Origin of the sequence: Pseudanabaena cinerea FACHB-1277 (genome assembly GCF_014696345.1) — a bacterium.
Classification (GTDB): Bacteria; Cyanobacteriota; Cyanobacteriia; order Pseudanabaenales; family Pseudanabaenaceae; genus Pseudanabaena; species Pseudanabaena cinerea.
Genome location: NZ_JACJPY010000009.1, coordinates 56,278 through 99,420 on the forward strand (window position 1 = coordinate 56,278; position 43,143 = coordinate 99,420).

Below are 43,143 nucleotides of genomic sequence, written 5' to 3' on the forward strand. Positions count from 1 at the left end.
GATTGGCGGCTTCTGTATCTGTGGTGCTGCTGCTCACGCAGGTATTTTCATGGTTCGTGATTACGATCCTGCTAAGAATGTAAACAACTTGCTTGATCGGATGTTGCGTCACCGCGATGCCATCATTTCTCACCTCAACTGGGTATGTATCTTCCTTGGCTTCCACAGCTTTGGTCTATACATCCACAACGACACTATGCGTGCATTGGGTCGTCCTCAAGATATGTTCTCCGACACAGCAATTCAGTTGAAGCCCGTCTTCGCTAACTGGATTCAAGGTATTCACGCTGCTGCTGCTGGTACAACTGCTCCTTATGCAACCTCTGGTGTTAGCCCTATCTTCGGCGGCGAAACCTTGGTTGTAGGCGGTAAGGTTGCTGTTGCTCATATGGCTCTTGGCACTGCTGATTTCTTGGTACACCATATCCATGCGTTTACCATTCACGTTACTGTCTTGATCTTGCTGAAAGGCGTGCTTTATGCTCGTAGCTCTCGCTTGATTCCAGATAAGGCAGAACTTGGTTTCCGCTTCCCTTGTGATGGTCCTGGTCGTGGTGGCACTTGCCAAGTTTCGTCATGGGATCATGTTTTCCTAGGTCTTTTCTGGATGTACAACTGTATTTCTGTTGTCATCTTCCACTTCTCTTGGAAAATGCAGTCTGACATCTTCGGTACTGTTGATGCGGCTGGCAACGTAACAAATATGGCTGGCGGTAACTTTGCACAGAGTGCATTGACTATCAACGGTTGGTTGCGTGACTTCTTGTGGGCGCAAGCTTCCAACGTAATTCAATCCTATGGTTCGGCATTGTCGGCTTACGGTTTGATCTTCCTGGGCGCTCACTTCATCTGGGCTTTTAGCCTCATGTTCCTGTTCAGTGGTCGTGGCTACTGGCAAGAACTTATTGAGTCCATTGTATGGGCTCACAACAAGCTCAACGTAGCTCCTGCTATCTCTCCTCGAGCTTTGAGCATCACTCAAGGTCGTGCTGTGGGTCTAGCTCACTACCTCTTGGGTGGAATTGCTACAACTTGGGCATTCTTCCTAGCCCGCTACGGTGCTCTTGGGTAAACTGGCTTAAATTTAAACGGAGAAATTGAAGTAAAAATGGCAACGAAATTTCCTAAGTTTAGCCAGGCTCTCGCAGAAGATCCGACAACTCGTCGGATTTGGTATGCGATCGCCACAGCGAACGACTTTGAAAGCCATGATGGTGTCACTGAAGAAAGTCTTTATCAAAAGATCTTTGCTTCCCACTTTGGACACCTAGCGATCATCTTCCTGTGGACATCTGGCAACCTGTTTCACGTAGCGTGGCAGGGTAACTTCGAGCAATGGATCAAAGATCCGCTCAACACTCGTCCGATCGCCCATGCAATTTGGGACCCTCACTTTGGCAAGGCAGCCGTTGAAGCGTTTACGCAAACTGATGCTGCGGGTCCTGTTAATGTGGCTTTCTCTGGTGTTTACCACTGGTGGTACACCATCGGTATGCGTACCAATGCTGAGCTATTCACTGGCGCTATCTGGATGTTAGTATTTGCTGCCGTTCTGCTTTTTGCAGGTTGGTTGCACCTACAGCCCAGCTTCCGTCCTAGCCTCTCTTGGTTCAAGAATGCTGAGTCTCGCCTCAACCACCACTTGGCTGGTTTGTTTGGTGCAAGCTCCTTGGCATGGACTGGTCACATGGTTCACGTTGCGATTCCTGAATCTCGTGGTATCCATGTCGGTTGGGATAATTTCTTGAGCGTTCCTCCTCATCCAGCAGGTCTTGCACCTTTCTTCACTGGTAATTGGGGTGTCTATGCTCAAAATCCTGATACCGCAGGTCATATCTTTGGCACTTCTGAGGGCGCTGGTACTGCAATTCTGACCTTCTTGGGTGGTTTCCATCCTCAAACCGAGTCTCTTTGGTTGACCGATATTGCTCATCACCACTTGGCGATCGCTGTATTGTTCATCATTGCTGGTCATATGTACCGCACCAACTTTGGTATTGGTCACAGCATCAAAGAGATCTTGAATGCCCACAATCCTCCTAAGGGTACTCCTTTCGGTGGTGCGCTAGGTGCTGGTCACAAGGGCTTGTATGACACTGTTAACAATTCCTTGCACTTTCAACTAGGTTTGGCTCTAGCTTCCTTGGGTGTAATTACCTCTTTGGTTGCACAGCACATGTACTCGATGCCTTCCTATGCTTTCATTGCTAAGGACTTCACCACTCAAGCGGCTCTATATACTCATCACCAATATATTGCTGGTTTCTTGATGGTCGGTGCATTTGCTCATGGTGCGATCTTCTTTGTGCGTGACTACGATCCTGAAGCTAACAAGGACAATGTGCTTGCCCGTATGCTGGAGCATAAGGAAGCGATCATCTCTCACCTTAGCTGGGTATCTCTTTTCTTAGGTTTCCACACCCTTGGCATTTATGTTCACAACGACGTAATGCAAGCCTTTGGTACTCCTGAAAAGCAAATCTTGATCGAGCCTGTATTTGCCCAGTGGGTTCAAGCTGCTCAAGGTAAAGCTCTCTACGGTTTTGATGTACTGCTCTCCAATGCGGCTAGCATTCCTTCTAATGCTGGCGCTGCTTATCTTCCTGGTTGGTTGGCTGGTATCAATTCTGACAGTAACTCATTGTTCCTCACCATTGGACCTGGCGACTTCCTAGTTCACCATGCGATCGCTCTAGGTCTACACACCACCACCTTGATCTTGGTTAAGGGCGCGTTGGATGCTCGTGGATCTAAGCTCATGCCAGACAAGAAAGACTTTGGCTACAGCTTCCCTTGCGACGGTCCTGGTCGTGGCGGTACTTGCGATATCTCTGCATGGGATTCCTTCTACCTCGCGATGTTCTGGATGTTGAACACCATTGGTTGGACAACCTTCTACTGGCATTGGAAACACCTCGGTGTATGGCAAGGTAACGTTGCTCAATTCAACGAATCCTCTGTCACCATCATGGGCTGGCTCCGTGACTACCTATGGCTCAACTCTGCTCAGTTGATTAATGGCTATAACCCCTATGGCATGAACAATATCTCTGTTTGGGCTTGGATGTTCCTATTCGGACACCTAGTTTGGGCAACTGGATTCATGTTCTTGATCTCTTGGCGTGGTTACTGGCAAGAACTGATCGAAACCCTCGTGTGGGCTCACCAACGCACACCTCTTGCAAGTTTGGTTCAGTGGAAAGACAAGCCTGTGGCTCTCTCCATCGTTCAAGCTCGTTTGGTTGGCTTGGCTCACTTCACGATTGGCTACATCCTCACCTATGCAGCCTTCTTGATCGCTTCAACTTCAACTGCTTTCGGTTAATCTAGTTTGCTAAGTTAATCTCTAGGTTAAACAAAAAAACTCCTCCTTGTTAATGTGGGGGAGTTTTTTTGTTTGTAGGTGTCGTCATACTGCTTTCTCAGTCTCAAAATAGGCATTAAAAACTTAAAATTAACAGCGCGGCGCGAAGTGCCGATGAGGTCGATGATTCTACAATTGATAATTATTGCTATATTCTAAATCGCACTATGCCTCGTAAACAAACCATAGAAGTTGCTCTCAGCTTTCAACAAGCTCTCGAATCAAAGACTGCTGATGATTTGAAAGGGCTCTTGGCACTGCTCAACTCTGAGCAGAGGTTCACGCGCAAAGCCGATATCATCAATGCTATTTTGCAAGAAATGGAAGGCGCAAAGATTCAGCGAATTTGGCATCGGCTAGATGCTTTACAAAAGGCGGCGATCGCTGAAGTCGTCCATTCTTCGACAAATGACTACTATGCGGCTTCATTTGTGGCTAAATATGGTCAGAAACCAAGCTTTGGTACAGGCGATCGCTATAGTTCCAGATATAAGCCTTCGCTCTTGAGCTTATTTTTCTATCACGGCGTGATGCCCCCTGAACTCAAGCAAACCCTCAAAGCCTTTGTGCCTAAGCCTCAAGCCACCCGTTTACAAAATGTCAGTGCTACAATTCCTGAAACATTTCTGGTGCGTCAACAAAAATATTGGAATGATCATGAGTATGAGGTTCCTTTGACAGTTTGTGTTATGGAACAGGCTGCTCAAAAAGATTTACTATCGGTTTTGCGTTTGATTCAATCAGGTAAGGTCGCCGTCAGTGATAAAACAGCTTTGCCTAGCGGCTTAACCGTAAAAGCGATCGTGGCGGTTTTATTTGGTGGCGACTTCTACGATGATCAACAACGGAAGACGGTAGCCGATTATCGCTACAGATCACCCGAAGATGATATTGGCGCGATCAAAGCCTTTGCATGGACAGCCCTATTGCAAGTAGGCAACATGGCAGAACTGTCTGGGAAAAAGTTGGTACTAACCAAAGCAGGGTTGAAAGCGCTACAAGACCCACCTGCAAAGACTTTACAGACATTATGGAGGCGTTGGCTCAAAAATACAACCTTTGATGAGTTTCGGCGCATTGATGAGATCAAGGGGCAAACTGGTAAAGGCGCAAGGGGAATGACGGCAGTGGCAGGACGGCGCGAAGTAATTGTTGCTGCTTTGCGAGAATGCCCTGTTGGTCAGTGGATTCAGTTTCATGAATTTAGCAAGTACATGGTCGCTACTAGACATCTGTTTGAAGTTACCCGTAGTCCCGAAGATCTTTATATTTGTGAAGTGGGATATGGCAATTTAGGGTATGAAGGCTATCATGATTGGCATATTCTGCAAGGGCGATATTTACTTTGTCTCCTATTTGAATATGCGGCAACCCTTGGTTTGATTGATGTGGGTTATGTTGATCCATGCCACGCATGGTGCGATTTTGGCGATCTCTGGGGAACCGACGATCTCCGATCGCTTAGTCGTTACGACGGCTTGATCTATTTCCGTATCAACCCTTTAGGCGCTTATTGTTTGGACTTGGCTGATCGGTATCAACCAACAGAGATCACCCCTAGTCAAACTTTACGGGTCTTTCCGAATATGGAAATTGTGGCTTCAGGGAATGATCTGAATATGGCTGATGCGATAGTTCTGGATCTTTATGCCCAAAGATGCTCTGAAACAATTTGGCGATTGGATTTAGATCGTCTATTAACGGCGATTGAGGATGGACATAGGGTTACGGAATTAATCCAAGTTCTGGAGCATAATATTACCGAACCTTTACCTATATCTGTACAAACATTTTTAAATGATGCTTTAGAAAAAGAAAGTAGTTTGAGGGATGTGGGCGAAGCAAGGTTGGTTGAATGTACTAGTTCGCATTTAGCTACGCTGATTGCTAATGATCCACTTACTAAAAAATACTGTCAGCTTTTGGGCAGTCGTACTTTGGTTGTTTTTGCTAGTCATGATGGCAAGTTTCGCAAAGCTCTGCGTCAAATCGGTTACGTTCTGCCCCCTGCCATCCAAAATTAAGCTATGGCTATGCCTTAATGGAGATTGGGGAACAAGCTTACCTATTAATTATTGCCCTTCTTTGTTAAGGTCAACTTTCCTTTACAATCAATCTCTTACAATCAAATTGCTGGGGCTGCGGGCTATGAGGCAAAAAACTTATTCTTGGCAAAGCATTCGCGATTGGCTGGCTAATCAAATGGGTATAAGTGAACAGCGCAAAGTGGAGGTGTATTTGGAAATATCTCAAGCTGCTACCCTCAAGGATGCTACCTATTGGCTGCAAATCATTTTTGCGGCAGGGATTGCTACGATAGGCTTGGCTTTGAGTAGCCCTGCGGTAATTATTGGGGCAATGCTGATTTCGCCTTTGATGGGGCCAATTTTGTCGTTGGGGTTAGGGTTGGCGGCAGGCGATTTTGTTTTGTTGGTGAGGGCGATCGCCAATCTTGGTCTTAGTTGTGCTGTGGCAATTAGTTTTGCGATGTTACTTATTTTTAGCTTGCCCTTTAAGGAGGCAACCAGTGAAATTTTGGCTCGCACCACACCAAATACCCTTGATTTGGGCGTGGCACTATTTTCGGGTGCGATCGGTACGATCGCCACCTGTCGTCCTGTTAAGGGTGTAATTACTTCCATTCCTGGGGTATCGATCGCTGTAGCCTTGATGCCGCCCTTATGTGTAGTTGGCTATGGCGTGGGCATTGCCTTTAGCCTTAATTTTGATGACGGCTTACAAATTGCGCGAGGGGGAGGGTTACTATTTTTGACCAATCTGGTGGCGATCGCTTTTGCTTCAGCATTAGTATTTATAGCGCTACATATTGATACATCCTTAGTCCGCGAACAGGTAAAACTGTGGGAAGTTAAGGATCAAGAGAGTAATGCGGTGCAGAGTTTTTTAGAACGCTATGGATTTCTAAAGAAATTACGCCCGATCGGGAGTTTGCCAGGGCGTTTATTTGTGGGGTTCCTTGCGATCGCTGCCCTATTAGTTCCCCTTGGCAATGCCTTTATGAAACTGACTGAAGAAGTGTCACAAAAGCAACAACAAAATAGTTTGCGCCGCATTGCCACTAATCTTTGGCAAACTAAGTTTAGTAGTGATTTGACTGATCAACCACGTTCTTCCATTGAGAGATTGTCAATTAGTGAGAAAGATCGGACAGTTACTGTTCGTTTAAATATATTTACAAGTAAGCTTTATTCGCCCGAAGAGAGAGCAGCTTATGTGCAGGAGTTGGCTCGCAAATTGAATCGAGATCCTCGAAAAGTACAGCTTCTATTAACGGAAATTCCCACAGCCGCCAATGAGATTCTGGCAAAAAAAGAGGAGGTAGTTTTACCTGAGGTAATCAAGGCTCCTAGCCTTAGCGATTTGCAGAAGGAGCTTTTACAAGGTTTGGAGACAGCGATCGCCAATTTAAATTTGCCTATAAATGCTCAATTAGTGAACTATGCGCTGACCATAGGCAACAATACATCGGTGCAGGTGACGATCGCCTATCTTAGCGATCGCCCGATTAGTGAAGATGCTCGTTCGTTGGTGATTGGCGATGTGCAGCGCCGTCTGGATATCCCTGATGCAAAGGTGGATTTGGAATATATTAATCAGGCGATCGCGGAGATTAGTTTTGAAGATAACTCTGTGACAATTCCCACGTCTATAAATGCTCAACTGGATCAAGTCGGGAATTTACTTCAGCGCTATCCTAATCTTAAGGTCAATTTTTCTGTGAGTTTACGCAATCTAGAAAATGAGTCACTGAGACGTGGACGCATCCAAGCGATCGCTAGCTATCTCGAAACAAAATGGCAAATCACTCCCAACCGCCTTAGTTCATTACAAATAAACAACATTGGTCAAACCTCAAATTCTCCGCTTCCTGCAAATTCAACACAGGAAGGCAAAGTGAATTTGCGATTGGCAGTTGTGCCTAAACCACTTTAAAGTTATGTCTTTGACTTAGCCTATTGAGTCTTTGAGTAGTGTTTTCAGTAAACGCAAAGTGCTGTAGAACAAAAAAACACTCCAGACCTAAGGCAACTAAGGCAACCAGTCTAGGGACTGCACAACTTTTGTAAACTCATTAGGGGTCATATGGGCTTCTGTACTACAGGTAATCGTGGGGCTAACCCGATTAGCTTTACCCTCAAGGGTTGCCACCTGATAAAAGGGTGATTTACCTGCGGGGAAAGTCCAGAGATTTCTTTGGGGCGTATTGGCGATCGCTGTCGTTATCGGCGCACTTACAGCACCCCTAGAAGTATCAATATTGACATCCACCTCTCCCAAAATTTTGGTGTTAACAGTGCGAGTATAGAGACCATTAGGGCCACCAATACCACCGCCAATCGCCTCGACTACAAAGCAATGATTTTGAGCATTGCGATATAACACCGTATAGCTAGGGCGAAAGCGACATACTCCATTCACATCTACTCGCTCACCATTGCGGCATGGCTCAGTTTTGATCGTCACTACTCGAAAGCCCAGAGGAACATATCTGGGAATAGCGATCTTGATGCCGAGAGATTTTAGGGATGCTTTTTGCCTAGCGCTGATTAGACTATGACCACTCTGAGCATAGGCGGGCAAAGCTGATGGCATAAGACCAACAAAGCTAACCAAAAGGGATAGAAAAATATTATATTTCAATGTACGCACTTTAATAAATTTGCTAATTTTTATAAATAAGCACAAGATAAGCAAAAACTCTGCGTTTTAAAGTTGAGGTGTAAGCAAACGGCGGTTTCAAGCGCCTTGTCTGTATGATTATATGCCGTGGCAAGGGTAATCAACCAAGTAAAAAACGTATCGACTTGTTCCTAGCCCCGTCATTGAGGAAATATTCACAATAGGTTTTGTGGCTTCAGTTTTTCATATTTTTCAAAGGGCTGATGAATCCAAGGATTGTCATCTAAAAAGTCTACATAATAATCAGGTTTAGCCACTGAGCAAGCCTTAAACCACAGCACCGCCGATCGCACTTCACTCACTTGAAATTCGCTATGCTGTTTGAGCCATTCCAAAATATTCATAAGGGTGACTCCCGAATCTACGAGATCATCCACTAGCAAAATCCGCCCACCCAAAGTATCAGTAGTCATAGTGATATTACTGGCTATTTTGAGATTGCCGCGTTCCTGAAAATCCTTGCCGCCATAGGAAGATGTCGATAAAATCGCAAGCGGCTTGTCAAAAAGTCGTGACAGCACGTCACCGACTCGCAGCCCGCCCCGCGCTAAACAAAGAATTTGGTCAAATTCCCATTGTGATTGATCGATCTGAATGGCTAATTTCTCAATCTGGCTGTGGTATTCTGCCCACGAAACATAAAGGTCTGACATGATGGCTTTAGCTGTGACTGGCTAAATATTCTATACCAAATCAAGCCATAGCATAGTCATTTCTTGATTTGGTATGAAGTCTAGATAAATTTTTGTGAATCCTCTCTTTTTTGCGTGGGAAGGGAGTAGTGACTTTGCCTCTATGCACAAAACCTGCACAAAAGTTTATCTATAGGGCTAAAAGAGGGTGCAATAATTTATAGCTAGATTAGTTGTTCTAGGGAAACGGTGATGAGTCATTTTTTACAGACCCTTGCTAGTGCTAATGAAATCTACGTTAATCAAAAGTTTGAGTTGGCGGAGATTTTTGGCTTTGAAACCCGTAATTGCTATTTGCTTAAGACTGGCGATGGTCAACAATTTGGCTATTGTGCAGAGCCAAAACTCGGCTTTTTTGATGCCATCATGCGTCAGTTTTTAGGGCATTGGCGAGTTTTTAATATCATTGGCACTGACATGAACAACCAACAGGTTTTTCGCGCTTATCATCCCTTCCGTTGGTTCTTTCAGCACCTTGATGTTTTTGGGGCAGGCGATCGCCTCGTGGGGAGTTTGCAACAGCGCTTTGCATGGTTTAGCAAAAAATTTGATTTTCTTGATACGCGGGGCAGGGTGGTAATGACGATGACCTCACCATTTTGGAAAATTTGGACATTTCCCATTAAAAAGGGCGATCGCGATGTTTCGGTAGCTGAAAAAAAATGGTCAGGGATTTCTAAGGAGCTATTCACTGATGCTGATAACTTTAGGGTGCGATTTACTGATGCCAAGTTGACCGCCGACGATCGCCTATTATTATTGGCGGCAGCAGTATTTATCGACCTGCTTTACTTTGAAACCAAGGCTTCATAGAGCAACTTCGGGAATCTCAATGATGTTGTTGATACTGGCGAAAATATTTAGATTGATATCATCAACAGGCTCCAAATTTTGCTGATGGGGGCGATCGCAACGATCTCGAAATTCACAATACTCACACTTATGACTACTTATATCTACTTGCGGATAGTCCTTTGCCTGTGCGATCGCCGTCAGCATTTTTTTGATATCTCTGTCTGTGCGATCATAGTCGGCAGCTCTGTAATTGATCACCACCGAATCCGCTCCATTGGCAAACCAATAGGTCATTGATAATTGCTCAGGCTCGAAATCAGTTGTCTTTGCCAAGAGATATAAGTACAAACGAGTTTGCCAATTATGCTCTAGCTGTGATTGGGGGATCGCTTTTTGATGGGTTTTCCAATCGAGGATTTGCGCCTGCTCTTTACCTAAAATCAGTAGGTCATAAATTGCAGTTAAGACAAAATACGCTTGATGGCGATCGCCGCCATCTTTAAAATCTAGATCGATATCCTGATCGAGTTTGGCGGGGCAGGATATCTCCCAAGTGCGGCGGTGCTCACAGAGACGATCACCTTCGATCATGGTTGGCGGAGATTCATTAAAAGCTTTGAGCCATTTCTGCAACTGGCGATCGCTCTGTGCCAACACCGACACATCTAGCCCCAAGTCCATCTGCTGCATCAATAGGTGAAAATTCGATCCCAATAGTAAACTCGCTTGTCTGTGGGGATCGGCTTCGGGCAGGCTCAATTCTTCTAAGTATTTGTACTGATACTTACGCTGACAAGTTTCCCAGATATTGAGGTGTCCCTGTGAGATTGCGTAATGAAATTGCATAGATTCTTGAAGCAGCTACCATTGCAGATTTACGTTCTTGTAGTACCATATCGTCAAACGATCGCCCCTTCCTATGAATTCCCCTGCGAATGCCCCCGTCATTCCCAACCCTAACTCCTCAATGCGCCGATTCTTAAAAATCGTCAATTTGCGTCCAGACGAAGCTGAGCGCACATTATTGATGTTTTTATTTTATTGTGCCACCTCCATTGGAGCCGTATGGCTGGAATATTCTAGCTCTACTCTATTTTTAGAAGAATATGGAGCCGAAAATTTAACTTGGATTTACATTGCCACAGCCTTTGTGGTGACTGCCTTTGGTGTGTTTTATTCATGGTTGCAAAAGCTATTTCCCCTACGGTGGGTAATGCTGGGGATCTCATTGCTATTGGCGTTACCTCTGCCGATCGCTTGGTTGGGACTCATACAGCCTAAAACCTTTGCCTATACTGCCGCCATATTTGGCATTAGGCTCTGGGTAGAAGGCATTTATGTTTTGGGAAATATTAATAACGATATTGCCGCCAATCAACTTTTTAATATTCGTGAAATTAAACGCGCCTTTCCTCTGATCAGCACGGGGATCATTGTTGCCGAAATCTTGGGGGGATTTTCCTATCCATTTTTAGTAAGTTGGGTGGGAGCCGCTAATATGACCCTTGCCACAGGCGCAATGCTATTCATTGGTTCCTCAGTTTTGTTTTATTTAAGCCTTCGCTATAGCCAAGCCTTTCCCAATTCGGTCTACAGCACCAGCGATGACGTTGACAATAAAGATGGTTCAGGCAACACGCTCCAAGGCAATATTCTGAAGTATGTGTGGTTACTATTTGGCTTCTTTATTGCCGCCCAAGTTTTATTTTTCATGATTGATTTTCAATATCAATCACAGCTAGAGTTTCATCTTCAAACTGAGGCGGCGATTGGTAGTTTCTTGGGCATCTTTGGCGGGATTATGGGGGTGTTTAAACTAATATTGCAAGTATTTGGCTCTAGTCGCATTATTGAGCGTATTGGTGTGTTTTTCGCAGTCCTCATGCCCCCTATCGGTATTGTGATTACTGGCGCATTGGCAATGTTCTCGCCCTTTGGTTTATTGACGGGCTTTGTAATCTTGAAGTTTTTTGATGAGTTATTTCGCTTTACAATTGTCGCCGCCACTGCGCCTACCCTATTTCAGGCGGTTCCCGATCAATTTCGCAGCCAAATTCAATCCTTTGTGCGGGGTATTGCTGATCCCCTAGCCACTGGGGGAGCAGGGGTTTTGATTTGGATCATCACTGAAATTTTTAAATGGCAAAGTATTAGCATTGATATTTCTTCTACTTGGTTTGCAGCAGTAATTGTAATCGTGGCGATCGTCTGGATCGCTGTAATCTGGCTGTTGCGGCGGGGTTATCTTGAATTACTAATTCAAAGTGTGGAGCGCGGACAATTGAGTCTTACCTCGGTGGATACGCGGGAACTACGGCGGGCAGTATCGGAGTCGATGGCAAGGGCAGAGACGCAAATTGAGCAGTCGGTGTGCATTGAGCTATTGACCCATATCGATCCACAGGCGGTGGGCGATTCCCTTGCGCCATTACTGGCTCAAATGACACCCGATCGCCAAGCTCAAAGCATTGAGGCAATGCTGGATAACCCCGATCCCAAATATCTAAATGCGATCCGCACGGTGATGGATTCGCCCCACGCATCGCCGCAGGTGCAAGCCCTTTGTTTGCGCTATGTATTGCTTGCTGATGAGCGCGATCGCGACATTGATGGACTACGCAAATATCTTGGGGCAGAACAAAATCCGATTATTCGTAGTACCGCAGTAGCGCTGATGATGCGTTTAGGCGATTCCAACCAGGTGGCGGAGGCAACGAATACATTACGGCATATGATTACCAGCCATTCGCAACCAGAGAGGGTTTTGGGCTGTCGGGCTTTGGCAGAGGCGGCTTTTATGCAGTCCCTTAGATTTTATGTGCCGCAACTCCTCAAAGATCCCTCCATTGAGGTGCGCTGTGCTTTGCTACGGGCGATCGCCTCAACGCGCACCAGTGAATATTTCCCGTCGCTTGTGCGGGGGCTGCATTACAAAGCTACTCGCCGCGCCGCCCACGAAGCCCTTGTCACCCTTGGCGATGATGCGGTTAGCTATTTGCTAGAACTTGCCCACAGCGATCGCAGCCCTGAAAATGTGCGCGTATCAGCATGGGACATCTTGGGGGAAATTGGCACAGAAACAGCCTTATCGGTACTTTGCCACAACTTACCGCAGGTATGGGGCAAACATCGGCGGCAGATTCTCCGCACTTTGATTCGGATTCCCCATGAGCAAGGTATTGAATCAGTTCTTGAACTGATGGGGCGTAGCGGCATTGAGAAAATGGTGATCCAAGAATTAGGAATCATGACTGAGGCATGGGCGGGGATTGAGGATCTGCCCCTAGATCAAATTCCTACGACTGAAGCGACTTTGTTATTAGATTCTTTGCAATTAGAGGCGATCGATAGTCTAGAGCGCATTTTCTTGATGATGAAACTGCTTTATTCTCCTTCGGCAATTCAGGCTGCTGCCTTTAACATTTTGTCTGGATCTAAGGGTAGCTTGGCAAGGGGAATGGAAATCTTGGATAATACGGTGGATTTAAGTGTGAAGCAAATTCTCTTATCAGTTGTCGATAATCGCTCGATCGCTGACAAATTAACAGTTTTAGCATCAGTACATTCCTATGAGCCCCTATCGCCTCTCAATCGCCTGCACCAGCTTGTGGAGTTGCGCTATTGTCTATCAGATTGGACCTTAGCCTGCTGCTTTCATATGGCAAGGACGCAACTATGGCGATTGTCGGCAGAGTCGATGCTCAACTGTCTAGAGCATCCCACGGGCTATGTCCGAGAAGCCGCGATCGCCTATTTACAGGTTGCCTCACCGCGATCGTTGGTGCGGGTATTGCCTAGATTGCTCAAGGATCGCGATCCTTTGGTTTTAGCGCAGGCAAAGGCGATTTCCTATTATTTTCAAAATAGTAGTAAAAATAATCTCAATCTAGGTAATAATTCCCTTCATAATCAAAACTTAGATGCTGATAACAAAGCCCGTATGAGCAGCTATGGGGAGACTTAGGCGATGCTAACTAGTATTGATCGCTTGCTACTGGTGCGTGGGGTTCCGATTTTTAAGGAATTGCGCGATGATTTTTTGGTGCGCCTTGCTTCGATCATGAATGAGGTGTCCTATCCTGCGGGGAGGATGATTTTTGCTCAGGGACAGGAGGGGCGATCGCTATATGTGGTCGTAGCAGGAAGGGTGCGCGTACATCTGGGGGACAAGGATCTGGCGGTTTTAGATAAGGGTAGTTGCTTCGGCGAAATGTCTTTGTTCGATGCTGAACCGCGATCGGCTTCAGTAACTGCCATTTCTAACTGTGATTGTCTAGTGCTGACACAGCAACAACTCTATGAGGCGATCGATGAAACCCCCGATATTGCCGTAAATATTATTCGCTTACTATCGCGCCGCATCCGTAGCCAAAATTTACAACTCAACGAGTTACAAGCCGCCAAACAATCATGATTATCGTTTCGAGCGCGTTGATTTGGTCGGCTTAGGCGTTTGGGTGATGAGTTTTTACAGTTTTTGTACTTGCTTTAGAGTTAGTCCTGTTGTTGTACCTACATGGACTTCATCTAATACCAAATAAAGAAATGGCTACGCCATTTCTTTATTTGAAGAACCATACTGGGTTTGGTTTTCAATTCACAAAAGTGTAGTCACACTTTTGTGAATTAGTATAAAAATTCATGAAGACGATAAACGATAATGCTTGTAGTCTATAATCATCGCTAAAAGTAGGGTCAAGTAGCGATCTCAATGGTTCAAACTCCTGTTAAACCTTTAACCCTTCAAGAGTTTCTGAAATTACCAGAGACAAAACCCGCCTGTGAATTTATTGACGGGGAGATAGTCCAAAAGCCAATGCCGCAGGGAAAACATAGTACAGTTCAGCTTGACCTTGGCTCAGCAATTAACTTAGTTCTCAAACATCAAAAGACTGCCCGTGCATATTCAGAGTTGCGATGTAATCGCCAATTCAAGGATGAAATGCAACACCTAGGGATCTTTGCATAAAGGGACTCATAAGGATATTCTGATATTAATCACAATAACAAGGATACCCTCATGAGCTTTACCCATCTTAGCACCACAGAAAGAAGTGAACTGTATAAACTAAGAGTAATCGAGCAACTATCGATATCAGAGATCGGTCGGCGGATGAATCGAGACAAAAGTACGATATCGAGAGAACTAGCACGAAATACAGATGAGCGCCAGCTCGGCTATCTGCCAGATACGGCGGTAGTCATGATGGAGACAAGACGGAAGCAAGCAAAAGTCAGATTCAAGAGCGTCAGTGACGAGACAATCAGGGAAGTCAAGAAACGGTTAGAGCAACACCACAGTCCAGAACAACTGTCAGGGAGAATGGATCGGGAGGGATTGGGTAAGATCAGCTATGAGACGATATATCTGATGATCTATGCCAACCATCAAGAGATGGGAATATATCAGCAATATCTGCGACAAAAGCAGAAGCAACGTTGGCGGAAAATCCGCAACCAGAAACGCGGTGGCATAGCCAATCGGATAGGGATAGAGAATCGCCCCAAGGTTGCAGATTTAAAGACTGAGATAGGACATTGGGAGAGTGACACAGTAATCGGGTGCAACCACACAGGCATTGTCGTCACTCATGTGGATAAGGCATCAAAGTATTTACTGGCTGGACTGGCTAAGAACAAGACAATGGAAGAGGTAAATAGAGTAACCCTCAAGTTATTTGAACCAGTAAAACCAGACTTCTGTAAGACGATGACATTTGATAATGGAAGAGAGTTTTGCGGACAAGAGAAGCTATCTGAAAGACTGCAAATACAGACTTTCTTTGCAAATCCTTATCATTCATGGGAACGTGGATTGAATGAACATACAAATGGATTGATTAGAGAGTTCTATCCTAAAAGTACGAACTTCAAAATAGTGAAAGAATTGGACTTTCAGAAAGTAGTGAACTTGATCAATCACAGACCGAGAAAATCCCTTGACTATCGTACTCCTCATGAAGTATTCTTTGCTTCATCAGAACCCGTTGCATTTCATCCTTGAATTGGCGAACTTGTCAGATTCTTTAATCCTCGCCGAGACTCATGGAGAGAACATTTTCAACTGGATGGAGCGATAATTCAACCAACTACAGATATCGGCGAAGTCACAGCAAGAATTCTTGATTTTAATGATACAGATCGTATTTTAGAGCGACAAATACTCATCGAAAATGATAGATATCCATCAACAGCAGCCAGAAAGAAAATGGGCTAATATCTCAACAATCAGAGGACTTTATGATTCGCAAGGGAAGTACAGCGAAGCCGAACCTCTTATGGCGCGATCGCTCGAAATTTACGAGCAAAAACTTGGCACAGAGCATCCCACAACTCAAAATGCGAAGCGAATATAATTCATAAATGTTCACACTTTAGCAAGTGGATCTCAAAACTTAAAAGATTGGGTGGTTAGATAACTGTCATAAGCTATCTAACCACCCATCCTTGCTAAGCCTTGCAAAACAACAACAGGCTGTACTGCAACACCTTGGTTTAGTCGAAACCGAGAAGATCAAAAATCTCGCGATCCTTGAGGGATTCAACATATAGAGGCTTGGCATCCTCTAGCATCGTCTTAGCAAGACGCAAATACTCATTCTGCACTGCTTCCACTTCTGGATCGGGTTCCATTTCAAAGACAGTGCATTTTTTGAGGCGGCTGCGGCGGATTGCGTCAACGTTGTGGAAATGCGCCAAAGTTTTGAGACCAACGCGATCGTTGAACTTATCGATTTGATCAGTGCCATCGCTGCGATTGGCAATCACTCCACCGAGGCGCACTTTATAATTTTTCGCCTTGGATTGAATTGCTGCCACAATCCGATTCATTGCGAAAATGGAATCAAAATCATTGGCGGTAACAATCAAGCAATAGTGAGCGTGTTGTAAAGGTGCAGCAAAACCACCACAAACCACATCGCCCAATACGTCAAAGATCACCACATCGGTATCTTCGATTAGATGGTGTTCCTTGAGTAGCTTCACGGTTTGACCTGTGACATAGCCGCCACAGCCAGTCCCTGCGGGTGGTCCCCCTGCCTCAATGCACATCACCCCGTTATAGCCTTCAAACATGAAGTCTTCGGTCTGCAATTCTTCAGAATGGAAGTCTACGGTTTCGAGAATGTCGATGACCGTGGGAACCATACGCTTGGTGAGGGTGAAGGTGCTGTCATGCTTGGGATCACAGCCAATTTGCAACACGCGCTTGCCTAGATGCGAAAAGGCGGCGGACAGGTTGGAGGAAGTGGTGGATTTGCCGATGCCGCCTTTGCCATAGACGGCAATGACGAGAGCGCCTTCAATATTCATGGATGGATCTTGATGCACTTGCAGGCTTCCTTCTCCATCTTCTCCTTTAGCAATGGTGGGACGAAAATTTGCTACTACCAAAATAAATGCTCCTTAAAAAATAGATTTATTATGCGTATCTAATGTGGCGTAGCCACATTAGATACGCTTTGAATTACTTGCCAATTTGGGCTTTGGCATCGTAAAGGGTTTCGAGGGTGATGAGGTTAATACCGCGATCGCTGGCAAATTTTTCGGTATTGCGTTTGATTTTGCCGCGTACAAAGAAGGGGATTTTCTTTAGTTCGGCTTCGCCGTCGGCGCTCCAAGTGAGGGTGTGCAGGTCGGGATTGAGGGCAATTTGGCTATCATTCACAACCTGATGCATTTCGGGAACGACAACTTCAGCAATTTCGCGAGTAGGGGCTTTGTGCAGATGGCTCATATGTCCTTCCGCAAACTCAAAGTCTTCTTTGAACATACCGATCAAATGTTCTTCTAAGCCCATCATCAAGGGATGCACCCAGCTATCGAAGATCACATTTGCACCTTCCCATCCCATTTGTGGGGAATAACGGGCGGGAACATCCTGCACATGGATCGGTGCGGAAATGACGGCGCAGGGAATGCCTAAACGTTTGGCAATGTGGCGCTCCATCTGTGTACCAAGTACCAGTTCTGGAGCCGCTTCTGCCACTGCTGCTTCTACGGCGAGGTAGTCATCGCTGATTACTGCCTCTAGGTCATGTTGTTTGGCGATCGCCCTGATCTCTTTGGCAAATTCACGGCTGTAAGTGCCGATGCCCACTAGGGTAAAGCCTAGCTCTTCGGTGGCAATGCGTGCCGCCGCGATCGCATGGGTGGCATCGCCAAAGATAAAGACCCGCTTACCTGTGAGATAGGTGGAGTCAACCGATCGCGAGTACCAAGGCAGCCTAGAAGTCATGGGATCGGCGGCGGAAGATAAACGGGCGGCATCCCAATTTCCTAAAGTGTCCGACTGCGATCGCGCTAGAGCATCACTGACATCAATATCAGCAACTCTGCCAATTTCAGCGATAAAGTCACGGGTTGCGCCCACGCCAATGGGCACGGTTTTGACGATCGCTTGCCCAAAGCTGCGATTGAGCCAATTGCAAGTGGTCAGCGCAACTTCAGGGTAAAGGCAAATATTAAAATCCGCTTCAGGAATCCGCAAAATATCGGCAGCATCGGCTCCCATCGGCGCAATCACATTTACATCCACCCCGATTTCCGCCAACAATTTCATCACTTCGCGAATGTCATCACGACAACGGAAGCCTAAAGCCGTGGGGCCAATAATATTAGCCTTTGGGCGAATATGGCGATCGCGCTGTGGTTTCGGCACTAAGGGTTTGGGAACCGATGGCAATAGCAGAGTGCGGACTAAGTGGTACAAAGTTTCACTCGCACCCCAATTTTCCTTTTTAGAATAGGCGGGTAATTCCAAACTGACGATGGGGATCGGCATATTCATGCCCTTTGCCAGCGAGCCTGGTTGATCCTGAATTAGCTCCGCCGTACAGCTTTCACCCACTAGCATCACCTGCGGTTTAAAGCGCTCATAGGCATCGCGCACCGAGGTCTTGACCATTTCGGCAGTATCACCACCCAGATCTCGCGCTTGGAAAGTGGTGTAAGTAACAGGAGGACGGCGATCGCGCCGCTCGATCATCGTAAATAGCAAATCAGCGTAGGTATCGCCCTGTGGCGCATGGAGGACATAATGCACACCTTCCATGCTAGTTGCCACCCGCATTGCCCCCACATGGGGCGGACCTTCGTAAGTCCAGAGAGTTAGTTCCATAATTTGTTGGGGTAATTTTTTGTGTTAGCTGTTAGCTGTTAGCTGTTAGCTGTTAGCTGTTAGCGGTTAGCTGTTAGCGGTTAGCGGTTAGTGGTTAGCGGTTAGCTTTTGGTGATTGGTGATTGGTGATTGGTGATTGGAAGACTGGCAAAGCCTAAAAGCTAAAAGCTAAAAGCTAAAAGCTAATGGCTAAAAGCTAAAAGCTAAAAGCTAAACGGCTAGTCTTCTTCGTCTCTCAAGGGGACGGGCAAACAATTCGGCTAGATCGGCGGCTTGTTCGTAGCCTTGGATTGGGGAAAACACCAATTCAATTGACCATTTAGTTGCCATGCCCTCTGCCTCTAGGGGATTGGCTAAGCCTAGACCGCATACGGTGATGTCGGGTTTGGCTTGGCGACAGCGATCTAGCTGCTTCTCCACATCTTGACCTTCCGATAGCATTGTGCCTGCTGGTAAAAGGGCAATTTCGCGATCCATTAATAGGCGATCGATATAGGGAGTGCCAACTTCCACTAGATCCATGCCACATTCCCGCGCTAAAAATCTGGCTAGGGGAATCTCTAGCTGCGAATCGGGGAATAAAAAGGCTTTGCGTCCTGTGAGTACTTGGCGATAGCGATCTAGGGCGGTTTCGGCGCGACTTACAGAAGGGGCGATCGCTTGGTCAAAAATTTCGCTACCAATACCCCAGGCATCGGCGGCAGTTTTTAGCCATGCGGTTGTGCCAGCGATCCCCAAGGGATAGGTGGTGGGTAATAGGGTTGCGCCCCTTGCCACTAGCGATCGCACGGTATCACTGAGAAAGGGCTGAGCGATTAGTAATTTTGTACCTTTACCGATGGGGGGTAAGTTAGCGGCGCGGCGTGGGGGAAAGAAATACACAGGTCCAATGCCTAGTTTGTCAAATAGCCTTTGGAATTGATCCTCCACCACATCAGCGAGACTGCCCACCACCATCAAACTGGGGCTGTCATCGTTGCTTGGGGGCAAAATTGGCACCATCGATCCTAAGCAAGCATCTTCACCTTGGGTAAAGGTGGTTTCAATGCCACTGCCCGAATAGTTGAGAATGCGTACTTTTGGGAAAAAACGATGGTTGAGTCGTTCGGCTGCCTTTGCCAAGTCCAGCTTGATCACCTCAGAGGGACATGATCCTACTAAAAATAATGTGCCGATGTCGGGGCGGCGCGATAGTAATTGATCGACAACGCGATCAAGTTCTTCATTGGCATCGGCAAGTCCCGCTAGATCGCGTTCGCCGAGAATGGCTGTGCCAAATCTTGGCTCCGCAAAGATCATTACGCCAGCCGCCGACTGGATCAAATGGGCGCAGGTACGCGATCCCACCACCAGAAAAAAGGCATCTTGCATTTTGCGATGCAGCCAGACGATCCCCGTCAGACCGCAAAACACCTCTCGCTGTCCTCTTTCTTTGAGTACAGCATTGGCAGGACTAAGATTGCTTGCTTGGGCAGGAACTTCTGTGCAAGGCTCTAGAGCCATGTTTTGTTCTCCTAAATTTATCTAAAATCTCTTTGTCTAAAATTTCTGCGTTTTGAAGCTATGCCAAAGGTTGCTGCATTTTGATTAACTCAATATTTCTGTGCAAATGGCGTTCATGTCGCCTGTCTAGAAATAATGAAATTGAGATCCTCTTTGAATAATTACCTTTACTATATTTAGTAAATTCCAGAGATCACCAAAAAAGTTGCAAACATTTACAGGACTATAAGGTTTACCTAGTGTTTTGCAGCGATCGCCACAACCCCGACCCGATTTTTACCTTTTGCCTTTTACCTTTCACCAATGGAATCCTAGCAAGCCGTCCCGATCGCTAGGCGATCAGGACAACTTTTGGTTTTAGGTCTAAATTATGGTGAGCTACTTAAATAAATAGGACTTACGCAAGAGAGCTTGAGATCATGATTCTAGCCTAGGGGCAATTCATAAACTGCTCCTACTTGCGGTCATTCTGCGTAAGTCCTACTCTAAAATATCTATCAAAAAGCGATCGCCTCAATCGGATGTCATCAAAAAGCGATCCCCCCGCCACTTAATACTCAATCTCAAAGCAATGCGATCGCTATCGCTGGGATCATGCAAAGCTAGTTAAATCAGATTAATAGGGATACATTTTAGGACTGACGCAAAATAGACAAGGGTAGGGGCAATTCATGAATTGTCCCTACCCTATAATCAGTGTTTCGAGTTATTTTGCGTAAGTTCTATGTTTTTAACAAAAGTCAAGTCTTTGCAAACAGGCTCTCATCACAGTTGCTTAGAAATTCATTTCCGCAGCTTGAACTTTTTCGACTTGCTTCTTCTTCAAAACCAATAGAATTTGGGTAACAATTACAGAAGCGAAGAAAGCTAGTAACCACTGGATACGGCGAGGGTCTTGTAACACGATTTCGCCATCATGCTGACCAAAGCCGCCAACATTAGGATTAGTGGTCAGAGCAGAACCAACCTTAACCTCACTACCAGGCTCAACCACTAAGGTTGCACCAGCAGGCACTTTTTCCACCGCAATGCTGCCATCGGTGGTTTGTACGGAGATTTCATAACCGCCATACGTACCTTCTTCTTCGTCAGGGGCGATCGGGCTGATTTGGGTAACTAGACCAGATACGGAGGAGGTGTATTCGTTATTATTGCTCTTTTCGCCAGTGGGATAGACTTGACCGCGCCCGCGATTACCACCAGCATGGACAGCATATTTTAAGAAATGAACGTTCTTGTCCTTTGCAGGATCGGGGGATAAAACGGGGAAAATAATTTCAGGATATTCTTCACCATCTACAGGACCAACAAGAACGATATTTTCTTGGGTATCGCTGTAGGGTTGGTAGTAAGTATCTTTGAGCTTTTCCTTAAGCTCTTCTGATAGCCGCTCTTCAGGAGCAATTTTAAAACCTTCAGGCAGTACTAAAACTGCACCAACGTTTAACCCAGACTTACTACCATCGGCAGTTACCTGTTGCAAACTATGGTCATAGGGGAGCTTGACCACTGCCTCAAATACGGTGTCAGGTAACACTGCTTGGGGTAGCTCTAGTTCGATCCCTTTTTGGGCAAGGTGGCAGTTGGCGCAAACAATTTTGCCAGTGGCTTCGCGGGGATTCTGATAAGCCTCTTGAGCAAAGTAAGGGTAAGCCATCGCTGGTTGGCTGTTGAGGCTAAGTATTAAGGCGAGACTAGCAATTAGGCATAAACCAATATTGGTTAGTAAGCGATCGGTACGCAGCAAAACTGTTTTCATGTATGAGTTCAAATGTGATTTAAATGCAATTTTTGGAGCGGTTTTTGGGCAAATTTTTAATTTGCAGCGCCTTACTGTCGGTTAATTAAAGATTAACTCAAGAAATTAAGACCACCAAGGAGCTTCGTTGGTACGGAAGTCGGTTTCTGTCCAAGTGCTGAACTGTACTACGTCATCTTCGACTGTGGCATGGGCAAGGGCAAGGGACAAGGGCGCAGGACCACGCACGACTTTACCTTCATTATTGTATTGAGATCCGTGGCATGGGCAGATGAACTTATTTTCTGCGGCATTCCAAGGGACAACACAGCCAAGGTGGGTGCAAACAGCATTGAGTCCGTAGGAGGCAATTTCTTTGTTGTCGGTGACGACAATGTAGGTGGGGTCGCCTTTGAGTCCTTGGGCAAGCTCGCGATCGCCTGCCTGATGACTGGCTAAAAAGGCGGAAGCAGTAATGTCTTTACCAAGGGCATCCTTAGCGGCTACACCACCACCAGCGCCTCCACGGGAAGGGGGCACAAAGTATGCAGCTACGGGATAAATAGCGCCAAGGGTAGTTACAGCAGCAGAACCCCCTAAAATAAGGTTCATAAATTGGCGGCGACCCATGCTGGGGACATCGGCGGATGCGGAGGCTTGACTCATAGGTTTTGTCTAGAAATTTATCTAAGAAATATTACGTTTTATATATCGCTTTTTACTATGATATCGACAATTCTTGGACTTCTAGCCAGATGTTTTGCAACGAAATGTTAAGCACTGCTATAAGCAAGATACTGACATACTCAAAACTGGTTTCATAATGAGATATGAACGCAAAGTTTTCCCCACAATTTTCTAAATATCGCATTTTGGGTCTAGTTGGCAGAGGACAATTTGGCAAGGTTTTGTGTGCAAGGATTAGGGAAACGGGGAAATTAGTTGCCCTCAAGGAATTGGAAAATAAGCGCTTTCCCACTAGCAAATTATTGAGGGAGTTGCGTTTTTTATTGAGCTTGCAGCATGAAAACATTGTGTCTTGCTCAGCTCTGGTACATCACCACAACTATCGCTATCTGGTGATGGACTACTGTGAGGGCGGCACTCTGCGCGATTTGATGAATCACTCGCGCACACTATCCATTTACCAGTGTTTTGATTTGATCATCGATGTCTTGGTGGGATTAGAGCATGCCCACGCCGCGAATATTATTCATTGTGACATCAAGCCTGAAAATATTTTGCTGAAGATTACGGCGCAGGGATGGATGGCAAAGATTTCTGATTTTGGGATTGCGCGTCTTAGTCAGGAGATTGATTCTGATGGTAGTAATACAGGTTCGCCTGGTTATATGGCTCCTGAAAGGTTTTATGGACAGTTTTCTGTCAGCTCTGACCTTTATGCGGTGGGAATTATGCTCTATGAGCTGTTAATGGGTAAGCGTCCTTTTTCGGGGATGCCCACAGAGTTGATGAATGCCCATTTAAATAGCCGAGTGCCAATACCTGACTCTTTACCCCGATCGCTGCAACTGATTATTACAAAATCCCTAGAAAAGTTACCAAAACGACGTTATACCTCGGCAGCAGAGATGCGGTTAGAGCTTTTGCAGGTAATGCGGTCAGTTGATCTCAATCACATCAAAATGGGACAGGATGCAGCAACTTGTACGACCACCGCATTTGCCAGTAAGTCTCCATATTTTGCTCAAAAGTCAATGACTGATCGGGTGACAGCGATCGCTGGTGGCGAAAAGTCCCATTGCTACAGCACCTCAGATTTATTGCTGTATTGGCACAATTTAGATTTTGAGCAGGAAAAGCTGGTAGTACGGTCGGAACATCGCATTGAGGCGATCGCTTTTATCAAAAATTTATTATTTGTGATTACGAATCGTTCTATTTATCAGTTTGTGCAGGGTAAACCCAAGGCACTTTATCAATCACCATTGCCTTTCCTATGGGCAGTCTCTCCCCATGCAGATTGGTTGGCTGTGACCACAGGCAAGCAGTTGGAGATCCGCAATTTGGTTTATAACCGTGCAATGCGCCTTGAGTTTGCCTCCAGAAGTTTTAGTTGCATTATTGCCTTTGACCGTCACCTATTATTGGGCATCGCCAATAGACCTGATAGTAATGAGAGTCGGGCGATCATAATTTCACGGCGGTGCAATATTCTGTATCGTCTAGCATTACCAATATTAGTAGATTATGGGATTGCCACGTTTAGCAGCAATCGCGTCCTTTTGCGGGATGCACATAATCGCAAAAATATTTATTTGCTAGATGTAAAACCCTATCGCTTGCTGCGGATTCCCCTTGAGCATGAAGTGTTGCTGATGACAGCAACAATCTGGGGTTATGCCCTGACCGCAAAATATGAGGATTGTCAGCTTGGGGCTGATCAAAAAACAATGCTGATTTTTCTAGATCTGCGCGGTAATAATCTTAATAATTTGATTGTTGAAGGTGAAGTGACAGCGATCGCACCGATTGAGCATAGTTTATTAGCGATCGCTGTCACCGACAAATCAGGACATAGGATCTATGCGATTAACCTCAAAAAGTTAGAAATTGATTTGGTGTTATGAAAACTTAAAAGCCCTGCTTAGCAGGGCTTTTAAGGTGTTTACAAGGTATTTATAGGCAATGCCTCAAGAAGCAGATGATCGCTTACGGCGTGACGCTTCGGGCGATTGGATGGGTACGTTGTTTAGCACTTCTACAATTTCTGGTCTGCTGCGATCGCCATCAATGCCACCAATCTCGCCAGTATCCACCTTGGGCATGCGGTGCGCCTTCAAGATCAAGCCATTGCTGTTCATAGCTTTGGGTGGGCTGATCACAGGATCAACAGTTGGCAGATCCTCAACCGAAGCAGGCTGAGACAAGGCTACTTTAGTTGCTGACTCTGGATTAGCACCTAAGTTAACGTTTGCAACATAAGACCCAATATTTTGATTAGTAATCAGGGTTGGCTCTAATTCAGATGTCACGACCTTAGGTAACTCATTGCCAGCACTAGGCGCAGCGATCGCCGCATTAGCGTCAATGTTGCTCCCATCATTCGTACTGGCATCTGCCTTGGCATTTGCCTCAATATTTGTATCAGCACTTGCATCATTGTGAAGGTCATTATGGGGTTCACGATGTCCACCACGATCAAGATCGCCCATCCCAACCACGCCATTATGTCCGCTATCACTCCTAGTTCTAAAACCAACACCGATCGCATTGGCAGGACGCGGTGGCTGCCCTGGCAGTGCCACAGTGACAATGACATTGCGCGGATCTTTAATTTCACGATCAACGAGAACCAATGGCGAAACGCCAATTAACGAATAGACATCCTGCTCCTCTTCAGTCATTTCCACCACAATTAATTCTGGAGGCTCCACCACTTTAGTCCGCACTTCACGCTTGTTAGGGCGCTCTGGCAAAATCTCAGGGCTAGGAGTTGTCGCTGCCACTTCAACAGTCGCCGCCGCAGGTACATTTACTTGGCGGGATGTAGTTACTGTATTGATAGGTGCTGTAGTGGGTGGAGTCGTAGGGGCGTTAGTTGGTTGACTGCCCACAGCGTTAGCCACCGGACTATTCACAGGCGCAATGCTAGGTAGGGTTAGCTTAGCAGGAACAATGCGCTCCGTCTCTCTCTCAACCCTTGGCTCAAAGCGCACATCAGGACGGGGCGATCGCGCCTCCACAAATGGGCGATCGCCATCTCGCGATTCCTTAAGGGTCGCCCTCTTACTGCGCCGCCGCACATGGCTACGCTCTTGGTAACTAGGGTGATTCACCAAATTTGGCTCCAGACCACCACCAAGCTCAGAATCACCATCCTCAAACTCAGGGGAAAAATCCAATTGATTCGATTGCTTTGCTTCCCAAGCCCTAGCACTAGCATCCACAGGTTGTCCTACCGACTCCCCTGGCAAATGCACTAAATGACCTAGACCACCACAGGCAACACAGGGACGACCAAATAGCTCATAGATACTCTGACCCTGCCGCTTGCGGGTTAGCTCCACTAAGCCCAACTCCGTCAGTTGAGCAATTTGGGGACGAGACTTATCAGCCCTGAGCGCCTTATTGAAATATTCCAATAGTTGCTGTTGATCGCGGCGCGTATCCATATCAATGAAATCCACCACGATCACCCCTGCAATATTTCGCAGACGAATCTGACGGGCTATTTCCACCGCCGCTTCGCAATTAGTCCATAGCACCGTCTCCCGTGAAGTTTGGGACTTTGTGAAAGACCCAGAATTAACATCAATTACGGTCAATGCCTCGGTGGGCTGAATAATGATATAGCCACCACTAGGCAGATCTACCCTTGGCTTGAGTGCCTCACGGATACCAGCGTTTACCCGAAAATATTCTAAAATCGGGGTGCGTTCACGATGGCTGTCCAGCATTAAGCCACTGGGGATTTTGCCATCGCCCCAATTGAGCAAATGTTGCTTAATACGGCGCAGACCATCATTGGTGTCCGTAACAATGCGGTTGACCTCTGTGCTATAGAGATCGCGCAATACCCTCTGCACAAAATCCCGTTCGCGATCAAGCAATGTCGGTTGGCGAGTAGTTGCCACATCCTGCTGGATCGACTCCCACTGACGTTGCAAATTATCTAAGTCCTCAATGATTTGCTCTTCAGGCATACCATCCGCCTCAGTCCGCACCAACATACCCATACCCGCAGGTTTGATCAAAATTGCTAGAGCGCGGAGACGGTTGCGCTCTGCTTCACTGCGGATGCGTCGGGATAGGTTGACCCCACGACCAAAGGGCAGCAACACCACATAGCGCCCTGGCAACGAGATGTTGCCCGTCAAACGGGGACCTTTGTTGCCCGTTGGCTCCTTCATCACCTGCACCAAAACACGTTGGTGCGGCGTGACCAGATCGCTGATCGAGCCAGACGATCGCCGCATTTTTAAAGGGCCCAAATCGGTAATGTGAATAAATCCATTGCGGTCGCCATCACCAATATTTACAAAGGCGGCATCAATGCTAGTTAAAACATTTTCGACCACACCCAAGTACACATCCCCGACTTGGTGCGTCCCTGCGGCAACGACAATTTCTTCAATTTGATCTTCACTAAACACAGCAGCAATACGATACTGCTCGGCAATAATTATTTGCTTTGGCATTCAATTTCCTCAGAATTTCTGCAATTCAAATTCGATTCAAAAGAGCCAACCTAAGAAATGATTCACCAACAATTTTGTATAAAAAACTTTGCCATTTCTGCCCCAATTCAAAAAATAGCGCTGCTATTTTCATGATTTCCGCACCTGATTAAGTTCGGAATCAACTAGGACTTGACCAACCTGTGGCTACAGATTGGGAAACTGATATTGCAAATTTTTATATAAAAGCCAGAAAAATATGTCTAGATCCTTAACAGCTAACCTCCAAGGAGGGATAGAAAAATTTCAACAACGAAAACAACAAAAACAAAACCCAAAAATTTGGCTGCAACCTATGCCTATCGTTAAACCCCAAATCCTTAGCTATGCACCAAGCTCGGCAAGGGTTTATTAGTCTGCTCTGACATTGTGATATCAAGGCGTTGGTAATTTCAGACTATGGCTTTCAGAATGTCAAAATTAGCGTCCTGAAAGCCATAAAACCAATTTTTGTATAGGAATGACAGGTTTCACATTGGCATGAGTATTGTCATGACAGTTGCAAAAAATATGGGCTACTCGCTTCAGATCTTGTCTGTAGTAATTAAACCCTATGCCTGTCCGAGACTCATGGCTATGGAGTATGTCGTAGTTAATAATAAAAATTATTTGAGGGTTTCGTTATGAGGATCAAGTTATTTCTTAGGCTGGCATTAATTGAGACTATCCAAATTTTGCTTACACCATTCACCCACAGCATTCAAGCCTTAAGGTCAAACAGCGTACTTGATGGCTCAAGTTTATAGTTTTGGTGAGTAAGCTTATCTCAAAAAGTCGATCAGGCGTTAATCGCACGCTGATCCCGCAAAACAGAGAGTATCTAGGTATGTACGGCTAGAATCTCTAAAACCTATTTTGCTTTTATCGTAGTATTATAGCGCAGCATTGAGCGCTACAATTTCTTAATAGTATTTTAAGATTAGATTAGTTATAGCAGTCTTAGGCAAAATATTGTAGTACGAAGAAACTTTTGTGTATTGTGGCGAATCCGTAACACGCAAAAATTTCTTTCGGGTTTAAGTCAATTTTAAGTCAATCCTAAGCGCTGTATTACAGCTTACTAAGGTTTTAGGTGTTGCAGAAATATCTTTAAGCAGCCCTCGGCAATGCTTTCAAAGATATTTCTCGGTTTTAAGTCATCGCAAAGCGTTGCAATGTAGTTTACCAAAAAGAGGATAAATTTCTGAGTACGAGAGTAGTTATTGTTCGTCACGGCGAGACTAATTTTAATGTCCTGAGCAAAATCCAAGGACGCGGTAATTACGATCGCCCTGAGCTACAGTCAGTGCTGACTGATAGAGGCACTCAACAGGCGAAGTTGGCGGGGCAGGCTTTGGCTAACTTAAATATTGATATTGCCTATGCTAGTCCTCTGGTTCGCGCTCAGAGTACGGCTCAAATTATTTTGTCAGCAAATTTTAATGCGCCGAAATTAGACTCGGCAGAGGGGTTATTAGAGATCGATCTCAGTGAATGGGAGTCGATGCTAGCAAGTGATGTTGAGGTTAACTTCCCTGAGCAGTACCATTTTTGGCACAATGAGCCAGAAAATTTTCTGTTGGGCGATCGCTATCCAATTGTGGAGTTGTTTGAGCAGGCGAAAGCTTTTTGGGCAGAAATATTAGCGAAACATCAGGGTAAAACTATTCTGTTGGTGGGACATAGCGGCATCAATCGGGCGCTAATTTCGACAGCGATCGGCATTCCCATCAATCGCTATCACAAAATCCAACAGGCAAACTGTGCGATTTCTGTCTTGAATTTTGCAGGGGCAAATATTAGTGATGGTGTGCAGCTAGAGTCTCTCAATCTGGTCAGTCACTTGAGTGAAATCATTGGCTCACCACTGCCCCCACTTCGTAAGCACCATAATGGGGCTCGGTTATTGCTGGTGCGGCATGGCGAAACCGAGTGGAATCGCCAAAAACGTTTTCAAGGTCAGATTGATGTACCGCTCAATAATAATGGTCATGCTCAGGCAAGGCGTGCTAGCGAATTTCTCGCTAAGGTCAAGATTGATAAAGCCTTTAGCAGTCCGATGTTGCGTCCCAAGGATACAGCTTTAGAAATATTGCACAAGCATCCTCACATCAAGCTAGAACTGTTTGATGAACTCAAGGAGATTTCCCACGGTTTGTGGGAGGGCAAGTTTGAGCATGAAATTGAGGCGGAATTTGCGGGGCAGTTGGCATTGTGGCAGTCTCAGCCTGAAACGGTACAGATGCCCGAAGGCGAAAATCTGCAACAGGTTTGGGATCGGGTAGCGATCGTTTGGCAAAAAATTGTGGAGTCAGTTCCCGCAGGTGAGACGGCTTTGGTGGTTGCCCATGATGCGGTGAATAAAGCGATTTTATGCCTCCTGTTTGACTTTGCGCCTGAGCAGTTTTGGGTGTTTAAGCAGGGTAATGGCGGGGTAAGTGTGATTGACTATCCTCAGGGTGCGGCGGGAAAACCTATTTTGCAGTCCTGCAACATTACTACGCATTTATCGGAAGGCATCCTCGATCGCACTGCCGCAGGTGCGTTGTAAGCTTATCGCCTAAATTAGAGATCCATTTTCTGATACCTTGATGTAAAGAATTTGTTTTCATGTCTTAATATTTTGTATATTTTGTTTTAGTACTTGGAGTTTTTGCATATGACTATTTTGTTCCAGCTTTTGTTAGCCGCCTTCGTGCTGTTTTCTTTTATCCTTGTGATTGGTGTACCTGTTGCCTACGCCTCCCCTAGCTCTTGGAATCAAACCAAGCCCCTATTGTTTTTGGGTTCCGTTATTTGGGTGGCATTTGTGATTGTAATCGGCATTCTCAATGCTTTTGTCGCTTAATCTTTAATTTCAATTGAATAATTGAATGATTAAAAAGTTCTCTAGAAAAACATTGAAAGCGTTGCTTAGCAGCGCTTTTGGTGTTTTTCTGGATTTGGGCTTGAGTGCAAAGCGCTATAAACTATTAATGGATTTACTTAAGTTTAACTAAAATTATATGGCTGTTTTTGAAGGTAGCTTTACCAATACTGAGAGTTTACGCTTTGCGATCGTGACGGCAAGATTTAATGATCTGATCGTGGGTAAGCTCTTGCAAGGTTGTCAAGATGCGTTGCTAAGGCATGGGGTGGATGTATCGGAATCTGGCAGTCAGGTGGACTATGCTTGGGTGCCTGGTAGTTTGGAGATTCCGATGGTGGCTAAGGAGTTGGCAGTGTCAGGTCGCTATCATGCACTGATTTGTTTGGGGGCGGTGATTCGTGGTGACACGCCGCATTTTGACTATGTGGCAAATGAGGTTTCTAAGGGGGTGGCTGCTGCTGCTTATCAGACGGGTGTGCCAATCATTTTTGGGGTATTGACTACGGATACGATGCAGCAGGCGCTGGAGCGGGCAGGCATTAAGGGGAATAAGGGTTGGGAGTTTGGCATGGCGGCGATCGAGATGGCTAATCTGATGCGCCAAATTCGTAAATAGCTACAGCCATGAAATGGCTATGCGGTTTTTATGTTTGCTCCTCGATCGCCCCCAGTGATAAGAGCTTAGCTTTTTGGGCGGGGGTTATCCCTGATGCATCGGTGATGTTTAGCCCTTCATAGGGGCGTGGCTCTCGGTAGGTTTGGCGACATTTACCAGTGCTGAGATCCCAGAGTTTGAGGGTTTCATCGCGGCTGCCACTGACAATGTGGTTGCCGTCAGGGGCGAAGGCGATCGCATAGATTTTGCCGCTATGTCCTGATAAATTGTTGATTATCTCGTGGGTTTGCCAATTCCATACTTGAATTGTGGCATCCTCGCCCGCACTAGCGACATTCTGTCCATTGGGGGCAGGAGCGATCGCCAAGGTATTGCCTGCATGGTTGATCGGCTGAGGTGTGATCTCTCCCGTTTGGATATTCCAGATAAAGACTTCGCGCTCACCACAACCAAAAGCGATGTGGGGATGCAGAGGTATAAATGAAATATTGGTGGTTATGTGTTTCTGTTCAAGGGTTTGCAGACATTCTCCTGTCTGCACATCCCAGATTTTGATGGTGCGATCGCGGCTACTGCTAATAATTTGGCGATCGTCGTCACTAAAGGCGATCGCCAAAATCGCCCCCTGATGACCTTCTAGCCTGCGAAAACACTCACCCGTAATGACACTTCTTAGTTTGATCACCTTGCTGGTTTCGCCCGTTGCTACCACCTTTCTGTCATGGCTAAACACAATGGTTCTCGCCAGATCGGGATGTTCGGTAATAGTTGCCAGACAGTTGCCACTACTAACATCCCAAAGTTTGATCGTGCAGTCTTCGGCACAGCTTGCCAAGATTGTGCCACTGGGGCTGAAAGCAACCTGCCAAACTCGTCCAGCATGACCATCCAGATAGCGGATACATTTACCTGACTGCGTATCCCATAGACGGATGATTGAGTCATCCCCTGCACTGGCAATTATGGTTTGTTCTGGGTTAAAGGTGACAGAGCGCACAGCATTGGTATAGCCCTGCAAAATCCGAAACTGTTGTCCCGATGTCACTTCCCAAAGGTTTAGCAAATGTTCGTTAGCAATATTGCCAGAGGTTTGATTGTCGCCGCCAATTTCTGACCACGATCGCCCGATGTGACCTTGAAACGTGCGGATACATAGTCCTGATTCAATTTCCCACAGCTTGATCATTTCATCGCCACTGCTACTGGCTAAAATCAGGCGATCGGGATGGAAGGCAACGGATCTGACCCAATGATTATGCCCTGTAAGGGTTTTGAAGCATTGGGCGGTGTTGAGATCCCAGAGGCGAATGGTGCGATCGCCGCTACCTGTGGCAAGGGTGGAGCCATCATGACTAAAACTGGCAGCAAAAACTGTATGGGAATGTCCTGATAAAATCTGGTTACATTCACCTTTTTTTACATCCCAGAGTCTGATCGTGCGGTCTTCGCTACCGCTAGCGAGGATATTGCTATGGGGGGTAAAGGTGACTGACCAAATAATATCTTCATGTCCCGTCAGCACTTTTAGGCAACTGCCTGTATGCACATCCCAAATTCTCACGTTGGCATCATCACTACCACTCGCTAGCAAAGTGCCATCGGCATTAAAGGCGATCGCCTCAACAATATCTTCATGCCCTTGCAAAACCCTGAAGCACTTACCTGATCGCCATAACCTCACGTTGCGATCGGCGTGACCACTAGCCAAAATCTCGCCATCGGGGCTAAAGACCGCCGCCATAACCGCGCCAATATAGCCTTGCAACGTACTTAAACAATCACCCGTCTCCACATCCCACAATTTAATCGATTGATCGACACTGCTACTCGCTAAAACCGTACCATCAGGATTAAAAGCCACAGAAACCACCCAGCCCTTATGACCGCGATAGGTCAAGATCGGTTTGCCATCACTTACGCGCCAGAGATGAATATCCCCTTTGGTGTCGCCAATCGCCAACAGCTTGCCATCTTTACTAAAAGCCACGGACAAAACACCACCAATAACCTCGGCAAATACTGACTTCACCAAGGCAGTCTTGGCAAAATTGACCCGATGGAGTTTGACATCGGTTAAATAGGCTTGCCGAATTGCTAAATAGGAGAAGTCAGTACCCGTTAAATCAACATTGAGGTTGCACAATAAATTGATAATATTGCCACCGCCATAGCCAAAGGTGGATTTTAGCTCTCCTTCAGGGCGTAGCTCACGGCGACGTAGTTCGGCTAGAGTCTGAAATAGCTCCTTAGATACCATTTGCTTACTGCCCAACCGCCCCAAAAGCTTAGCGATGAGGGGTTTGAGGATTAGCCTTGTCTGGCTATGACGGATGTAGTCTTTGGCGGTAGCTTTGATCAAGGCATAGTGCCGCAAATAGAAAAGCTGCCGATTGAGCTTAGATTGAATGCTTGGCAATATGCCCAAGGGATGCTCTTGGGTGATCTCTTGATAGATCTGCTCCACTAAAAGATTAGTCACAAAGTCCATAACTACAGGCTGTTGCGTAAAGCCCGTAGGGGTATGCTCAACTAGCGATCGTCGCTTGAGCGATCGTAAAGAGAGCATTAAATAATTCTGCTCAATGGTCGGCACAATATCAGAACGCAATTCGGGCGGCTGCACTGGCTCACGGTTAATCGCCAACCAGATCATAATTTGTTTTTCGTGAGCCGTTAGGCGTTGATACTGCTGCTCGATCAAATCGGCAATACCACTAAAAACAATACTTTTCTGTTCCAAAAAACGACTGATATCTCCCGAATAGAGATCCTTAATTGCAGTTGCCGCAATTTTTAGTGCCAAGGGATTACCACGATACCAATCCACTAATCGCAGCAAATCCTTAGGATCTGCCGCAATACCTTTAGATGCAAGTACCCTTTCTGCCGCGCCCTCATCTAGACCGTTTAATCGCAAAGCCCGCACTGGCAGAATGTCTCCCTCAAGGGTGGCAACCTCTTCGGGAATTTCGCGACTAGTGATCACCAAGCAACTGCGATGTGCCACCTCGCCAATGCGCCGCAACAAATAGCCATAGCCCTCAAAATCTTTGCGATAAGCTCCTGCTTGGGCTTCATCGCGCATTACTGACTCAAAATTATCTAGCACTAGCAAACAGCGATAGCGCTGCAAATATTCCATCAAGCGGGAAATCAGGGCATTAGGATCGTCAGTCTCTGGAGTTTCATGTTGTTGCGATAGGAAATGAATTACCGTTGACAGCATTTCGCTAGGGGTTTTGGCGTTGTTCAGCGATCGCCACACCACAAAGTCAAACCGCCCTTGCAATTGTTGAGCTAGCTTTACCGATAGGGCAGTTTTGCCCAAGCCCCCCATCCCAAATATCCCCACCAATCGGCAGCGCTCGCGATCTATCCAGTCCTTGAGAATATTAATTTCGTCATTGCGCCCATAAAAAAAGGTGACATCGACCACTTCGCCCCAGTCTTGATGACTATTGCTGTGGGGTGGAACCTTAGAAACTGTACTGACACTCGCATTTTTACTTTGGATTTGGCGGCGAATAACATTCTGAACAGAACTTTTAGTTACCTTTTCATTAAATAATTCCGTTAGTAAATGCCATAATTTGTGGCTAACCAATTTGATATAGCCAGCGTCATAGCCAGTATTTCTGGCAATTTCTGAGTAAGACAATCCCTGCCATACTCCCAAAAATACAGAACGCTCAACCTTTGACAGATTGCGCCCCGCTAACGACATCTCCACAAATGCTACTGCTTCATCCGCCGTCATAGATGCGCCTTAAAAATATAAATATAACTTTTATATAACCTTGCGTCTGTAATTTTAAGCTTTTTTATGCTTTGTGGTAGTTTCTTAAAGGTTTGGATATTCTCTAAAAATAGCAACGCCAATCCCTAACCCTCACTAAACAGCCCAGAAATACTTCTACACTACTCACAACTTGGTAGTCCTAAAAAGGAAAGGATTTATACGGTAAGGATGGGCGGCGCGAAGCGCCGCCCATCCTTACCTATTTAGCACTACCCACAACCTTAAATAGGCTGTATTTTATGTTGTTCTGACCATCTGCACACGATAACGTTCTTTTTTGGTGATCATGATCTCACCGACGGTGACGCGCCCCTTGCCGCGAATGGCAATCAGATCCCCTGTTTTTACTTGATAGCTAGGCTGTGACACAGTTTTCCAATTTACCCGCACATCCTCAGCATTGATTAAATCCACCATTTTGCTGCGGGACATACCGAAACCAAAGGAGGCGATCGCATCGAGACGTAGTGATGCTTCGGTAGAAGTAAGCTCTTTGGTGACAGGGACACGAATTTTCAGGTCTTCAAGGGCGATCGCGGTGATCTTGACGGGAACTGTCCGCACCTGATTGAAATGGATCTGCAAATATTCCACTAATTCAGGCACTACAATTGCTTGCGCCCCTTTTTCACCCAAGACGTTAATATCGCCCACCTTTTGCCGCTCTAGCCCCGTCCCTAACAATGCGCCCAAAAAGTCTCGATGGCTGGCGGCATCAAACAAAAAGTTACCTGCTATCGATATGGCGGCAAGGCTCACCATTGACTGCTCAAGGGGGATTTCGGCACGGGCGATCGCCAGTCTTTGCCGCTCTGCCTGTGCATAGCCCCCCCAAGCCAATACTTGAATTTCGGTCATTTTGCTAAATACCTGCAACGCTTCCGTGATCTCAGGGGGCGATAAAAAATCACTGCATACCACCTCCCAAGTTTGCACAGCGCGATCGCCTAGATCGAGTAAGCGACTGAGGGTATCTCTATTTTCAACATGGTTGAGTAAATCACGGGGTAGCATTAGATTTCGTCAAATTCCTCTTCGGGAAAACGTTGCTTAGTGCGATCAGGGATCTTGGTTTCGCCCCAAGCATCGAGAATTTGCTTCTGAGTTTCATTACGAAAATCCGACTTATTGGCGGGAGGGTAATCATCCTCAAAATCATCGTAATCGTCATAGTCATTAATCGGCGTTGGCACGATGGGACGTGATGGCTCAGGACGGATCTCAGCTTTTGCTTGGCGGCGTTGGGGCGGTTGATTGACAGGAATTCTTTCTTCAGCCCAATTATCGCCATCATCCCATGACTGCTCTTGACGGTAAACGGGGGGGCGCTGTTGTGGCGGTGGCGAGTAACTGCTGCGTGTACCAGAGGAGAGGGCATTGTCGCGGATCGTGGTTGTGGGGGGCATATAGTCGTCATCAAACTCATCTTCCCAAGGGGCTTTGCCCAAGCCAAGACGCTCTAATAAGCCCTTGCTCAATTGGGTCATGCGATCTTCCATGCCCTCGGTGACAATGATGCGATCGCGCCCAACGGCAATAATTTCATTAACATCTAGCTCATAGGTGCTAACCAGCGTGGCAGGAATGATCGGATTGCCCACAGAGGCGATGATCAAAAATAGCAATTCGCCCGTTTCAGGATCAAATTTAAAATCTCGCACTTTACCCAAGGGTTCGCCAGACTCAGTGACGACCTCATTGTTAATTAGGGTGGTATAGCGCTCGGTAATCAAGACATCTTCAAGCACTGACTCATCATCAACCAAAATCGCATCTGGTCCCAATAAGTCAATATTTTCAAGGGACATATAAAAGGTGTCGCCGATGCCAATGGGTGTGCCGGGGATGAAGCGTTCGGCAACACTAACGCCCATTACGCGCCTCTGATCGACATCTAGCCATATTTGCGTAACGATGCCAAGCCGAATTGCTGAGCGCTTGCTAAATACTTGCAGACCTAATACGGCGGCACGTTGACGAAGATTTTCCGATTGCATCATGGCGGTGACGTGACTCTAAACTCCCTACAGGTGGGGCATAACCCAACAAAATGGGTAATACCCAAACCTGATTCTAGCAGACTATAGCAATTTTCCAATGTGTGCATATTCATCGCCAAACAAAAAACACACGCAAAATATCGCGATTAGCCTTGCCGAGCAGCCCCGACGACCAAAGATCTTTAGACACCAAAAAATATTCTCGGTTTTAAGTAAGGGTTTCCAGTTTTGCCATCGTCTATCGAAATTTATTACTAGCAAACTTTCTAATAAGTTATGGATCGGGGTATCTAATCAGCTTTAATTAACTAAGACTCATCAAAGAGTGATCGTCAACCACCACAGGAATTCACAGTACCATCATGGGGATTGCAAGACGACAATTTTTGCAAGCAGGTCTGACAGGTCTCTTGAGCTTGTCATTGCTGCGTGATCGCGTGGTCTATGCCGCAGAAACCTATGCCAGCAAGCTGAGTGTTGCCACTCAAAGAAAACGCGCCCTCTTAATTGGTATTAATCAGTATGACGCAAAGGAAGATGGCTTGGGATGGCTGCCATTGCGGGGTTGTGTCAATGATGTGCAATTACAGAGAGAGTTATTGGTATATCGGTTTGGGTTTGCGCCACAGGATGTGGTCACGCTTACTGATCGCGAGGCGACACGCAGTAACATTGCCAATGCGATCGCTGAGCATTTAGCCGCCCAAACTTTGCCAGAAGATTTAGTGGTGATCCATTTTAGTGGGATGGGTTCGCGCCTTGGTAAGTACAATACCCTCTTGCCAGTGGATGCAGGATTACCAGAAGCGGCAAATATAAAGGCATTGATGGACATTACCGAGCAGGAATGGCAGGTATGGTTGCAATCAATTGGAACCGATCGCCTGATTAATGTGATCGATGCAGGTTTCCATTATCCAAATATGTCGGCGATCGGCAATTTCCGCTTGCGATCGCGTCAAGGTTTAAGAAATTGGCAGCCCGATAATTTATGGGAATCCATATCTGCTCCCAAAGGGATCACTTTTAAAGCGGTAACAGAGGATATGCTCTGTGCGGATGCTCAATGGTCTGGGTTTAGCAGTGGGGCATTTACCTATGCGCTGGTGCAGCAGATGTGGCAAATTAGCCCTGCAACGACAATCTATACGGTGATGGGGAATATTGCTACTACCCTTGAGCGCTGCACTCTGCATAATCAAAACCTCACCATTGAGCAGCAGGTGAATGGAATGTTAGGGTTTGCTGACCTTAAGACCGTTAGTAATAGAAATTTAGACCCCGTTTTAGACAACGTTTTCAGCAGCGTTACCAACTTCTCTAATTTTGCGGCTCCATCAATAGGGGGGGATGCTGTGGTTACGGCTATCAGTATTGATAGCCGCCTCGCCGATCTGTCTCTTTCGGGTTTACCGATCGCAGTTTTGAGTAACTATGCCGCAGGGGGCATATTCAAAGTGGTGGCGACTGATGGGCAAGATGATGATAATTTGTGGCTGCAATTAAGGTCACGCAATGGTTTCACAGGAAAAGCCGAAGTGATTGGCGATCGCCTTGGCAAAGCTGAATTAAGGACAGGGATGATTTTGCAAGAGGCGATTAGATCTGTTTCCCGCAATGTCAAACTTGCGATTGCCATTGATAGCGGCTTCAGCAAAATTGAACGCATTGATGCCACTAGCGCCCTATCAACCTTGCCAAATATGTTTGGGGTTAATGCCAATGAGCAATGTGCCGATTGCCTATTTGGAGCGCAATCAGCCAGTTATGGACTATTTTCCGTTGGGCATACACCTATCCTTGGTTCCTTTGGTTCCGTTGGTGAATCTGTTGGTGTTGCCATTAAACGCTTGCAACCCTTTCTCGAAAGCCTCCTTGCTGCCAAATTAATTCGCCTTACTGAAAATCAAGCCACATCACATCTTGATGTCAGGGCAACTCTCAAGGCTAATATCGGTGTTGATCATCGCTCTGTAATTGTGGGTAGCAAGTCTGCTGCCCGTAGTCTGTTAGTCCCCACTAATTCGCAGCTAAACAACATGATCCGTACTAGACCGATCAGTATTGGCGATCGCCTTGAATGTCAGATTGAAAACTTTAGCGATCGCCCCCTTTATGTGCGAATTTTCTGTTTTGATACCCGTAGTAAACTGTTAACACCCAACTTCATCACAACTCCCTACGCTAACGATGGTATCGTTGCACCATCGGAAATTCTGACCATTCCCTATCCTCAGTCGCCCATAAATTGGTCAGTTTCAGCCCCGAAGGGATTGGTCGACATTCAAGTTGTGGTTAGTCGGTTGCCCCTATTGCAGGTTGCCAAAAGTTTAGAACCATCGCAGCGTCAAGCCTCTTCCATTAATGGTTTGATTGCCATTGCCAATCCCCTCCAAGTTGCCCAATCTTTATTGAATGATCTCGATGTTTCCACTAAAGATATTTTTAGTGGCGATAGCAGTCTGGGTAGCAACTTTACTAATGCGATCAGTAATAATCTATGGCTAGATGTTGAACAATGGGCAACCTTCAATTTTAGTTATCAAGTTGTGTAGTTATAGTTGATAGAGGTTTTGGAGCGCTTCGCTCTAGAAGTAGGGCTTTCACCCAAGTCCCTATATGAGTGAATTACTAATTAGCGTAGTTTGATCTAAACACATTCTAAACACCATCTAAACGATTAAATCTTTACCAACCTTAGAACATAGATAAGCGTTAGCTCAGGCTTTCTAAACGCAAAGATATACCTTGTCAAATTGTGGAAATAGATCGATGCTTTGAATGTTGGAATAATTTCCTAACACTTAATCGAACTTAAGAGAAGAATTTCCATTATGTTACAAGGATGGGTGCAGATAGGAATTACGCTGTTGTTGATTGTGGCGATCGCCCCGATTTTCGGTCGCTATATCGCAAGGGTGTTTCTAAGTCAAAAGACAATATTAGAAACAGTTTTAAATCCATTGGAGAGCTTAATTTTTAATCTCAGTGGTATTAATACCGAATCGCAAATGACGGGTTGGCAATATGCTCGCGCCGTTTTACTCAGTAATTTGGCAATGGCAATCTTGCTGTTTTCCTTGCTCATGTTTCAGGGAGTCTTGCCATTTAACCCGACAAATCTCCGCGCCCCTAGTTGGGACTTGGCTCTACATACCACGATTTCCTTTATCACAAATACCAATCAACAGCATTACTCTGGCGAGACTGCCCTGAGTTACTCAACACAAATGTTTGGGATAGCGTTTTTGATGTTTACTTCCGCAGCAACAGGGTTGGCGGTGGGGATTGCCTTTATTCGCGGTTTGACGGGTAGATCTCTGGGGAATTTCTACGTGGATTTGACCAAATCAATTACCCGCATTCTCTTACCGATTAGCATTATTGGTGCTGTTATCTTTATCGCCGCAGGTGTGCCTGAAACGCTATCTGCGCCTGTCGTTGTGCCGACCTTAGAAGATGCAAATATCAGTCAGGCGATCTCGATCGGACCTGTGGCACATTATGAAATTATCAAACAACTTGGGGAAAATGGCGGTGGCTTCTTTGCGATTAACTCCGCCCATCCCTTTGAGAATCCCAATGGCTTCACAAATCTGCTCCAAATTTTGACGATGATTTCCATACCGTCAGCCTTGATTTTTACCTATGGCGAGATTGCCAATAGTCGCAAGCAAGCATGGCTATTTTTTGGGATGGTATTCATTCTCTATGTTGCTTTTATTGTGGTGACAGGGATTGGTGAATATCAAGGAAATCCCTTGGTGAATACTCTGCTCGGCACACAAAGCCCTAACCTAGAAGGTAAAGAAGTGCGGTTTGGTTGGGCGCAATCGGCTCTATTTGCTGTAACCACGACTGGCACGATGACGGGAGCCGTTAATTCTCTCCATGATTCCTTTATGCCCAACGCTGGTTTTGTCACCCTCTCAAATATGTTTCTGCAAATCATTTGGGGTGGACAAGGCACAGGTACGGCTTATCTCTTTGCCTATTCTATTTTGGCAGTATTTGTAACGGGGCTGATGGTGGGCAGAACCCCTGAATTTCTGGGACGCAAGATTGAGAAGAATGAAGTGGTGTTAACCAGTTTCTTGTTGCTGCTGGTGCATCCCATTGCGATTCTCATTCCTGCGGCGATCGCCTTAGCATTTCCCGAACAGTTAGCAGGCATTAGCAACCCAGGATTTCATGGGCTGTCACAGGTGGTTTATGAATATGCTTCGGCGGCAGCCAATAATGGTTCTGGCTTTGAAGGTTTAGCTGATAACACGCTTTGGTGGAATCTTAGTACATCCGTTAGCCTATTAGCAGGTCGTTATATTCCTATCGTTGCCCTGTTGCTATTGGCTGATGGAATGTCGCGTAAACAGCCCGTTGCCATGACCACAGGCACACTTCGCACGGATACGGTTCTCTTTACTAGCGTTACGGCTGGGGTGATTGTGGTGATGGGTGCATTGACGTTCTTTCCTGTGCTTGCATTAGGTCCGATCGCCGAAGCTTTTCTAATCGCCAGAGGCGGCTAAAAAGGGATTGGAACGAATTAACAGTAATTTTCAAAACTCTATGAATAACACTCCATCATCTTCTCAAAAACGCGAACTTGGCAGCACCCGTGATTCCCGTAGACATACACCCAAAGCATCGATGGCGGGACTGTATCAGAGAGCCGTTCGCGATGCCTTTTTTAAACTCAATCCTAAAATTGCCGTTCGTAATCCCGTTATGTTCATGGTCTGGGTCGGTACGATTGTGACCTTACTGGTTACGATTGATCCCAATCTCTTTGGCAATGTCAAAGGCGATCCCAATCAAGAGCGTATTCTCAATGGATTAATTACGATTATTCTCTTTTTTACGGTGGTGTTTGCTAACTTTGCCGAGGCGATCGCTGAGGGACGCGGTAAAGCCCAAGCCGACTCATTACGCACCACGCGATCGGACACGATCGCCCGTAAAGTGCTGCCCGATGGCTCCATTGAGCCAACTAGCTCCACAGAATTGCGCCGTGGTGACTTAATCAAAGTAGCGATCGGGGAAATGATTCCTGCCGATGGTGAGGTGATTGCGGGGTTAGCCTCAGTCGATGAATCGGCAATTACAGGGGAATCGGCTCCTGTTCTCAAACAACCAGGGACGGATATTTCTAGCTCTGTCACAGGTGGTACTCGCGTCGTTTCCGATGAATTGACGATCAGGATCTCGGCTGACCCTGGGCAAGGATTTATCGATCGCATGATCGCCCTTGTGGAAGGAGCCGAACGCACCAAAACGCCCAATGAAATTGCCCTAACGGTGTTATTAACCGTACTAACACAGGTATTTCTAATTGTGGTTGCCACGATGACCCCGATCGCCAATTATGTAAATACCCCCACCACGATCGCCATTCTCATTTCCCTATTAGTTGCTCTGATTCCCACCACGATTGGCGGCTTATTGAGTGCGATCGGCATTGCAGGAATGGATCGCGTTGCCCAGTTTAATGTGATTGCCACATCAGGACGTGCTGTTGAGGCTTGCGGCGATATCAATACTCTCGTTCTCGACAAAACTGGCACAATCACCCTCGGCAATCGCCTCGCCGATGAATTTATCCCTGTGAATGGACATACGCTTGCGGAAGTTGCCACCGTTGCCCTTGCTGCCAGCATCTTTGATGAAACCCCCGAAGGTCGTTCCATCGTACAGTTAGCGGAACAATCAGGAGCCGTGGTTAAGTTCGATCGCAACCAAGCTAAAGGCGTTGATTTTTCCGCACGCACACGCATGAGTGGCACAGATTTACCCGATGATTTAGAAGTACGAAAAGGGGCTGTGGATGCGATTCGGGGCTTTGTGCGATCGCGATCGGGTGAAGTTCCCTCAGAATTTGAAACCGCCTATGAAAAAGTATCCAAGCTTGGCGGCACTCCTTTAGGCATCTGTCAGGGTGGCGACCTTTACGGCGTAATCTATCTCAAAGATATCGTCAAATCGGGACTGCGTGAACGTTTCGATCAACTGCGGCGCATGGGTGTCCGCACGATTATGCTCACGGGCGACAATCAAATTACCGCCTCCGTCATTGCCCAAGAAGCAGGAGTTGATGACTTCATTGCCGAAGCCACGCCCGAAGACAAAATCGAAGTCATCCGCCGCGAACAGTCTCAGGGCAAACTAGTCGCCATGACAGGTGATGGCACAAATGACGCGCCAGCCCTAGCTCAAGCAAATGTCGGTGTTGCTATGAATTCAGGCACACAAGCCGCAAAAGAAGCTGCGAATATGGTGGATTTGGATAGCGATCCGACTAAGTTAATTGATTTAGTGGCGATCGGTAAGCAACTCTTAATCACTCGCGGCGCATTGACCACCTTCTCCATTGCCAATGACATCGCCAAATATTTCGCGATCATTCCCACGATCTTTGCTGCATCAGGTATTGGCGCGTTAAATATCATGGGTCTCAAAAGCCCCCAATCCGCCATTCTCTCGGCTTTAATTTACAACGCGCTAATCATTCCTGCACTGATTCCTCTGGCGCTCAAAGGTGTAAAATTCCGCCCTCTCACCGCCGATCAACTCTTGCAGCGAAATATTTTGCTGTACGGCTTGGGGGGAGTAATTGCGCCGTTTATTGCGATTAAATTTATTGATGTTTTATTACCGATTATTTAAACAATACTACGGACAAAATTGGTCAGAGATAGAGCCGTAAGAGCAAAGCTTGTGGAAATTAGGGTGTAATTTAATCGAAGTAAGGTCTAAATCTAACAGGGA

At 46.2% G+C, this 43,143-nt stretch carries 28 protein-coding genes and 3 pseudogenes (1 of these 31 only partly in view); 19 read left to right on the forward strand and 12 right to left on the reverse strand.

The genetic code is table 11. The features are described from left to right. The 4 genes from psaA to H6F44_RS05100 all read left to right on the forward strand — a co-directional run. Positions 1-1,072, forward strand: partial view of a photosystem I core protein PsaA gene (psaA, locus tag H6F44_RS05085; protein ID WP_190349871.1) — the 3' end only. It extends 1,181 nt beyond the left edge of the window; only the last 1,072 of its 2,253 coding nucleotides appear in the window; its start codon lies beyond the left edge, outside the window; the stop codon is at positions 1,070-1,072. A gap of 36 nt (positions 1,073-1,108) precedes the next feature. Then, complete coding sequence (gene psaB / locus H6F44_RS05090; RefSeq protein ID WP_190349872.1) at positions 1,109-3,325, forward strand: photosystem I core protein PsaB; 2,217 nt, start codon at positions 1,109-1,111, stop codon at positions 3,323-3,325. A 206-nt stretch (positions 3,326-3,531) separates the two neighbouring features. Continuing rightward, the gene (locus H6F44_RS05095; protein WP_190349873.1) at positions 3,532-5,388 is read left to right on the forward strand and encodes a hypothetical protein; all 1,857 of its coding nucleotides are present in this window, start codon (positions 3,532-3,534) and stop codon (positions 5,386-5,388) included. Between the two features lie 124 nt (positions 5,389-5,512). Further along, positions 5,513-7,318, forward strand: coding sequence for a DUF389 domain-containing protein (locus H6F44_RS05100; RefSeq protein WP_190349874.1), 1,806 nt, complete (start codon positions 5,513-5,515; stop codon positions 7,316-7,318). Positions 7,319-7,414: 96 nt separating this feature from the next. Here H6F44_RS05100 and H6F44_RS05105 read toward each other — a convergent pair whose 3' ends face one another. Both H6F44_RS05105 and H6F44_RS05110 read right to left on the reverse strand, forming a co-directional pair. Then, positions 7,415-7,978, reverse strand: coding sequence for a hypothetical protein (locus tag H6F44_RS05105; protein ID WP_190349875.1), 564 nt, complete (start codon positions 7,976-7,978; stop codon positions 7,415-7,417). A 242-nt stretch (positions 7,979-8,220) separates the two neighbouring features. Further along, positions 8,221-8,718 (reverse strand): phosphoribosyltransferase, encoded by a 498-nt coding sequence (locus H6F44_RS05110; RefSeq protein WP_190349876.1) that lies wholly within the window; start codon positions 8,716-8,718, stop codon positions 8,221-8,223. A 231-nt stretch (positions 8,719-8,949) separates the two neighbouring features. Between H6F44_RS05110 and H6F44_RS05115 the strand changes: the two genes are divergently transcribed. After that, positions 8,950-9,570, forward strand: a complete 621-nt coding sequence (locus tag H6F44_RS05115; protein WP_190349877.1) for a phospholipid scramblase-related protein — start codon at positions 8,950-8,952, stop codon at positions 9,568-9,570. Here H6F44_RS05115 and H6F44_RS05120 read toward each other — a convergent pair. Next, positions 9,565-10,398: a PD-(D/E)XK nuclease family protein gene (locus tag H6F44_RS05120; RefSeq protein WP_190349878.1), complete on the reverse strand. Its 834-nt coding sequence runs from the start codon at positions 10,396-10,398 to the stop codon at positions 9,565-9,567. The two genes, H6F44_RS05115 and H6F44_RS05120, sit on opposite strands and share 6 nt — an antisense overlap. A gap of 73 nt (positions 10,399-10,471) precedes the next feature. On the opposite strand from H6F44_RS05120, the gene H6F44_RS05125 reads away from it, so the two are divergent. From H6F44_RS05125 to H6F44_RS05145, 6 genes and pseudogenes are all read left to right on the forward strand, one after another. After that, positions 10,472-13,516, forward strand: a complete 3,045-nt coding sequence (locus H6F44_RS05125; protein WP_190349879.1) for a HEAT repeat domain-containing protein — start codon at positions 10,472-10,474, stop codon at positions 13,514-13,516. A gap of 3 nt (positions 13,517-13,519) precedes the next feature. Further along, positions 13,520-13,966: a Crp/Fnr family transcriptional regulator gene (locus H6F44_RS05130; protein WP_190349880.1), complete on the forward strand. Its 447-nt coding sequence runs from the start codon at positions 13,520-13,522 to the stop codon at positions 13,964-13,966. 297 nt (positions 13,967-14,263) lie between these two features. Beyond that, positions 14,264-14,515 (forward strand): annotated as a pseudogene (locus tag H6F44_RS05135) (Uma2 family endonuclease); the annotation flags it as partial. 57 nt (positions 14,516-14,572) lie between these two features. Next, positions 14,573-15,556 carry an IS30 family transposase gene (locus H6F44_RS05140; RefSeq protein WP_190349881.1) on the forward strand — a complete coding sequence of 328 codons (984 nt, stop codon included), beginning with the start codon at positions 14,573-14,575 and terminating at the stop codon, positions 15,554-15,556. A 3-nt stretch (positions 15,557-15,559) separates the two neighbouring features. Further along, positions 15,560-15,769: pseudogene (locus tag H6F44_RS23930) on the forward strand (HNH endonuclease); the annotation flags it as partial. After that, positions 15,726-15,908 carry a tetratricopeptide repeat protein gene (locus tag H6F44_RS05145; RefSeq protein ID WP_190349882.1) on the forward strand — a complete coding sequence of 61 codons (183 nt, stop codon included), beginning with the start codon at positions 15,726-15,728 and terminating at the stop codon, positions 15,906-15,908. The pseudogene H6F44_RS23930 and the gene H6F44_RS05145, both read left to right, overlap by 44 nt. A 139-nt stretch (positions 15,909-16,047) precedes the next feature. Here the strand turns inward: H6F44_RS05145 and bchL are convergent, their stop codons facing one another. The 5 genes from bchL to petC all read right to left on the reverse strand — a co-directional run bounded on the left by bchL (position 16,048) and on the right by petC (position 22,580). Then, complete coding sequence (gene bchL / locus H6F44_RS05150) at positions 16,048-16,947, reverse strand: ferredoxin:protochlorophyllide reductase (ATP-dependent) iron-sulfur ATP-binding protein (protein ID WP_199301998.1); 900 nt, start codon at positions 16,945-16,947, stop codon at positions 16,048-16,050. Between the two features lie 73 nt (positions 16,948-17,020). Then, positions 17,021-18,673, reverse strand: coding sequence for a ferredoxin:protochlorophyllide reductase (ATP-dependent) subunit B (bchB, locus tag H6F44_RS05155; RefSeq protein ID WP_190349883.1), 1,653 nt, complete (start codon positions 18,671-18,673; stop codon positions 17,021-17,023). Between the two features lie 210 nt (positions 18,674-18,883). Continuing rightward, positions 18,884-20,176: a ferredoxin:protochlorophyllide reductase (ATP-dependent) subunit N gene (locus H6F44_RS05160; protein WP_190349884.1), complete on the reverse strand. Its 1,293-nt coding sequence runs from the start codon at positions 20,174-20,176 to the stop codon at positions 18,884-18,886. A gap of 775 nt (positions 20,177-20,951) precedes the next feature. Further along, positions 20,952-21,935 carry an apocytochrome f gene (locus tag H6F44_RS05165; protein WP_190349885.1) on the reverse strand — a complete coding sequence of 328 codons (984 nt, stop codon included), beginning with the start codon at positions 21,933-21,935 and terminating at the stop codon, positions 20,952-20,954. Between the two features lie 105 nt (positions 21,936-22,040). Next, positions 22,041-22,580 (reverse strand): cytochrome b6-f complex iron-sulfur subunit, encoded by a 540-nt coding sequence (gene petC, locus H6F44_RS05170; RefSeq protein ID WP_190349886.1) that lies wholly within the window; start codon positions 22,578-22,580, stop codon positions 22,041-22,043. A 164-nt stretch (positions 22,581-22,744) separates the two neighbouring features. On the opposite strand from petC, the gene H6F44_RS05175 reads away from it, so the two are divergent. After that, positions 22,745-24,505 (forward strand): serine/threonine protein kinase, encoded by a 1,761-nt coding sequence (locus tag H6F44_RS05175; RefSeq protein ID WP_190349887.1) that lies wholly within the window; start codon positions 22,745-22,747, stop codon positions 24,503-24,505. A 63-nt stretch (positions 24,506-24,568) separates the two neighbouring features. Here H6F44_RS05175 and H6F44_RS23090 read toward each other — a convergent pair whose 3' ends face one another. After that, positions 24,569-27,076: an Rne/Rng family ribonuclease gene (locus H6F44_RS23090; protein ID WP_242016445.1), complete on the reverse strand. Its 2,508-nt coding sequence runs from the start codon at positions 27,074-27,076 to the stop codon at positions 24,569-24,571. 238 nt (positions 27,077-27,314) lie between these two features. Between H6F44_RS23090 and H6F44_RS22950 the strand changes: the two genes are divergently transcribed. The 4 genes and pseudogenes from H6F44_RS22950 to ribH form a co-directional block, all read left to right on the forward strand. Continuing rightward, complete coding sequence (locus tag H6F44_RS22950; RefSeq protein ID WP_206754441.1) at positions 27,315-27,470, forward strand: hypothetical protein; 156 nt, start codon at positions 27,315-27,317, stop codon at positions 27,468-27,470. Positions 27,471-28,298: 828 nt separating this feature from the next. Then, positions 28,299-29,645 (forward strand): histidine phosphatase family protein, encoded by a 1,347-nt coding sequence (locus tag H6F44_RS05185; RefSeq protein ID WP_190349903.1) that lies wholly within the window; start codon positions 28,299-28,301, stop codon positions 29,643-29,645. Positions 29,646-29,753: 108 nt separating this feature from the next. After that, positions 29,754-29,942 carry a photosystem II reaction center protein PsbZ gene (gene psbZ / locus H6F44_RS05190; protein WP_190349888.1) on the forward strand — a complete coding sequence of 63 codons (189 nt, stop codon included), beginning with the start codon at positions 29,754-29,756 and terminating at the stop codon, positions 29,940-29,942. Positions 29,943-30,099: 157 nt separating this feature from the next. Beyond that, a pseudogene (ribH, locus tag H6F44_RS05195) lies at positions 30,100-30,573 on the forward strand (6,7-dimethyl-8-ribityllumazine synthase); the annotation flags it as partial. Positions 30,574-30,607: 34 nt separating this feature from the next. On the opposite strand, the gene H6F44_RS05200 reads toward ribH, so the two are convergent. The 3 genes from H6F44_RS05200 to H6F44_RS05210 form a co-directional block, all read right to left on the reverse strand. After that, on the reverse strand, positions 30,608-34,336 hold the full coding sequence (locus H6F44_RS05200) for a WD40 repeat domain-containing protein (protein WP_190349890.1): 3,729 nt from the start codon (positions 34,334-34,336) through the stop codon (positions 30,608-30,610). 279 nt (positions 34,337-34,615) lie between these two features. Next, positions 34,616-35,392: a photosystem II S4 domain protein gene (locus H6F44_RS05205; protein WP_190349891.1), complete on the reverse strand. Its 777-nt coding sequence runs from the start codon at positions 35,390-35,392 to the stop codon at positions 34,616-34,618. After that, positions 35,392-36,378: a PRC-barrel domain-containing protein gene (locus tag H6F44_RS05210; protein ID WP_190349892.1), complete on the reverse strand. Its 987-nt coding sequence runs from the start codon at positions 36,376-36,378 to the stop codon at positions 35,392-35,394. Before H6F44_RS05210 ends, H6F44_RS05205 begins: the two co-directional genes overlap by 1 nt. Before the next feature lie 362 nt (positions 36,379-36,740). On the opposite strand from H6F44_RS05210, the gene H6F44_RS05215 reads away from it, so the two are divergent. From H6F44_RS05215 to kdpB, 3 genes are all read left to right on the forward strand, one after another. Continuing rightward, complete coding sequence (locus tag H6F44_RS05215; protein ID WP_190349893.1) at positions 36,741-38,933, forward strand: caspase family protein; 2,193 nt, start codon at positions 36,741-36,743, stop codon at positions 38,931-38,933. 279 nt (positions 38,934-39,212) lie between these two features. Further along, positions 39,213-40,907 (forward strand): potassium-transporting ATPase subunit KdpA, encoded by a 1,695-nt coding sequence (gene kdpA / locus H6F44_RS05220; protein ID WP_190349894.1) that lies wholly within the window; start codon positions 39,213-39,215, stop codon positions 40,905-40,907. A gap of 40 nt (positions 40,908-40,947) precedes the next feature. Next, positions 40,948-43,041, forward strand: coding sequence for a potassium-transporting ATPase subunit KdpB (gene kdpB, locus H6F44_RS05225; RefSeq protein ID WP_190349895.1), 2,094 nt, complete (start codon positions 40,948-40,950; stop codon positions 43,039-43,041). Positions 43,042-43,143: the final 102 nt, after the last annotated feature.

Bases quoted from the DNA above. Each gene is read 5' to 3' on its own strand.
- H6F44_RS05175 (WP_190349887.1), top strand. From the start codon at position 22,745: ATGAACGCAAAGTTTTCCCCACAATTTTCTAAATATCGCATTTTGGGT.
- H6F44_RS05110 (WP_190349876.1), bottom strand. From the start codon at position 8,718: ATGTCAGACCTTTATGTTTCGTGGGCAGAATACCACAGCCAGATTGAG.
- kdpA (WP_190349894.1), top strand. From the start codon at position 39,213: ATGTTACAAGGATGGGTGCAGATAGGAATTACGCTGTTGTTGATTGTG.
- kdpB (WP_190349895.1), top strand. From the start codon at position 40,948: ATGAATAACACTCCATCATCTTCTCAAAAACGCGAACTTGGCAGCACC.
- H6F44_RS05145 (WP_190349882.1), top strand. From the start codon at position 15,726: ATGATAGATATCCATCAACAGCAGCCAGAAAGAAAATGGGCTAATATC.
- H6F44_RS05165 (WP_190349885.1), bottom strand. From the start codon at position 21,935: ATGAAAACAGTTTTGCTGCGTACCGATCGCTTACTAACCAATATTGGT.
- H6F44_RS05205 (WP_190349891.1), bottom strand. From the start codon at position 35,392: ATGCTACCCCGTGATTTACTCAACCATGTTGAAAATAGAGATACCCTC.
- H6F44_RS05105 (WP_190349875.1), bottom strand. From the start codon at position 7,978: ATGCCATCAGCTTTGCCCGCCTATGCTCAGAGTGGTCATAGTCTAATC.
- psaB (WP_190349872.1), top strand. From the start codon at position 1,109: ATGGCAACGAAATTTCCTAAGTTTAGCCAGGCTCTCGCAGAAGATCCG.
- bchB (WP_190349883.1), bottom strand. From the start codon at position 18,673: ATGGAACTAACTCTCTGGACTTACGAAGGTCCGCCCCATGTGGGGGCA.
- H6F44_RS05115 (WP_190349877.1), top strand. From the start codon at position 8,950: ATGAGTCATTTTTTACAGACCCTTGCTAGTGCTAATGAAATCTACGTT.
- H6F44_RS05215 (WP_190349893.1), top strand. From the start codon at position 36,741: ATGGGGATTGCAAGACGACAATTTTTGCAAGCAGGTCTGACAGGTCTC.
- H6F44_RS05130 (WP_190349880.1), top strand. From the start codon at position 13,520: ATGCTAACTAGTATTGATCGCTTGCTACTGGTGCGTGGGGTTCCGATT.
- H6F44_RS05140 (WP_190349881.1), top strand. From the start codon at position 14,573: ATGAGCTTTACCCATCTTAGCACCACAGAAAGAAGTGAACTGTATAAA.
- petC (WP_190349886.1), bottom strand. From the start codon at position 22,580: ATGAGTCAAGCCTCCGCATCCGCCGATGTCCCCAGCATGGGTCGCCGC.
- H6F44_RS05100 (WP_190349874.1), top strand. From the start codon at position 5,513: ATGAGGCAAAAAACTTATTCTTGGCAAAGCATTCGCGATTGGCTGGCT.
- psbZ (WP_190349888.1), top strand. From the start codon at position 29,754: ATGACTATTTTGTTCCAGCTTTTGTTAGCCGCCTTCGTGCTGTTTTCT.
- H6F44_RS23090 (WP_242016445.1), bottom strand. From the start codon at position 27,076: ATGCCAAAGCAAATAATTATTGCCGAGCAGTATCGTATTGCTGCTGTG.
- H6F44_RS05210 (WP_190349892.1), bottom strand. From the start codon at position 36,378: ATGATGCAATCGGAAAATCTTCGTCAACGTGCCGCCGTATTAGGTCTG.
- H6F44_RS05125 (WP_190349879.1), top strand. From the start codon at position 10,472: ATGAATTCCCCTGCGAATGCCCCCGTCATTCCCAACCCTAACTCCTCA.
- H6F44_RS05120 (WP_190349878.1), bottom strand. From the start codon at position 10,398: ATGCAATTTCATTACGCAATCTCACAGGGACACCTCAATATCTGGGAA.
- H6F44_RS05200 (WP_190349890.1), bottom strand. From the start codon at position 34,336: ATGACGGCGGATGAAGCAGTAGCATTTGTGGAGATGTCGTTAGCGGGG.
- H6F44_RS22950 (WP_206754441.1), top strand. From the start codon at position 27,315: ATGTCTAGATCCTTAACAGCTAACCTCCAAGGAGGGATAGAAAAATTT.
- H6F44_RS05160 (WP_190349884.1), bottom strand. From the start codon at position 20,176: ATGGCTCTAGAGCCTTGCACAGAAGTTCCTGCCCAAGCAAGCAATCTT.
- H6F44_RS05095 (WP_190349873.1), top strand. From the start codon at position 3,532: ATGCCTCGTAAACAAACCATAGAAGTTGCTCTCAGCTTTCAACAAGCT.